Source organism: Bacteroides sp. An19, from assembly GCF_002160215.1.
In the GTDB taxonomy this organism is placed as follows: Bacteria; Bacteroidota; Bacteroidia; order Bacteroidales; family Bacteroidaceae; genus Phocaeicola; species Phocaeicola intestinalis.
In genome coordinates this window covers 1-53249 of sequence record NZ_NFKD01000027.1, presented here as the reverse complement: position 1 = coordinate 53249, position 53249 = coordinate 1, and the positions used below count along the sequence as shown (strand labels likewise).

The window sequence follows — 53249 nt, the reverse complement described above, 5'->3', positions numbered from 1 at the left end:
AGCGGGCTATCTGACGAAGAACAGGAGCGGAAAGGACCAAAAAATCGCCCAAAGCACACACGAAAACGGATACATCAAGCCAAGAAAAACTTTTTGGAGAAATTCAAAACAGCTTCTAACTCCCTCTATACTTTAAACGGTATTAAAAATGTGCATTTTCTGCCTCTGTGATTTGAAAATTTCACACGCATAAGTCCATCCGTTGTAAGATTATTAATCTTCAGGCTGCAAGATTATTAATCTTACAAGCGGAAGATTATTAATCTTACACCAGACTATCTGTAAAATAAAAAAGAATCATAAGGGTAGTATGGTTCTTTAATAAAAGGAGCTATAACCAGTAACGACCTTCACCGGCGTCTCCGGAAAAACTCCTTCATCAAACCGGCGCACTCGTCTTTCAAGATACCCTGAACCACCTCGGTCTTCGGATGTAATGCCGCAGGTGCGTAACGCATATACCCGCGCTTCTCGTCTTCGGTGCCGAACACCAGCTTGCCCAATTGTGCCCACGCTATGGCTCCGGCACACATCACACACGGTTCTACCGTTACATAAAGCGCACAATCATTCAGGTACTTGGCTCCCAATGCATTTGCCGCAGCCGTAATGGCCTGCATCTCGGCATGTGCCGTCACATCGTTCAAGGTTTCGGTCAAGTTATGTGCACGGGCAATGATACGGCCTTGGCATACTACCACCGCACCTACAGGCACTTCTCCCCTTGCCGATGCTTTCTCTGCCTCAGCCAACGCCTGTTTCATATAAAACGTATCATCTGCCATATCCCGTTACCTCCGCATATCGTGTTCTTTGAATAAAGTAGGGTAATCCTCTTCCATTTTCTGATGAATAAACGTCAAGACTGTTTCCCTGAACCACCGTGCCTTATTGGTTATCTGATAGTGTTTCAGGTAGCGCTCAATAATCTGTGCCTCCTCTTCGCTGAGCAGACACACCATCCGTTGCCTGCGCGGAGGAACCGACGCCGGCACTTTCTTCCGTTTTTTTCCATTGTTCATCATCTTGAGTGCAAAATTAGTTCACTTTTTTCTCTTCTGCAAAGCAGACCAAGATTAAAATTAGAAAAGCAAAGAAAATACAACAAGATTACGTAACTTTGCACACAAAAAACGTACAAATATGGCAGAACATAACGACCTGGGCAAGGAAGGGGAGGACGAAGCGGTGCGCCACCTGGCCGAAAAGGGATACTGCATCCTTCACCGCAACTGGCGACGGGGAAGAAACGAACTGGACATTATAGCGACAAAAGACGGACAGCTGGTCTTTGTGGAAGTAAAGACCCGAAGGAACGAGACCTACGGACACGCCGAAGATGCGGTAAACGACCGGAAAATACGCACGCTGGTCTCACTGGCAGACTCGTACATCAAGAAGTTCGAACTCGACCTCCCGGCACGTTTCGATGTAATAACGGTAATAGGCGAAAAGCCTCCCTTCCACATTGAGCATATCGAAAATGCATTCCTGCCGCCCATTTGGTAACACCTTATAATATATATAATAATGAGTAGATGTTCGTATTTAGTTTATTTGAATATCCGCAAAATGTCAATGGTATGAAAAGGAGTTAAAAGGAGTTATGCCCGCTTCGCTCACAGGAGTTAAAAGACAATAGTTCTGTTAGGATTTCCATTAGTAAATGTATTGGCTTCTAACTCCTTATTGGTGAAATGCGGACATTCATATAAGTAAATGAGCCGGCATGGAACTTCTTAGAAGCTGTTTTGAATTTATCGTACGATGATTGGGGATGAGTTTTTGTAGAGACGCAAAATCTTGCATCTTTACTATGGGAAGATAGCGGGCTATCTGACGAAGAACAGGAGCGGAAAGGACCAAAAAATTGTCCAAAGCACGCACGAAAACGGATACATCAGGCCAAGAAAAACTTTTTGGAGAAATTCAAAATAGCTTCTTAACTCCTCAAAAGATAATATCATTTAATTCTGATTACTTTATGAAATATCCTAAACCTATATATCTGCAAGAAACAACTTCGACCAACTCCTATCTTGCCGCCTTATGCGACCACGAGCCTCAAGCCAACCTGACCTGCGTGTACAGCGCATACCAGACAGCAGGACGCGGACAACGTGGCAATACATGGGAATCTGAACCGGGAGCCAATTTGCTATTCAGCTTCGTGGTATATCCCAGTTCTCTGAAAGCCGAACAGCAGTTTCTTCTCTCACAAGTCACGGCACTGGCACTTGCCGATGCACTTTCGGCACATACCGACAGTATCTCCATCAAATGGCCCAACGATATCTATTGGAGAGACCGGAAACTATGCGGTACCCTCATCGAGAACGACTGGGACGGTGCATACGTCAGCCGCTCCATATCAGGTACAGGCATCAACCTGAACCAAAAACGGTTTGTAAGCAATGCTCCCAACCCCGTTTCGCTTACGCAAATCACAGGTCTACTTTATAATCCGGCTACAATCCTGGAACAAGTAATGGAACGTACAAGCTGGTATTACGGTCTGCTGGAAGCGGGATGCACTGATGAAATTGCCCAACAATACAAACAGATGCTGTACCGCAAAACAGGTTTCCATCCTTACCGTGATGGTAAAGGTCGCTTCATTGCCCGCATACACGATATAGAACCTTCGGGAAGGCTGGTCTTGGAAGACGAAAAAGGCACCCTCCGGAAATACCTGTTCAAAGAAGTTTCATTCGAATTGTAAACCACCTTTATAAGATAACACATGTCACTCAATATATCATTCACAAGCCAACGCATACTGCATATTGCCCTTCCTTCCATTGTCTCGAACATCACCGTACCCCTGCTGGGACTGGTAGATGTCACCATTGTCGGCCATTTAGGCTCGGCCTCCTACATCGGTGCCATAGCCATAGGCGGCATGCTGTTTAATATGATTTACTGGATATTCGGTTTCCTGCGCATGGGAACAAGCGGACTCACGGCACAATCGTACGGTGCACACGATCTTCCTGAAGTGACCCGCATCCTGCTCCGCTCGTTAGGCATCAGCCTTTTATTGGCACTCGCCTTATTGGTATTGCAATATCCCATCCGCATCATCGCTTTCCACCTGATTGATGCCAGCCCGGAAGTTAGAGAACTCGCATCACTTTATTTTCATATCTGTATTTGGGGAGCACCAGCCACATTGGGACTGTATGGGTTCACCGGATGGTTTATCGGGATGCAGAACTCCCGCTTCCCGATGTTCATAGCCATCGCACAAAACGTGGTAAACATTGTCGCCAGCCTGTTTTTCGTGTTTGCCTGCGATATGAAAGTGGCAGGAGTAGCACTTGGAACCCTCATTGCCCAATACGCCGGACTCTTTATGGCATGCCTGCTGTGGTTTCGGTATTACCGTCCCCTGCGCAAATATGTCAGACAAGGAGCCGTTTTCACCCGTAAAGCAATGTCACGATTCTTCCAGGTGAACCGTGACATCTTCCTGCGCACACTTTGCCTGGTAGCAGTCACCGTATTCTTCACCTCTACAGGAGCTGCGTATGGCGATGTTACATTGGCAGTCAATACCCTGCTGATGCAGCTTTTCACCCTGTTCTCATACATTATGGATGGATTTGCATACGCTGGCGAAGCTTTGACCGGAAAATACATCGGTGCACGAAACCGTACAGAACTTCTCCGCACCGTCCGCCACCTCTTCGGCTGGGGTATTATGCTCTCGCTGGCTTTCACCCTCCTGTATGGCATCGGAGGAAAAGGATTCCTCGGCCTGCTCACCAACGAACAGACAGTAATTGATGCTTCAGGCACTTATTTCTATTGGGTGCTTGCCATCCCACTTGCCGGTTTCTCTGCCTTCCTACTCGACGGTATCTGCATCGGAGCCACCGCTACATCCATCATGCTGAAAGGAATGTTTGCCGCATCAGCAAGCTTCTTCCTTATTTATTATACCCTGCATGACTCGCTCCAGAATCATGCCTTATGGATGGGCTTTATCGTCTACCTGGCTTTGCGAGGCATCGTACAGGCACTATTGATAGCACGAAAAGGCATCGGTTAAAACCTGTTGGAGCTCTAAGAAACTGTACGTTTCTTGCAATTATTTCATAGATTTTACCTAATTTTGTCCAGGTAAACTTACGAAATCATTAGCATGTCTGAAACCAACTACATATCCATCAAAGGCGCCAGGGTGAATAACCTGAAAAACATCGACGTTAACATCCCACGCAACAAGCTGGTAGTCATTACCGGTTTGTCGGGGTCGGGCAAGTCCTCACTTGCCTTCTACACGTTATATGCCGAAGGACAACGCCGTTACGTGGAAAGCCTTTCTGCATACGCCCGCCAATTCTTAGGGCGGATGAGCAAACCGGAATGTGATTTTATCAAAGGTATTCCTCCCGCCATTGCCATCGAACAGAAAGTCATCAGCCGCAACCCGCGCTCTACAGTAGGGACCTCTACTGAGATTTATGAATATTTACGCCTGCTTTTTGCCCGCATCGGAAAAACCTATTCGCCCATAAGCGGACAACTGGTGAAAAAGGATAGTCCAGAAGATATCGTGAACTGTATGCTCTCGTATCCTCAGGGTACACGCTATACAGTACTTACCCCCATTCTTCCCCGAGAAGGGCGCAATATGGCAGAGCAAATAGAGACGGATATGAAAGAAGGATTCACCCGTCTGGAAGTGAACGGAAAGACCATACGTATCGAAGAATACCAGTATAATCCCAAAGATACGGTTTACCTGCTGGTAGACCGTATGAGCTGTGATAACAGCAAAGATGCCATCAGCCGCCTGACCGACTCTGCCGAAACGGCTATGTACGAAGGCGACGGTGCATGCTTGCTCCGTTTCTATCAACCCGACGGTTCGACCAGCCTGTACCGCTTCAGTACCAAATTCGAAGCAGACGGCATCAAGTTTGAGGAACCAAGTGACCAGATGTTTTCTTTCAACTCTCCACTAGGGGCCTGTCCGACATGCGAAGGGTTCGGTAAAATCATTGGAATTGATGAACGCCTGGTCATTCCCAACCGCTCATTGAGCGTATATGATGGAGCTGTGATGTGCTGGCGAGGGGAAAAAATGAGTGAATGGCTGCAAGCATTCTTACGGGAAGCTCCAGAACACGATTTTCCCATATTTACTCCCTACTATGAACTGACTCAAGCACAGAAAGACTATCTGTGGCATGGTCCGCGGGACAAAGTATGCATTGACTCTTTCTTCAGCATGCTGGAAGAGAATCAATACAAAATCCAATACCGCGTAATGCTTGCCCGCTATCGGGGAAAGACCACTTGCCCCGAATGCCACGGAAGCCGACTGAAGAAAGAAGCCCTTTACGTAAAGGTAGGGGGATATAACATTGCCGATTTAGTGGAAATGCCTGTCAGCAAGCTGAAAGAATTCTTCCGGAACCTGAAGCTAAACGACCACGATACACAGATAGCCAAAAGACTGTTGAGCGAAATCAACAGCCGCCTGACATTTCTGGAAGACGTAGGACTAGGCTATCTCACTTTAAACCGCCTAAGCAACTCGCTTTCGGGAGGAGAAAGCCAGCGTATCAACCTTGCCACTTCGCTAGGAAGCAGTCTGGTAGGCTCGCTCTATATCCTAGACGAACCAAGTATCGGACTACACAGCCGTGACACAGCAAAGCTAATTAAAGTGTTACGCCAACTCCAACAATTAGGCAACACCGTAGTGGTCGTAGAACATGATGAAGAAATCATCCGTGCAGCCGACTATATCATCGACATAGGTCCGAAAGCCGGACGGCTGGGAGGCGAAATCGTTTATTCAGGTGACCTGAAAGACCTGAAACGTGGAAGCAAAAGTTATACCGTAAGGTATCTGTTGGGTGAAGAAACCATCGAACGCCCCTTGCAACATCGTGCCTGGAACAATTACATCGAAATAAAAGGAGCACGTGAAAATAACCTGAAAGGGATTGATGTCCGTTTTCCGCTCAATGTCATGACGGTAGTAACAGGGGTCAGCGGTTCTGGTAAAAGTACGCTGGTGCGCGACATTTTCTATAAAGCCTTGAAACGGGAATACAGTGAAATAAGCGAACGCCCTGGCGAATTCGTATCATTGGGGGGTGACACATCAATGGTCAACGACATAGAATTTGTAGACCAGAACCCTATAGGCAAATCATCGCGCAGCAATCCTGTCACCTATGTGAAGGCATACGATGAAATACGAAAACTATTTGCCGACCAACCTCTTGCCAAGCAAATGGGATATACAGCCGGTTACTTCTCCTTCAATACCGACGGCGGACGCTGCGAGGAATGTAAAGGTGAAGGTACCGTCACCGTCGAAATGCAGTTTATGGCTGATTTGGTATTGGAATGTGAATCATGTCACGGAAAAAGATTCAAAAAAGAAATACTGGAAGTATATTATGAAGGAAAGAATATCTATGAGGTGCTGGAAATGACAGTCAACCAAGCCATTGAATTCTTTGATACACACGGACAAAAAAAGATTGTCAAGAAACTGCTTCCTCTTCAGGATGTAGGACTCGGATACATCAAATTGGGACAATCTTCCTCCACATTATCCGGAGGAGAGAACCAGCGTGTAAAACTTGCTTATTTCTTAAGCATAGAAAAATCGCAACCCACCATTTTCGTATTTGACGAGCCTACTACCGGACTGCATTTTCACGACATCAAGAAATTACTGGAAGCTTTTGACGCACTGATAGAACGAGGACACACCGTGGTTATCATCGAACACAACATGGATGTAATCAAATGTGCCGACTATATCATCGACCTGGGACCGGAAGGAGGAGAACAGGGAGGAAACATTGTAGTATGCGGTACACCAGAAGAAGTGGCGGCATGCGGGGCTTCATATACGGGACAATTCTTGAAAGAGAAACTACTCAATGAAAAATAAGAACCAAAGAATGAGGCTGTACGACACATTCCTTTATTCTTCATTTTTCATTAATAACAACAAAGGGTTAGTGTAATATTTAATGCTATTTGAAAACATGAAAAACAAAATGAAACAATGGGTGTGCATGGCAACATTTATCGCCGCACTTCCCATAATGGGACAAAAATATCCTTATCAGGACCAGACATTAACAGCCGAACAACGGGCAACCGATCTTGTCACCCGGCTGACACTGGAAGAGAAAGTCGCTTTGATGCAAAATGCCTCACCCGCCATTCCGCGCTTGGGCATTAAGGCTTATGACTGGTGGAATGAAGCTTTACATGGAGTGGGACGGGCAGGCACAGCCACCGTTTTTCCTCAAGCCATCGGCATGGCAGCTTCATTTGACGACAATCTGTTATACCAAGTCTTTACTGCCATATCGGATGAAGCGCGGGCCAAATATGTAAAAGCACGAGAACAGGGAGAGCTGAAACGTTACCAAGGATTGACTTTTTGGACTCCAAACGTCAACATATTCAGAGACCCACGCTGGGGACGCGGACAAGAAACTTATGGAGAAGATCCTTATCTTACTTCACAAATGGGAATGGCTGTAGTGAGAGGCTTACAGGGTCCTGAGAACGCAAAATATAACAAGCTGCACGCCTGTGCCAAACACTTTGCCGTACATTCCGGACCAGAATGGAACCGGCATGAATTCAATGCAGAAAACATATCCCCGCGCGACTTATGGGAAACCTATCTGCCCGCTTTCAAAGATTTGGTACAAAAAGCCCATGTCAAAGAGGTGATGTGTGCCTATAACCGGTTGGAAGGCGAACCCTGCTGCGGAAACAACCGTCTGCTAACCCAAATTCTACGGAATGAATGGGGATACCAGGGAATCATTGTATCCGACTGTGGAGCCATCAGCGACTTTTGGCGCAAAGGCGACCATGAAACACATCCCGATAAAGCACACGCCAGTGCTGGAGCTGTATTAAGTGGCACAGACCTGGAATGTGGGAACAATTATGCCTCTTTACCTGATGCCGTCCGTTCCGGACTCATCAGTGAAGAACAGATAAATACTTCTGTAAAACGCTTGCTGAAAGCCCGTTTCGAATTGGGAGAAATGGACCAGAATGTATGTTGGGACAGTATTCCTTATTCGGTTGTCGACAGTGAAAAGCACAAAGCATTGGCCTTACAAATGGCACGTGAAAGCCTTGTATTGCTCCAAAACCGGAATAATGTCTTACCTTTAAAAAAAGACTTGAAAATTGCCCTTATCGGTCCCAATGCAGCAGATTCAGTCATGCACTGGGGCAATTACAACGGTTACCCTTCCCATACAGAGACCTTATATGAAGCAATGAAGAAACGTCTTCCCGCTGAACAACTGATTTACGATGCCGGCTGCGACCGTACAACTTCTGTTACACTGGAAAGCGTATTCAGCCAATGCTCCCTACAAGGAAAACAAGGATTCAAATCTACTTATTGGAACAACATCCGACAGGAAGGAACTCCTGCGGCAATAGTACAAACCACTACTCCGTTCCATTTTACGACTTTAGGTGCAACTGTATTTGCACCGGGAGTAAACATTACCGATTTTTCGGCACGCTATGAATCCGTATTCACAGCAGACAAAACAGAAAATATAGGTTTTCATTTCCAGACACAAGGCATCATACGCTTGTCGGTCAACGGCAAAGAAGTAGCCTCAGGCAAATATCTTCAAAATAATGCCAATCTTTATACCCTAAAAGCTGAAGCAGGAAAATCATACGATATCCGAATTGATTTCATCTTCAACAGCAAAGACCGTGCGGCTCAGCTGGATTTCGATATGGGCCGAAATATCCCTGTAAACCTGCAGGCATCAGTAGAAAAAGTGAAAAATGCCGATGTAATTGTCTTTGCCGGTGGTATCTCTCCCACTTTGGAAGGAGAAGAAATGCCGGTCAATGTAGAAGGTTTCAAAGGTGGAGACCGTACCACCATCGAACTGCCTGCCATCCAAAGACAAATGATCCGAGAATTGAAAAAGCTTGGCAAACCTATTGTTTTCATCAATTTTTCAGGCTCTGCAATGGGGCTTGCTCCTGAAAGTGAAATCTGTGACGGTATCCTTCAGGCTTGGTATCCAGGACAAGCCGGAGGAACAGCCATTGCCGATGTCCTGCTAGGCGAATATAACCCTTCGGGCAAATTACCGATAACGTTCTATACCCGTACAGAGCAACTGCCCGACTTCGAAGATTATTCGATGAAAGGACGTACCTACCGTTATATGACCGAAGCTCCGTTGTTTTGTTTCGGACATGGACTTAGCTATACTCAGTTCGTTTATGGGAAAGCACGGATAAGCAGTCCGACATTCAGCAAAGGCAATACTTTGACACTGACTGTCCCTGTCACCAACAATGGGAATAAAGACGGAGAAGAAGTGGTACAAATATACCTGCGCCGTCCGGGAGACACCGATGCTCCTTCGCATACCCTACGCGCATTTCAACGTGTATATATTCCGAAAGGTGAAACCAAAGAAGTTGTCTTGACGCTTTCAGATGACAATTTCTTATGGTTCGATACTCAAACCAATGCGATGAATCTGGTAGAAGGAAATTACGAACTTCTATATGGAGGAACATCGGACATCGACTCTCTGCACAAGATTCAGGTTAAAGTTTTATAACAACTCAAATGAACAGATGACAGCCAGCGGAGGAAAGTAATTTCCAATGCACACAATCCACTGGCTATCATTCATTATGACTATCATTTATACTTATGCTAAAAAAGATTCTATATACCGGTTTGTTTTACTGTTTTGTTGTAGCGGAAGCTTTTGCGCAAATTTCCGTTCTCTATTCAACTGATAATCAAATATCGAGTAGCCTTATCAACGACATCTATCAAGACAGAAGCGGGTTTATTTGGATATCAACAGAATATGGACTCAACCGTTTTGACGGAAACAAATTCAACACCTACAGACATCAGGACAATGATACTACCTCGCTAAATAATGACTACGTGCATCTGACTTTCGAAGACAGCAAAGGAAATATCTGGGTAGGCACTATGGGAGGACTGGTAAAATACAACCGGAACACCGATTCTTTCACAAACATACCGCTATATAAAGAAGAACGACAGATTTATACAGATGTAACCCACATCATCGAAGACCGAGAAGGCACTTTATGGGCATCGACTTCAGGAGAAGGTTTATTCCGTATTCATCCCGAAAAAGAACAGGGAGAATGCATCATGGCCATCAACCAATTAGGATTCCGGCATCTGAGCACAATACTGGATGACGGGAAAGGCAACTTATGGATTGGCGCAGAAAATGATGGACTTATCTGTTACAATATAATCAAAGAAACCATAAAGACATTCAAGACTCCTCTTATCAGCGAAAATAATATATCCAGCCTGGCTAAAGACCCGTACGGAAATATTTATATCGGCACTCTGACCGGCGGACTGAATATTTATAACAACTCGACCCGGAAATTCAGACAAATTCCCTATCAAGACAGATACAACCTGCCCGTAAAAGCTCTGACTTATGCCAACGGACAACTTTATATCGGTACTGATGGAGAAGGACTGAAAGTATATACGACGGAAAAACATGAAATAACAGACAAAGAATTAGAGGATACACAGTTCAATCTGAAAAACAAAAAGATACATACCATCCTTTTTGACCGTAACAATGACCTATGGTTAGGATTATTCCAGCAGGGAGTAGCTTTCATCCCGATGAGACATAATCCATTCCAATACCATGGATTCAAATCCATGCACGGAAGTCCTTTCGGCAAACAATGCGTCATGTCGATATTCCAAGACAATAAAAAGAATTTGCTTGTCGGGACCGACAACGACGGACTATACATCCTGGACAACCATTTTCATACGCTCCAACACCTGACACCGGACAAAGGACCGCATAGCGTAGCAAATACCATACTGAGCATATTCCAAGACTCGGACAATACGATATGGTTAGGCTCCTATACAAAAGGCGTTGCCCAACTAAATCCAAGCATGAATTCATGCACTTTCATACCCGAACTATATAACGAGCGGGTATTTGCCATTACCGAAGACCACGACCGGCACCTGTACTTCAGTTCATACGGCAACGGACTGTTTGTCTATCATAAAGAAACAAAACAGTTCACACAGTACAAGTCAACAGAAAAGAGTACATCTGCACATAGTTATGACGAATTGCCAAACAATTGGATTAACAGCCTCTATTGCGACAGTGAAGGACTGGTTTGGATTGGACACTTCAAAGGAGTGACTTGTTTCAACCCTAAAACTAAAAGTTTCATAAACTTCACACAAAAGAACTATATCCTGCAAGGATGTATCGGATATACCCTTACAGAAGACCATATGGGAAACATTTGGGCAGGTACCTCAAAGGGACTGTACAAATTCGATAAAAAAAACAAAAAACTGAAACGTTATTCCCAACAAGAAGGACTCAGCAACAACATCATATGCGGCATTTGCGAAGATAAACTGGGAAATATATGGGTAAGTACATTCAACGGCATCAACCGGCTTGACCAAAAAACGCAAACTTTTACAGTCTATCACTCTGGAGACGGACTGCAAGGCAACGAATTTACACGAGGCTCTTATTTCCACTCATCCGATGGTACCATCCATTTTGGCGGTATCAACGGAATCACCAGTTTCGTACCTGAACAAATCATCAACGAGCGTACTGTTCCACCCGTAGTCATCACAGATTTCAAGGTGTCCGGACAGTCTGTCAACACCAACACCTTATCGGGAGGACACCCCATCATCAATACTGCTGTAACGGATGCCAACCGTTTCAAGTTGAACTATACCGACAATACTTTCAGCATTTCGTTCTCTACCTTACAATTTGCACAGGCGGGACAGGTTATTTACAAATACCGCATCCATGAGCTGGATAAAGAATGGCAAACGACTGCACCCGGAACCAACTTTGTCACCTACAACAACTTGGCTTCCGGGAAATATACCTTCGAAGTCTATGCCATCGACCATGGATACCATTCGAACATAAAGACAATAAGCATTCTCATCACACCTCCCTGGTTCCAGTCATGGTGGGCATACTTGTTATATAGTGCATTGATTGTACTTATTGTGCTTGCCTTTATCGGCTATGCCCGCACACAGCTCAAACAACGGAAAGAAATGGTAGAACGCAAACATACAGAAGAAATCAATGAAGCCAAACTACAGTTCTTTATCAATATCTCACACGAAATACGCACACCGCTTACACTCATCATCAATCCGATGGAAAAGTTAATAGCCAACTGTGACAATCCGGAGTTAAATAAAACCTATTTAATGATCTATCGTAACTCGATACGCATCTTGCGGCTGATAAACCAACTGATGGACATACGCAAAATAGATAAAGGACAAATGAGTCTGAAATTCCGCGAAACAGACCTCGTCGGCTTCATCAATGATGTCGTCAACACATTCGGCTATCTGGCACAAAACAAACACATCACATTTACCTTTCATCATAACGATGAACGGCTTAAAGCATGGATAGATCTGAACAACTTCGACAAAGTACTGATGAATCTACTTTCAAATGCCTTCAAATATACTCCCGAAGGAGGAAGTGTAGACATTACCCTCACCGTAGGAGAAGATGCAGCTGCTCCTGCTCCTCTAAAAAAATACATTGAGATAACAGTTTCTGATACAGGCATAGGATTGGATGATGCACAAATAAAACGTATCTTCGAACGGTTCTATCAGATAAACAATGACATTACCCGCAATCAGGCAGGTACTGGCGTAGGACTTCATCTGACCCGTTCGCTCGTAGAACTTCACCATGGAACTATCACTGCCTGCAATCGCACTGATTGCCAGGGCAGCAAGTTCATCGTACGCATTCCTCAAGGCAGTAATCATTTGAAGATGGAAGAACTGGATATCTCGCACAACAATCTTAATCTGAAAACCTTCAAACAGAACAAAGAAAAACAATACATCGGAAAGAATGACTCTGAAACATCTGAACCAGAAGCAGGAACAAAGAAAGCGAAAACGAAATACAATCTTCACGTTCTAATAGTTGATGATGAAAAAGAAATACGCGAATATCTATGCAACGAACTGTCTGACGAATACAAAGTAGATACGTGCAGCAACGGATCCGAAGCATACGATTTCTTGCTAAACCATCCGGTAGACCTGCTCATCAGCGATGTAATGATGCCCGAAATGGATGGTATCACATTGTGCAAAAAGGTACGGTCGAATACGAATATCAACCACATCCCTATCATTCTGCTTACAGCCAAAGGAAGGAATGAAGAACAAGCGGAAGGCATCGAAACCGGAGCTGACAGCTACATCGTCAAACCTTTCAGCATCGAAGTGTTGCGGAGCACCATTACCAATCTGATAGAAACACGACGTTTACTGAAAAATAAATTCAGCGGAGCTCAAGAACAAAATGACAAGATGCAGGAAGTAAAAGTTCCATCATCCGATGAAATGCTGATGAGCCGCATTATGAAAATCATTAACGACAACTTAGCAGAGCCATCACTCAGCGTAGAAATGCTTGCCAACAGCATCGGTTTAAGCCGTGTCCATCTGTATCGGAAACTGAAAGAACTTACCAATCTTTCTACACGCGATTTCATTCGCAACATCCGTATGCAGCAGGCAGCCAAATTGCTGAAAGAGAAGAAACTGTCTATCTCGGATGTTGCCTATGCTGTAGGTTATAGCAACTTGTCTTATTTCTCGAATACTTTTAAAGATTTGTTTGGACAAACACCTAAAGAGTACATGCAGGCATTCCGTGATTTACCAGCAGAAGAGGAAGGAGAAAATGTAGACAACGAACTTTCAGAACCAGACGAAACTCAATCCGAACAGCCACAAAATGAACCGGATGAAAATGAAAATGATAAAAATAATGAAACATCATCTCAAAGCCAGACAGCCACACCAGAAGAAAGTGCATGACGCGATAACTAAGTCGGATACTCCATGAAAAGAATTGATACTGTTTTTTCATAGTTTCCATGCAAGCAAAGCAAAATTTGTGTTATCTTTGTCCACATAGAAAAAAGTTAATCGTATGACGAAGAAAATATTGTTGCTGGGTTCCGGCGAATTAGGAAAAGAGTTTGTGATTGCTGCCCAACGTTTGGGACAGTACATCATTGCGTGTGATTCGTATGCAGGAGCTCCTGCCATGCAGGTGGCAGATGCTTGTGAAGTATTCAATATGCTGGATGGCGATGCGCTCGACCGTGTAGTTGAAAAATATCATCCGGACATTATTGTGCCTGAGATTGAAGCCATCCGTACCGAACGGTTGTACCATTTGGAGAAAGAAGGCATTCAGGTGGTGCCCAGTGCGCGTGCCGTAAACTTTACGATGAACCGCAAGGCGATACGCGACCTTGCCGCAAAAGAATTAGGATTAAAGACCGCGAAATATTTCTATGCCAAATCATTCGACGAATTGAAGGAAGCGGCAGAAAAAATCGGTTTCCCCTGTGTCATCAAACCCTTGATGTCCTCATCGGGCAAAGGCCAGTCGGTAGCGAAAGGTCCGGAAGACCTGGAACACGCATGGCATTACGGTTGCGAAGGAAGCCGGGGCGATATCAAGGAACTGATAATCGAAGAGTTCATCCAGTTTGACAGTGAAATCACCTTGCTTACGGTGACGCAGAAGAACGGCCCTACCCTGTTCTGCCCGCCTATCGGACATGTACAGAAAGGCGGGGACTACCGCGAGAGCTTCCAGCCTGCACACATCGCTCCCGAACATCTTGCCGAAGCGCAACGCATGGCAGCAAAAGTAACCGAAGCATTGACCGGCTATGGCATTTGGGGCGTAGAGTTCTTCTTGAGCCACGAAAACGGCGTGTACTTCTCCGAACTTTCTCCACGTCCGCACGATACGGGAATGGTAACTTTGGCAAATACCCAGAACCTGAACGAATTTGAATTGCATTTATACGCTGTGCTGGGATTGCCTATCCCAGGCATTACACAAGAGCATATCGGTGCCAGTGCCGTGATTCTTTCGCCCATAGCCAGCAAGGAAGCTCCGCGTTATCGGGGTGAAGAACTGGTCTGCTCACAACCCGATACGTACTTACGCATCTTCGGCAAACCGTTTACGAAGCTGAACCGCCGGATGGGCGTAGTGGTTTGCTACGACAAACCGGACGGCGACCTCGATGCCTTGCGCGACAAGTGCAAGTCGCTGGCTGCCAAGGTGGAAGTATATTGATATTGAATCCCCATCATACAAGACAATCTTTTATAGCAACAGAGGCCGGTGCTCACGCATCAGCCTCTGTTTTCATTCTCAACAGAATGACAAGTAAAAACAAATGATGCTTTCTTTTTAAGCATAGCTATGTATGCCGCCTAAGATGAAATTGACGCCAAAATAAGTAATCAGTACGCTCAAAAACGCGATAACGGCAAACCAGTGAAAGAACATAGGCCGACGGAATGCGGGGAGCGACGAAGCATGCAAGGCTGCCGCATATATAAATAAGGTGATAAGCGCCCAAGTCTCTTTCGGGTCCCATCCCCAATAACGCCCCCATGAAACATTCGCCCACACGGCACCGATGAAAATGCCGAGCGCCAGGCAGAACACCGCCGGATAAAGAATAAGCCGGCTCATGACTTGCAGCCGGACAACGGCATCCTGATAATCCTTATGAATATAGCGCAACACAATTGCCATAATGCCGTTCAGCATGATAAATGCGGTAAGCGAATAGGCAATCATAATGGTCACCACATGAAGGCTAAGCAAGGGCGATGCCAATACCGGCATCAGTTGGGTAATAGGCGGATTTGCCTCGCCCAGCATCGCCACCAGCAATGCCAGCCCGCACAGCATATAGCCGAAAGCAATGACGGCTTCGGACTTGCGGTAGAAAATAAAAGTAAGCAAGGTGGCGCACAATGCCAGAAACTGCATCGTCTCGTAGCCGTTCGACAGTGGAAGGTGTCCGCTGACGAATCCCCTCAGGCCGATAAGCGACAAGAGATAAACCGCAATGATACCCAATGCGGCAAGCAAAAAGACATTCACACGGGTCTTGCCGCATACCGGACGGTTCATCCGCCGGCAATAGAAAATAAAGGAAAGAATGCCGACGGTAAGGCAAGCCATCGCCAAAGGCCGGGTATAGTCCAAACAGTTGTATAGCTTTTCCGCCCGGAAACAGGCATCGGAAGGAAGCACTTCACCCGCAGTCTTTTGTTGGTATTTCCGTATCTTCCCCGTAAGTTCGAGTATGGCAGCATCGTTTTTCTTCATCACCTGCTCGCTCAGCAATCCCAGACTCTTGCGGACGAACAGCCATTGCTCGTCGGGCAAGTCTTGAGGCAAGTCGTCTACGGGAGCGAACCAACCTGTCCGGTTATGCTCCGTCCGGCACGGATAGATTTTCAGGATGCTGCCCGTAGCGGTCATGCTAATCAAGTTGAACTTCTCGTTCGCCTCGTTCCATTCACGTTTGTATTGGGAACTGCCCGTTCCATTCTCTTTCAGCTTATACCCTTCCGTTCCGAAAAAATCGTTCAGGCAAGCATAATCCCCTCCGATACCCAGCCGGCGTTGCACTTCCTTGCTTTTAATGCGGATGACAGGCTCGGCTTTCCAGTCATCGTAATAAAAGAACCAGCCCGTAAACACCTGTTCGGCAGTCAGTCCTTTGTAGGTCGTTTTGCCGTAAAGTTTTACGGTAAAGTCTTTCGCCAAGGTCTGCAAGGGACAGATGCGGTCGTGGTAATAGATGTAGAGATTGCCTACCGCGGATGCCGCCTCACGGGATAAGTGCTTGGGTTGTCCCGAAGCCATGCCAGCGACGGATGAAAACAGCGCGATACCTAACAAAACGGTTTTATTACGCAACGCGGGATGACGAAGAAGCCGGCGGAACATGCTGTCTTTCTGAAAAAAGAAGCCCAAGACAGAGAGCAGCAATAAAGCATATCCGGTATAGGTAATGCCGATGCCCCACGGGTCGTAAGACACCGCAAGGGTAGTTCCTTGCCCGTCCTTGTCGTATGCCGACTGGTAGAAACGGTAATGGCGATAGGTGAATATCCGGTTCATCGACACTTCTCCCTCTGCCTGCATTCCGTTATCCTCAATTCGGATGCGGCTGGTAAAGTCCATGGGCGCAAAGCTTCCTTTGTAATAGTCGATGCGGAAATCGTGCAGCCGCACATCGAAAGGAAGCGGCTCTTCCTCCGTTCCCGAAGTGACGAAAGCCGAAACAGGCGTATCGTTCATCCGCAAATGGATGCTTCCTTGCTTTCCGCAAAGGCGCGTAGTGAGCGCTCCTGCCAGGATAATCAGAAACGCTATGTGCAGCAGGAACGTAAAAAAATCCCGTTGCAGTTTCCGGCTTATCAGGTAAACCAAAGCGCATACCGCCATGATTCCCCACAGTATGGTAAAGAACGGAGAGCCATAGATAGCCGTCCAAGCCGTACCGGTTCCTTGCAGTTTTTCTACAACGGTGGCGGCCATCATCAGCAAGACGAGCAGTCCTGCACTTCCGAAAGCAATGCGTTTTATCAGTTTCATTTGTTTTTTATTAGGTGACTAGTTGACTAGGTACTAGTTGACTAGGTACCATGTTTTAAAAAGTCTTTAAAACGAGGTGTTTAATACCTAGTCACCTAGTCCCTAGTACCTAGTCTACTGATTTAAATAGAATCGATGAATTTCACGATGGCGTCACGGTCTTCTTTCGAGAGCTGGCGGAACTGTTCCACAGTCTCGTAAGCGTCGCTCTCGGTGCTGGTGCCGTGCCACATGATGGCTTCCAGCGTGGTGCGTGCGCGGCAATCGTGCAAGCGGTCGGCATATTCGGCTCCGGTGCAACGCTGGTGCAGGCCGCGTCCCCAAAGCGGAGTGGTGCGGCACCAGCCCGTGCGGATATCGTTCTGCATGTGCAGCTTGTGCTGTACCATATCCGTATAAGGCCATATCTTCTGGTTCGGATAGCGGGGCAACTGGTCTGCCTTGTCTCCTACGAAGAAGCGTGCCGGGTCGCGTATCTCGTCATCGCCCGTAGTCCAGCTGGGCTTATGGCAATACGTACACCCGATTTGTTCGAAGAGTTCCTTTCCTTTCAATACCTCTTCATCGTCTACGTTGCGTGCGGCGGGCACGGCAAGTCCGCGGTGCCATACCATGAGGTCGATGTAGTCTTGGTCAGACACTTCCACGTCCAGTTCTTTCGAAGTCAGGTAGTTGTAGATGTTCTGTTGCTCGTCATACGTACCGTCTTCGTTTTGGATATGCCAGTCGGGATGGTTCTTTTCCGGGTCGGCTTGCTCGATGTAGTCACGGAATCCGGCTTGCACATCGGGGTCTTCCGAAGAATACTGGGCATACGTACCTGCCGCATCCAGGTAATGGAAGCGGCGGTCGCTACGTGTAGCGTTGGTGATGTTCCAGAAAGCGTTGGCTCCGGCTGCATCCTGCAACGGACCACGGCTCAGAGCATACGTATAACGGAAAGGATATTTCGTCCCGTCACCTCCCTGTGCCGTGTTGGCATATTGCCCCGTCCAGTCTCCGTTGGCAAAGATGTTGGGGTTCAGCCCGTTCTTCAGATAACCGTCTTTTTCTTCCTGCACGTATTGCGCTTTCAGGTCTTCATCCGAAATGGCATCCAGCAAGCCCGTACCGTAAATGCCGATGGTGGATTCGAGGCGGACTTCGTATGTACCTACATCATACCCCTTGTTGGCTACATAAATGGCACTCTTGGGAATCGTTATTTCCGGATAGCGCAACGAATAGGTCTCACCGTCGGGGAACTTGTTCCCATTCTGGTCGGTATATTCATGCCAGGTCAGCATAATCTGGCTTTCGTCCAGCGGAGCCTTGAAAGGGGCTACGGCATGGGTCTGCGGCATACCTGCAAGCCAAGAAACGTAGGCATTGGTTGCAGGGTTGTATACAACTAATAAGTAACCGTTGCCTATTGTGTTTGTATTAAAAGAACCGGCAGGTTGGCTTTGTCCGTGTCCGTATCCCGGATGGCAATGCTGGCAGGAAGTCCGGATATAGACAGGACCGAGGCCGTGACGCATACCGGAGAAGTTGGAAGTATAAGGTTTTTCGAAGAATTGCTCCCCTCTGTTGAAGGAGGCGGTCATATCGGCATCACCGTCCACTACGGGAGTCGGGTCTTCGAAGGCGGTAGAAGACGAGTTGAATGTCGTACCCAATTCTCCACCTGTATAATACCAGTCAGGGAGTTCTGACGGTTCCGGATTGGGAGTGGGATTATCTGTTTTTACTTCATCGTCGCTACAAGCCGTTAGCATGCCTATTGTCAGAAATGCGACTAAATAATACTGTTTCTTCATAATCAAAAGTAATATAAAGTTAGTGTGGTTACGGTATGTTTAAAGGACATAGACATTCTTCCGAAGAGGAATGCCTATGCCTTTGTGTTAGCACAAAGTGGATTAATGGTTTGCTTGTAGCAAAGCTTTCACTTCGTCGAAGATGTCATTCATTACGTTGCAGGCATCGATTGCGTCTTGGTTAACGGTATCATACTCAGATGCTCCGCACGTATATGCAAACGGTTCACCCATCAACGAAATTTTATCGTATGCATCTTGGATGGCTGCTTTCACACGGTTGTCCAGGTCGGGATCAAGCGTAGCAATGTAAGCACTAAGCGTATTCGTAGCTACTTGAATAGTTCCGTCTACAGAAGGAGAACCTTGATAAGCATTGCGGATACTAATGATATTACCCAAGAAGTCGCGGATAGAATTTAAACTATAAGGTGATTCGATATAGTTCGGATCGTATTCCATACCTCCTGAAGGAAGACCCTTACCTGTCGGGTTACCGATTTTAATGTTGCCTACCTCGTTTGCTATGTTTTGGATGCCTGCGGTTATAATGTCGTACATTACATCGAGATAGTTTACGTATTCACTACCTGCGTTACCCGCATTTTTAATACGTTCACCAAAGTTTATGCCTTTATCCAGTTCGGTATCAGTCAAAATCTGTTGTTTCTCTGATGTTACATTTTCTGTACCAGCCCAACATGCTTCCAATAAAATACACTGATTACGCAAGTCAGCGGCTAAACCAACCAAATAATTTAATTCCTCGGTGGTATAATTCAGATTATGAGCTACACTTTCAGAATTAGCAGTAGCATTGCCGTTAGCGTTTGTATTTGTCAGTTCAAATAAAAGATATTCGATGGCATGGAATCCTTGTAATGCATATCCTAAATAGTTACCGACATATACACCTTCATCATCCATTTGTGCCATTTGTGCAGGATTGCTCAACAGGGCATCCATTCCTGTTTTATCAAGCGGCCACGAATCAATGTGTGGGTCTATATAATAGTCTCCGGCAGGACCAAACAACCAAGCTTCACTTTTTTCCCAATAATCACGTGCGGTTTTCCAAGCTTCACCGGCAGCTTCCACATCGGCGGTAGATAACGTTCCATCTGATTTTTTGGTACGAATATCAATACATAGGCTATGCAGTTCCATAGCGGCATCTGCCATTCCTTTGTAAGTAGGTATCACAGTTTGGTCTGTATAATCAGTTATTACATCTTTCAGAGCCTGTTCCTGTGCAGAGAGAGTTCCAGATTCTTCCTGATTAACAGGGTCGTCATCACTACAAGCCGTAACATTCATGCCTACCATGGCAGACAATGCCACGTAAATCGGAAATTTCAAATACTTTTTCATTGTCTTATTTTTAAATTAGTGTTTTGTTTGTATCTTGTTTTTGATTTTACAAATTGAAGAAACCGGAATATGCTACTCCCAATGAGACGGCAGGTTCATTATTAAATTTGCTTTTAAGGATACCCAATGAATATTCCCCCTTCAGTACAATGTCTTTCATCGGATAGTAGTTGACACCGAAAGCGATGCGTTGCCGTCCATATTCTTCATAATCAGTCACTGCATCTTCCGTTTTATACATTGAATCATAATATTCATAACGACCGAAAAGATAGAATTTGCGTCCTTTTTCTTGCTGTTTTTTGCCAAGCCAGCCAAATAAGTCGTAGCCCACTTCTACCCCTGTAGAAATTGCTGATGTAGCTACGGGTCTCTTTTTCGCAGGCGAGTCATTGGAGAAACTTTGGTTATAACGGGTTATCAAAGCAGCATCCGACAAGTGTCCATAATCAAAATTTCCACGTGCCACCCAGTTATGGTCGTTGTAATGAAAATCAAATGAACCGATTAATACAGTCCCCTTTACATTGTCGTATATGGCATTGGTCGCTTTCTTCAGTGTATTGCTGAATGTGTTTCCGGCATATCCGCTGACAGAAAGTCGAAGGCCTTTTACCGAATAATTATCTACACGGACAGCACCAGCCATAGCGTTGGCTATCTTGAATTCGTAAGGGCTTCCAGCACCGCCTTTTATCCATTCCTTATCATTAAAACGGTCAGAGTCAAGTCCAGGAAGCAACATAGCTTCATACCGCCAATCTCCTGCACGTCCCCAAATGCTTAATCCAGTTTCATGCCACGTACAAGGCATAATGGTATTTTCACCTTCCGGACGATATACACCAAAGAATTCGGTAGGAAGGTGATGGGCATTCGTAGCACCTACCGGGATGACCATGTGCCCTAATTTAATGTTGAACTCCGGACAGAAAGATTTCTGGATCCAGAATTGTTCGAGAGCAACTTCACCTCCACGTTCCACTTCGGTTTCGTATTCACCTCCTTCATGTTCTTCTATCTCAACGGCACTTTCTGTACCTCCGTGTTCAAATTCGATTTCCATCCCCATTGACCAGCCTTTGCCAAAATCATATCCTAACATCAGGACAACATGTGGCAGGTCAAAACGTCCGTGTTTATCGTCTTTATAATCCTGCGGACTGTCATAGCGCAAATAATTGTCGCTATAAAAGTTCCGGCTATACACCGCCTCACCATAACCGCCGATGGTAAAGCGTGATTTCTTCTTTTCCGTCTTAACCGTTTCCGATGCGCTCTCTGCGGTTATGTCCGCATTGCTTTTACTTGCCTGCTCTGCTATAGCGAAAGCGTGCGGGGCAAGCATCGCTAAACAGAGTGAGAATAGGAGTCTCGTTGTTTTCATTTCTCTTTATCTTTTGTTGATTTTTAACTACCGCAAAGGTATGGAGCTTGCTTTATAGCGGCAATACCTACTTTTAGGTAAAAAAAGATGTTAAATACCTACTTATGGGGATAGCAATGCGTATTTTTGCAGGAAATATGACAACAAAGCAAAAGATATGGAAGAATACAGACTCGAAGGCTTGACCATCAAAGAGCATCTGCTCCGGTTGGCAGAGCAAGGGAACAAAAAGTTTACCGAAAGCCTGAATCCGGGCGTGGAACATGTGTTGGGTATCCGTGTGCCCCACTTGCGCCAGCTGGCGGCACGCATCGCCAAAGCCGATTGGGAAGCTTACCTCGATACCGCCGACACCTATTATATGGAAGAGCGGATGTTGCATGGAATGGTATTGGGCTGCATCCGTCCCGATGCCGACATCGAGGTGTACCTGCACCGAGTGACCCGTTTTGTATGGAACATCAACAGCTGGTCGGTATGCGACACGTTCAAGTTCGGAGGAGGAAAGCGGTTCGTCGAAACGAACAAAGAACGGCTGTGGGAGTACCTGAAGACTTGGATGCAAGCCGAGGGCGAGTATGAAATCCGTTTCGGAGTGGTGATGGCGATGCAGCTCTTCATCGACGAGGAGCACATCGGCGAACTTCTCTCCTTATATAATGCTATCCGTCACGAAGGCTATTACGTACGGATGGGAGTGGCATGGGCACTCTCTGTCTGCTTCGTGAAATTTCCCCAACAGACGATGGCATACCTGCAACAAAATTCGTTGGACAACTTCACTTACAACAAGGCATTACAGAAAATCGTAGAGTCGTACCGGGTAGATGCCGCCACAAAAGACGTGATACGGGGAATGAAGAGGTAATTCGGATACAGTAGGCTGCGTTGCCGGATGCGGCAAACTGCATAATTAAAGCCATTGGATTGCGTAAAAAGTCCTGTGCAGTCAGGATTGCTGTCCCGATTGGTCAGGACTCCAGTCCTAGTAAGCTTAGGACTGCAGTCCTAGCAATATGGGATTGAGGGAGGACTGGGATGTCCCGGACTGGGCAGCCGTTTGACTTTGTAAAAACAGTAATATGTGTCCATCTATTCGTGGTGGTACGGACTGTTGTTCAGGATGCTCATCGCACGATATAATTGCTCGACAAAGATGAGACGTATCATCTGGTGCGAAAAAGTCATTTTCGAAAGTGAAAGTTTTTCTTGCGCCGCCTGATAAACGGCAGGCGAGAACCCGTACGGGCCTCCGATAATGAACACCAACCGCTTGACGGAATGCATCTTGCGTTCTATCCAAGTGGCAAATTCTGTCGAGCGGAACTCCTTGCCGTGTTCATCAAGCAAGACTGGCACGTCTCCAGGCTGGAGTGCTTTCAGTATCAGTTCGCCCTCCTTTTCTTTTTGCTGGTCGGTACTAAGGCTCTTGGTATTCTTCAGTTCCGGAATCACTTCAATGTCGAACGGAATATAATGCTTTATCCGCTGCACATAATCACCTATGGCGGAAATGTAATGTTTCTCTACTGTCTTTCCTACAACCAATAGTACAAATTTCATAATCTTTAATCGGGTTTTAAACATTTTCTTTTTGCAAAGGTATGAATAAATCCGTACCTTTGCCCCGATTTGATAGTACAATTAAAAAACAGAACGAATATGGACGAGAAAATTGTAAAAGACTTGATTGACCGGCTTATCGACTTGTCGTTTGCCGAAGATATAGGTGATGGCGACCACACTACATTATCGTGCATTCCAGCCGATGCTATGGGAAAATCGAAGCTGCTGATAAAAGAAGAAGGCATACTGGCAGGCATTGAAGTGGCAAAGGAAGTATTCCGCCGTTTCGACCCGACATTGAAAGTGGAAGTGTTCATTCTGGACGGCACTCCTGTGAAACCGGGAGATGTACCCATGATAGTATCGGGAAAAGTGCAGTCGCTTCTGCAAACCGAACGTCTGATGCTGAATATCATGCAACGCATGAGCGGCATCGCTACAATGACCCATAAATACGTAGAGCGTCTGGAAGGCACAAAAACCCGCGTACTGGATACGCGTAAAACTACTCCGGGCATGCGCATTCTGGAAAAGATGGCAGTAAAAATCGGTGGCGGAGTGAATCACCGCATCGGTCTCTTCGATATGATTCTGCTGAAAGACAACCATGTAGATTTCGCCGGAGGAATCGACAAGGCCATTTTGCGTGCAAAAGAATATTGCAAGGAGAAAGGAAAGGATTTGAAGATAGAAATCGAGGTACGGAACTTCGACGAACTGCAACAAGTGCTCGACTTGGGTGGTGTAGACCGCATTATGCTGGATAACTTTACGCCTGCCGACACACGCAAAGCTGTAGAAATGGTAGGAGGACGCTACGAAATCGAATCATCAGGAGGCATCACCTTTGATACTCTTCGTGATTATGCCGAATGTGGTGTCGACTTCATTTCGGTAGGTGCGTTGACCCATTCGGTAAAAGGATTGGATATGAGCTTCAAAGCTTGTTGATTTTCCTTTTCATCACAGAGTCACAGAGTCGTTTTGCTGTACACTGTGACTTCTGCCATACTAGAATAATGAAAGGATGAACAAAATGAAAAAGAACAATTTCATAAAAGGAATGTTGGTGTTTGCCTTATGCTTTGTATTTTGCAGCACAGCCAAGGCACAAGACTGGAAATCGATTCTTTCCGGAGTAGCCAATGCGATAACGGAAGGAAAAGGAAGCGACCTTGCTTCGTGGTCGATAGAAGGCACGTGGAATTATACGGGACCCGATTGCAAGTTTACCAGTGACAATCTGTTGGCAAAAGCGGGAGGCGAAGTAGCGTCAAAGAAAGTAGAAGAGAAGATGACTGGCATTCTGGAAAAGCTGGGCTTTACAGAAGGATGTTCATACACCTTCAATTCCGATGGAACCTACACCTCGACAGTAAAAGGGCGTACCACATCTGGAACCTATACGTATGACAGTGAAACGAAAGAATTGCAGCTGAAGACAAAACTGGGATTGAAATTCAACGCCATCGTTTCGCAGAATGTACTGGCTCCCAAGAAGATGAGCCTGCTTTTTAAGGCAGACAAAGTCATGTCGCTGATGCAGACAATAGGCAGTGCCTTAAGCAGCAATTCCTCCAATTCGGTGGTAAGCACCGCCAATTCCTTGCTGGACGAATACGACGGCCTGCAGCTAGGCTTCGCACTGGAAAAACAATGACAAGACAGACTTGCAAACCAATGCAGAAGCCGATTGGATACATACAAACAGCGTAAATTCCGCGACACATACAGTGTCGATGAAATCAGCAAAAAAAGGTCGTATCATTACTCAAAGCAGTGATTGATATGACCTTTTTAAGTATTAAGTAACTGCTTACACGTTCCAATAACATTATCAACGGAATCTTTCATGCCGGAAAGAATTATCTGATATCGAAAAGACAGAATACTTTAAACTAATATACTAAAACCAAACACAGAAGAATATGAAGAAAAACATCGCAACCAAAATACTCCTGGGACTGTCTGTACTAGCATGCAGCACCAGCACCTATGCACAAACCGTCGAACGCGAACGTCCTGCCGAATGGCAACAACTGGTTCCCGGAGCCCGGTTTATGGACCGCTTCCTTGCCATGCCTGAAGGAACCCAAGGAAAACAGACATGGGGAACAGACAGCGTGCAGAACCGATATACAGACAACGGCATCGAACTGCCAGACATCTCTTTTTGGGGAGGCAATATCCTCCAGACTCCCGACAAACGGTATCATCTATATGTATGCGGATGGCCGGAAAACTCACCCAAAGGACACATGTTCTGGTCTAATTCGACCGTCTTTCACGCCACCTCCGATAAACTGACCGGTCCCTATCACATCCAGAACTCCATCGGGAAAGGGCATAACCCTGAAGCCTTCCGACTGGACGACGGACGTATCGTAGTCTATGTTATCGACGGATACTACATCGCAACAAATGAAGATAGCCCGATATGGTATTACCAGAAATTTGATTTCGACCCACGCGACCGACCAATCATCGAAGGATTGTCCAACCTCACCTTTGCCCGCCGGCAAGACGGCTCACGCCTGATGGTATGCCGTGGTGGAGGTGTATGGATTAGCCGCGACGGCATCTCCCCTTACCGGCAACTGACAGGCAAACGGGTCTATCCTGCTGTAGAAGGCAAATTCGAAGACCCAGTGGTATGGAAAGACAGCCTACAGTATCACCTGATTGTCAACGATTGGCTAGGACGCATAGCCTATTACCAACGTTCGAAAGACGGCATACACTGGGTAACGGAACAAGGCGAAGCCTACATGCCCGGCGTATCTTTCCATCGCGATGGAGAAATAGAGCATTGGTTCAAATACGAACGACCGAAAGTTTTCCAAGACCACAACGGACGAGCCATACAAATGAATTTTGCAGTCATCGATACCATTAAATGGAATGATCTTCCAGGTGACCGGCATTCATCGAAAAACATCTGTATCCCACTCAACAAAGGAATACTGCTTTCGGTACTCAACACCCGACCCATTGATGACTCTACCCGACGTATTGAAGTACGGATACAGGCCGAACCGGGATTCAATCCTCAAACAGACATAGACATTCAGTCCCTCCGCTTCGGTGCATACACAGAAGTCAATTACGGACGAGGCTGCCTGCCAGTAAAGACACGCAAAGACGGAAAAGACCTGATAGTGACCTTTGACGGAAAAGGAAGCGGTATCACTCCCGACGAATTTGCGCCCAAACTTATTGGACACACAACAAAAGGTGAGTTACTGTTCGGCTATGCCTACCTGCCCTATGTCAACTATACTCCTGCCCTTCTCTCGGCACGCCGCCCACAATACGACTCCTCGCAAGGAACCCTGAAAGTAAAAGTGGAAAACTTCGGACTTTCTACCTCACAACCAGCTGAAGTTGAAGTGCGCCTGAACGATAAAACCATAGCACAAGGTACTGTAGAAAGCCTGGAACCTTACGGAGTATCCGAACTTATACTGCCTCTCTCATTCCACCCGGACGGTGACAACCTGCCATACGAAGTAATCATCCGTTCGGGTGGAGTAGAAATGGAGCGTCATACTTTTCTACAATAGGAAACTGTATACAGACTGGCACAAAGTTCAAACCCAGTCGGTGACACTATGGATAACAAAGGGAAGCTGGAACACAAAGAATGAACCTACTGCTACCGCTATAATCCATAACAATATCAGAGTCACCTTGACTCCCGTAGCCATCGGACGCCAGACCTTGAAACTCTGCAAGATAACCTGCAACAAACCGACTACGGGAATGCCTATTACCAACAGTGCACAGACTGCGAGCCCGATAACAGGAGCAGGGCTCGTAGTCAGCATGCTCCAATCCACTTCTGGCAATGCATAATAAAGCAGGGCAGGCGTACTTGCCAATACTCCCGTGGCAGCCATCAACAATGCAAAGGCTACAGCTAGCCCGACAAGCAATGCCGGCACACAACAAATGGCAACCAATACCAGCACTACCTTGATGAGGAAACCTGCCACTTGTATCACAGCATCGCAAAAACGTGCCAGCAACGAACGAGACCCGGCAGAACGTATCTTATCGCCTTCCCGTTCGAACCCGTCGGTCACTGTCCGCCCTATATTCTCCATATTGATGGGTTCACCTCGCATCTGAAGTTTCTCGGTGGCGGTGCGTGCCTGGGGAATAATAATCCACATGATAATATATGCCAACATCAACGGGAAAAATCCTCCCACACTGAGCAGGATAAAGCCTAATATCAGCAACAAAATACGTAAAGGAGTAGAATCGATGCCGAAATAAGCAGCCAATCCCGAAAGTACACCGCCCAGAATACGGTCGTCCGGATTACGGAACAAGCGCCGTTGCACTCCTTGCAACGATTCATCGGTCTTTCTCTCGGCCGTTTCTTCCTCATCCGGACTCAGGTCTTCAGGTTTTCCCATACGGGCGATAACCTCTTCCACTTGCACGACGGTAATGACTTGAATGCCTCCGGCAAGGTATTCATTAAACAACTCCGAAATGCGGATTTCCATATCACGTACAATCTCGTCGGCACTTTCTTCTTTCCGGAAATGATAGCGAAGATTATTCAAGTAATTGTCAAGCAAAATATAGGCGTCCTCGTCTATATGATAAACGGTTCCACCCAAATTAACAGTCAGTGTCTTTTTCATTGTCTTTACAGGTTATTAGTTTCGTTCTTAAATGATTTACCGTAGCCGCCAGTTCGTCCCATGCCGTTTCCAGCCCTTTCAAGAACTCTTCCCCTTCGGAAGTGAGGCGATAATATTTCCGTGGAGGTCCTTGCGTGGATTCCACCCATTCATACGACAACAAATTATCATTTTTCAGGCGTGTAAGCAACGGATACAAAGTACCCTCCACCACAATCAGTTTTGCTTCTTTCAGGTTCTGGATGATATCCGATGCATACAGAGGCTCCCGATGAAGCAGCAATAAGATGCAATACTCAAGCATCCCTTTGCGCATTTGAGATTTCACATTATCAACATTCATCTGTCATTCCTCCTTATTTCTTTGTATGGCACAAATATATGTATTATATAAATACCTTGTATTGCATAGTACTTTTATTTTATCTCTTTTAACAAAACAAAGTATGCAATCATACTTTTTGAAACAGAATTTATCCTGTCTTTATTCTTCTTTTTCAAGCAAAAACAATAACTTTGTAAGAAAAATCAAGAACAATGTTTACAATCAGAAAAGCTACACTCGAAGACATTCACTTAATCAACCAATTGGCAAAAGAGGTCTTCCCCGCCACTTACAAAGATATCCTGACTCCGGAACAAATCGACTATATGATGGACTGGATGTATTCGCCCGAAAATCTGAAAAAACAAATGACAGAAGAAGGGCACATCTACTATATTGCCTACGAAGAATGCGAGCCTGCAGGTTACGTATCCATCCAACCCGAAGGGGAAGACCTGTATCACTTACAGAAAATCTATGTGATTCCCTATTACCAAAAAAGTCATCTAGGCAAACTCCTGTTCCAACAGGCCATCAAGGGTATCAAGGAACTGCATCCGGCTCCCTGCCGAATGGAATTGAACGTAAACCGGGAAAATCCGGCTCTTGGATTTTACCAACACATGGGAATGGAAAAAGTACGTGAAGAAGACACGCACATCGGCAACGGCTTTTATATGAACGACTATATTATGGGAATCAGTATCTGATTCGGATATCCAGACATACGGGCAGATGATCGCTGTATCCGCCTTGATACCTCATCCCCTTGTAAGTGCGAAAAGGAGTAATACCTCCATATCGTTCGTCTTCTTCAAGCAAAAAAGGAAAGTCAAGCACATGGGCTTCCGCAGTACCGGTATGAAGTGAGGCTGAAGGAAGAAGCATACTGCCATTAACGATGAACTGGTCGAGTACTCCCCATTCTCCACGGTAACGATAAGTTCCGGGTTCTTTTCCCGCCATTAAATTATAAAGAAGAAAAGATGAGACATCATTCTCCTCTTCTGGCGTTTGTGCCCCCAGCACTTGGGATATTGAACGGCTGGACGGTTCATCATTGAAATCGCCCATTATAATAAGGTAAGGGGATTGACGTACGGAGAGCAACGAATCGACCGTATGACGCAATACATCCGCAACAAACAAACGGTATGGTTCGCTTTGCCTTGTTCCGCCAGAACGGGAAGGAAAATGACAAACAAATACATCAAGGGTATCGCCTGAAATGACACGCCCGCTTACATGCAACAAGTCACGGGTAGGCTTTCGCCCGATACGGAAAGAAGGAATACGGATGCACTGCATACCAAGCAACCGGAACGTAGCAGGCTGATAAAGCAAAACTACATCAATGCCACGTTCATCAGGCGAATCAGTCATCACATACCGATAAGCGGCATCACGCAAAGGCGAATACCTGGTCAGTCCATCCAGGCAATAGGCATTTTCCACCTCACACAGTCCTACCAAATCAGGAACCTGATTACTCGAAGCAGCCAACACCACCTTGGCTATCTTATTCATCTTTGCATGATAACGGTTCCAGTTCCATCCACGGACGGCATGTGGTAAGAATTCTTCGTCTTGTTTCAAGGAATCATCACGGCAATCGAAGAAATTCTCTACATTATAGTGCATCACCCGAAAAGATTCCTGTGCACTGACCCGCAAACAGAAAAAGCACACACCTAACACAGACAAACATAAAAAGCCACTGATTCTACTTACTTTCCTGCCGATACGGCATCCGGTAAACCTATATGAACTTACGTGTGCCTGTGCCATGGGTGTGCAATCATTTTTTATCAAGATTTCGCAGGAATATGTGCCAAAACATCCAACAGATGACGCCAGAACTTATCTACTGTAGGAATCAGCATGCGCTCATCGGGCGAATGCACGCCACGCAAAGTAGGTCCGAACGATACCATATCCAACGAAGGATACTTCTCCAAAAACAATCCGCACTCTAATCCGGCATGAATGGCTTTTACTTTCGGTTCTGTTCCAAACAAGCGCTTGTAACTCTCTACGGCAATGTGCAATATTTCTGAAGAAGGATTGGGTTTCCAACCCGGATATCCGTCACCTGTTGAAACAGAAGCACCACCCAGCAAAAATGCTGCACTTACCATCATCGACATATCCTCACGCGAAGAAAGGATGGAACTGCGCTGACTGGTCACCACTGTCAGTTCCCCTTTTCCTTGTTTCACCGAAGCCAGGTTAGACGAAGTCTCTACCAATCCTGCAATGTCCTGGCTCATGGCATACACTCCATTATGCACAGCATAAATAGAAAGCAAGAAACGCTTCATGTCAGCAACTTCCATCACTTCCGCACGAGGTGCTTCCGATTCCAGGTCCATCTGCAAATTAGGTTCAGTTACAGCATATTCGTTTTCCACTTCCGACAAATACACGTTCAGGTCCACACGCACCGACTCCTTGTTTTCCATCGGGACTGCACATACAGCATAAGCCTCGCGCGGAATGGCATTATGCAGATTCCCTCCGTCTATCTCGCACAGACGCAGGTCGTATTTCCGCATCAGTTGCACCAAGTAACGGTTCAACAGTTTGTTAGCATTCGCACGGTTCTTATTTATATCATCCCCCGAATGGCCTCCAGTAAGTCCTTTTACAACTACACGGAAAAAGAAATATCCTTCGGGTGCATGCGTCATCGGGCAAGGAAATACCGCTGTTGTACCCGCCCCTCCGGCACAACCGATAAATAACTCCCCTTCATCCTCCGAGTCCAGGTTTATCAGGATATCCCCTTTCATAAAACCTTCTTTCAAAGCGAAAGCACCGGTCAGTCCTGTTTCTTCGTCCACCGTAAACAAGCATTGTACAGGTCCGTGTTCCACATCATCCGAAGCCAGCAAGGCAAGTTCGGCTGCCATTCCGATTCCATTATCGGCTCCCAACGTGGTTCCTCTGGCTCTCAACCATTCCCCGTCAATATATGTTTCTATCGGGTCGGTTTCGAAGTTATGCTGTGTATCCTTGTTTTTCTCACACACCATATCCATGTGCGACTGGAGAATTACCGTTTTCAAATTCTCCTTGCCCTGCGAAGCCGGCTTCTCTATCAATACATTTCCAGCATCATCGGTCCGGGCATGCAACCCGTGCTTCTGGGCAAAATCCAACAGATAAGCTCTTATTTTTTCTTCCTTCTTGGAAGGACGAGGCACCTGGCACACTTCTTCAAAATATTGGAAGACAATAACAGGTTTCAAATCTTTTTTCTCCATAAATCAAGTGTTTATTTTTCTACTTCCGTAAAAATAAGTTAAAAATACGAATTAATGAGGATACTCCCCGCTTTTTTCAAGGACAAACATCCAATTTCGATAACAAAAAGTATATCTTTGCAGCACAAAATTAATAGAAATGCTTAAGACTATCCTCTTTACTGTGTTAATAGTTGCTATCAGCATAGCACTATTCTCTGTAAAGATACTCTTTACAAAAAACGGAAAATTCCCTAATACCCACGTCAGCGGCAACAAGGCGTTGCGTAGGAAGGGTATCGGGTGCGTACAATCGCAAGATCGCGAGGCAAGGCAAACGAATCCGCATGCCATTGTCGAACGTATGCCTAACGGAAAAGAACAGGAAAACAATTAATAACTAAGATACTGAAAAAAACATGATGAAAAAAATGAAGTATGTCCTGAATGGATTTTTGGCATTGGCTCTTGCGCTGATGTTCACACAATGCACTGACAAGAAAGCAGAGAATGGAAACTCGACGGAAATTACAGCTACCGTACCGGGAAGTATGAAAATAGCATACGTCGAAATAGACTCATTGCTGACTAAATACAAGTTCTGGAACGACCTGAACGAACAGATGATTCAGAAGGAGGAAAATATCCGTACTACCTTGAACGAAAAAGCCAAAGATTTGGACAACGATATGCGCGAATTCCAACGCAAATTGGAAAACAATGGTTTTGTAAGTCAAGAGCGTGCCGAACAAGAAAGAGTACGTATTGTCCAAAAACAGCAGAAATTGCAAGAACTGCAAGAAAAATTAACCAACGAACTACAGACAGAAAACCAAAAGAACAGCTTGCAATTGCGCGACTCCATCAATTCATTCCTGAAAATCTATAACAAAGACAAAGGATATAGCCTGATTATCAGCAATACCGGATTCGACAATCTGCTGTATGCAGACGACGCATTCAACATCACCGATGAAATTGTTGAAGGACTGAACGCCCGTTACAATCCGAGCAAGAAATAAACCTTTTTATATACAAAGACGAGGCACGACTTGGAAAGAAGAACATTCTCTTTCCGGGCCGTGCCTCATCTTTATCAAAAAATCCCCGGTTCCTACCGAACAAAACAAGAACCGGAAATGTTATAATAACAGATACATTCGCCCAATCAGACTATGACCCACTAAAAGCATTACGATTATGGAAACGTTTGCAGATTTAGTTACATCATCCACTCCTGTACTGGTAGACATCTACGCAGAATGGTGTACACCTTGCAAGGCTATGACACCTATCTTGAAACAACTGAAAGCAATGCAAGGAGATGCCATCCGGATTATCCAAATAAACATCGACAAGAATCCTCAAATAGCCCAGCATTATGCAGTACACTCTGTGCCTACACTTATGATATTCAAAAACGGCAAACAGCTATGGAGACAAAGCGGATTTGTGAACATCCATGAACTAAACCAAATCATCGAACAATTCAAATGATGTTTACCTTTTGATTTTCTTTTTGTAAAGGTCGGCACGCCCCATTACATCACGCACAAAATTATAAGTTTCCGTACCACGGAAATAACCGTTTTTACAAACCGGATCCTGATAATATTCCTCATTGCTCTTCAGCAAGATATAATGGTCTACATGGTGCTCCCACCGATAAGGGTCTTTTCCATATTTCTTCGCCAAAGCCATGGCATCGGTTATGTGTCCTGCTCCTGCATTGTAAGCCGCCAATACGAACTTCACCTGCTCATCCTTGTCATCCACCTTCCGGAAAATATTCTGCAACTGGGCTATATACTTTACCCCTCCTTTGATACTCTCTTCCGGGTCTTGCTCCTTGCCCCTTGGAATCCCCATAGCATGAGCCGTAACAGGCATCAGCTGCATCAGTCCTTTAGCACCGGCCCACGACACTACATCCGGATTGAAATTCGATTCCGTATAAACCAATGCTGCAAGCAACCGCCAATCCCATCCGATTTCTTTAGCATACTTACGGAACAAATCATCGTAATGCGATATCTTTCCATCCTTCACCGAGAGAATAGAACCATGCACCGGCTGCTTGTTAAGTTCAAAATAACGGCGTGCACTTGCCTTGAATTCCGGTGAATTGATATTTTCCTTGTGCCATTTATCTGCTGCCTGGGCAAGCAAAGGCGATGTTTTACGTACTGCCCACGAAGCACGCTGGTCGAAACTGACCACCAGCCTGATATCCAAGTCAGAATAATATGTACGGTTTATCTTTGCCACTTCATTGGTAGCTACGGTATAATCTATCTTACCTTCAGCCACCTGCGTAATCAAATCCTCGGTCGACAAGCTGTCCGCATCTACCAAATGAATACGTATGCCTCCTCCCAGCTCTTCATTCAAATGAACCAGACGTTCATAGTACTTTCCGGGACTTACATACACATCTTTGTCAATTAACTGGGTCACATCTTTCACTGCATCTCTACCTCTGCGTTGTACTACGACCTGATGCGTAATATTCTCCTCACCACAATAAATCAGACTGTCTTTCCACGCCTGTGTAATATCCAGATTATAAGCTATGAGGTCGCCTTTACCTTCCAGCAGGCATCGCACCATTTCCGAAGGATTGTTCACCACCTTCAGCTTCATTTTCAATCCCAGCGAGTGCACGAACTGCTGTGCCAACTCATATTGAAATCCCATCGGTTCGCCCCGATAATTGAAATAGGAAGTAGAACTGTTGGCAGTAAGCACCACCAGTTCTCCACGTTCTTTAATGACAGGCAAATCAACATTCGCCTCACCTCCTGCCGACTGCCTGCCACTACAAGCTACCGACAGCCAACATATCAGTCCTATCCAACTCCAGAAAACAACTGTTTTCATCGGCCAATGATTTTTTCTATATATAGCTTCAGTATCTCGATAGCCTTCCAGTTGTGTCCACCTTGTGGAACAATCAAGTCTGCATATTGCTTGGCTGGTTCAATAAACTCCTGATGCATCGGTTTCAGCACCTTTACATACCGGTCCATCACGGCTTCGGCTGTACGTCCGCGCTCAATCACGTCCCGCTGGATAACCCGAATCAACCGTTCATCCGAATCTGCATCCACAAACACCCGCAAATCCATCAAATCCCGCAAGCGCTTATCACTTAATGCCAGAATACCTTCGATTATCACCACTTTACGCGGTTCTATATGAATGGTTTCAGGTTGTCGTGTACAAGTCAGATAAGAATAAACCGGCTGTTCTATCGCTTTTCCCTGCCGGAGCATCTCCACCTGTTTCGACAAAAGTTCCCAATCGAATGCATCAGGATGGTCGAAATTTATGTTCTGGCGTTCCTCTACAGGTATATGGCTACTGTCCTTATAATACGAGTCCAAAGGCAATAATGCCACTTCGTTGGCAGGCAAACTATCGACTATACTTTTTACGACTGTTGTTTTTCCGGAGCCTGTTCCTCCGGCAATACCGATGATAATCATGCTTTACTGGTTTTTAGATGTGGATAATTTGCACAAATATACACATTTTTCTCCTGCCCGCATCAAAAAAACGTTTTTTCAGCATATTTTATACCTTGAATTTACAAGAATGAGACATTGGCTGAATGAGGACATCCATGAAAAATAAAATCCATAAATCCGAAATGAAAAAAGCCCCTTGAAACAATCGCCGTAATCCGGAAAATACTTACATTTGTAGCAATAGACACAAGCATAAATTTTAAAACTTTTACATCATGGTAAAACATATTGTATTATTCAAGCTGAAAGAGACACTGACACAAACCGAAAAACAAGACGTTATGCACCGCTTCAAGGAAGCCATCGAAGCCTTACCGGCCCGCATACCGACTATCCGGCACATCTTTGTAGGACTGAACATCAATCCGGATGAAAAATGGGACATCTGCCTGGAAAGTGAATTTGACACACTGGAAGATATGAAAGCCTATTCAATTCACCCCGACCACCTGGCTGCTGCCGGAATCCTGAATGGATACAGACAAGACCGCGCCTGCACAGATTATATCATCAATTGACAAAGTTATGAAAAAAATTATCAACCCATGGGAAGGCATGAAGGGATATAACTGTTTCGGATGTGCTCCGCAAAATCCTTCAGGACTGAAAATGGAATTTTATGAAGATGGAGACAGTATCGTCAGTTACTGGAAACCTGATGAAAAATACCAGGGATGGCTGGACACACTGCATGGAGGCATCCAGGCTTTATTGCTCGACGAAACATGCGGATGGGTCGTCATGCGTAAACTACAAACCGCAGGCGTCACTTCAAAAATGGAAACCCGTTACCTGAAACCAGTACATACCACTGACAAGCTGCTTACCATCCGCGCTTCCATCCGTGAGCAACGAAGAAACATTATCACCATCGAAGCAACCCTCACCAATGAAGCAGGCGAAGTATGCACACAAGCCGTCTGTACCTACTTTGCCTTTCCACGTGAAAAAGCCGAACACGAAATGCATTTTCATGAATGTAAAGTAGAAGGAGAATAAAAAGAACTATTCGAAAAACATAAAAATAGCAAAAAGCATAAACTTGCACAACCAAAATCGAGGTTCTTTTGTTAACTTTACATAGAAGTTTAATTGATATACAAAGTAAATATGGCAAAAACAGCATTTCAAGGAAACCCTGTCACCCTGGCAGGTGAATTTGTAAAAACAGGAACGCAAGCTCCTGATTTTTCACTGGTAAAAGGGGATTTAAGTAGTTTCACCCTGGCAGACACCAAAGGGAAATATGCCCTGCTGAACATCTTCCCCAGCATGGACACAGGAGTATGCGCAGCATCGGTACGTAAATTCAACCAACTGGCAGCCCAAATGAGTGATACCATTGTATTGGCAATCTCGAAAGACCTGCCTTTTGCCCAAGGACGGTTCTGCACGACAGAAGGCATTGAGAACGTCATTCCACTATCAGACTATCGCTATACGTCCGATTTCGGAGAAAAATATGGCGTACTGATGACTGACGGTGTATTGTGCGGACTACTGGCACGGGCGGTGGTTATCATCAATCCGGAAGGCAAAGTAGTTTATACCGAACTGGTACCTGAAATCACCCAAGAGCCTGATTACGAGGCAGCCCTTGCCGCCCTGAAAGGCTAAATCCATCACTGCGGATTACACGGATAAAATCTCATAAGCAGATTTTTTATCTGTGTAATCCGTCGTGTTTTTTTATTCTGCAGCAAATTCCTTGATGCGCTGTTCTTCACTCAAGCGGCAAATCAGCAGACGGTCATTTTTTTCAGCAACGATGTAACCGTCAAGTCCTTGTACCACCACTTTCTTTTCTTCGGTAGTATGTACAATGCAATTACGGCTTTCGTGCAAATGAATGTTTTCTCCGATGCATACATTATTATGAGCGTCTTTATGCAAGTTATCGTGCAACGATCCCCATGTACCCAAGTCACTCCAACCGAATGAAGCCGGGAACACATAAATTTCTTCTGCTTTTTCCATGATGGCATAGTCGATAGAAATGTTTTCGCACGTAGGGAAAAGCTTGTCTATTTTCTCCTGTTCCACCTCTGTATAATAATAAGGCAGCAATCCTTCGAAAATGTTCGACATAGTAGGCTGGTACACCCGAAAAGCATTGACGATGGTGCTGACATTCCAAATGAATATACCGGCATTCCAGAAATAATTTTTCCGCTGTAAGTATCGTTTGGCCGTTTCCAAATCCGGTTTTTCCTTGAATGCATCTACCCGGTAGATTTCTTTATTGGAAGGACATGCCATAGAAAGATCACCTTCAATATATCCATATCCTGTTTCAGGACGCGTAGCCTGCATACCCAGAGTGACAATGGCATCAGAGTCGGCCGTAAACTTCAAAGCAGAATTGACTACCCTTACAAACTCACGCAAATCCATCACTATGTGATCACTCGGAGTAACCACTATATTTGCCTTGGGATTCTTCGCTTTGATTTTCCAACTCACATACGCTATACATGGAGCCGTATTTCTACGGCAAGGTTCTAATAAAATATGCTCGGGATTAATATCTGGAAGCTGTCCTTTCACCAGCTCTGCATAAGCCGCCGATGTGACAATCCACATATTTTCCACTCCGCACACATCACGAAAACGTTCAACCGTAAGCTGAAGCAACGTCTTTCCACATCCTAAAACATCAATGAACTGCTTGGGGAAATCAGTAGTACTCATCGGCCAGAACCGACTTCCCACTCCTCCTGCCATAATGACGACATGATTGTTATTCGAATTCATACTGAATTTATTATTTTAAATCTCAGTTGCAAATATATGTATTTTAATTTCATTAAGGCCATATTCAACAATTTTTTATCTCTTTTTCCAACGCAAAGTGTTATCAAACATAAGAACCTGACTGCTCCTTCTTTATCATAACAGAAACGATGCCATAAAAGCATTTCACCTGAAAAAAAACAAAAGGAGTTAGAAGTAAAATGTAAAGACTTCTAACTCCTTGAGATTATTTCCTGTCCGGAAAAGCCGAAATCAGCGTTTCCGTTTCCAAAGATTACTCATATCTTCCAGTGTCTTTCCCTTGGTCTCCGGAACCAGCCTCCATACAAACAGCGCAGCTATAATACAGATAGCCCCATAAAGACCATAAGTAAACCAATGTCCGAAATCAGGGTCATTGCTTGTCTGCATATTGAACATGGGGACAAACGAAGCACTCACAATCCAATTGAATATCCATTGGAAAGCCACGGCAATGGCTACAGCAGCTCCCCGAATCGTATTAGGAAATATTTCTGAAATGAGCACCCAGCAAATAGGTCCCCATGACATCATGAATGAAGCGCTATAAACCATGATGCTCAACATCGTCACCAGCTCCACACCGGCATGTCCGAAAGTAAACGCTACCCCCAAGGCACCGATAGCCATCCCGATAGAACCTGTGATAAGCAAGGGTTTACGTCCCCATTTTTCAACCGTAAAGATAGCAATAAGCGTAAACAGAATATTGACAATACCCATGATAATGGTTTGCATCATAGGATTCGCCATACCCATGTCATCAAAAATTCGCGGAGCATAATAAAGCACAGCATTGATACCTACAGCCTGCTGGAACACACTCAACATAATACCGACGAAAATAACAAGTACACCGTAAGTAAATACTTTCTCGGTTTTTTCCGTAATGGTATTTCTTATCTCGTTCAGAATGTTATTCCCTTCCGTCTTTCCATTGATTTTACAAAGCACGGAAAGTGCTTTGTCATCTTCTCCAGCCATGACGAGGTAACGCGGAGTCTCGGGCACAAAACAAATCAGTAAGGCAAATAACCCTGCCGGTACAGCTTCACTACCAAACATATAACGCCATCCGGTAGATATGGTCCACGGATCACTTCCTGGAGCCACAGCATTGATGCCCTGACCGATAGATTCTATAACAGGATTGGTATGATCGCCCAGAATAAAGAAATTCACCATATATACGACCAGCTGACCAAAAATAATGGCAAACTGATTCCACGATACCAATGTACCTCGGATATTAGACGGAGCCACTTCAGCGATGTACATCGGACAAATTGCAGAAGCAAGCCCTACCCCTACTCCTCCTATGACACGATAAATATTAAAAGCGATAAGCAACGGATAAGTCGGCACCCCATGCTCGAAAAACAAGAATTCAGGTACCATCGAGCCCAATGCAGAAATAAAAAACATGATACCGGCAAATATCAACGATTTTTTCCGGCCCCAATTCGAAGCCATATAACCAGAAACAGCACTGCCGATAATGCAGCCAATGAGCGCGCTGGCACATGTAAAGCCGTGCCATCCATCCGTATATACAAAATCTTCCGCTCCCAAGAAGAATGCCTGCAATCCTTTTTCCGCACCCGAAATGACTGCTGTATCATATCCGAACAGCAACCCTCCCAACACGGCTACAAGCACAATCGTAAAAAGATAAGTTTTACTTCCTTTTTCGGCGTAATCCATGATATAAAAACAAATAAGGTAAAGAATGAAGAACAAAAAAAATGAAGAACGAAGAACGAAGAATGAAGAACCGGGGTTACATCCGCCTATTCTTCACTCTTCATTCTTAATTCTTCATTCAACTATCAGCAATACATATTCACAATAGCTTCATACAATTCTTGCTTGCCGCTAGTCTGTTTCGGTTCGCCTACGGTCTTGGCGTATGCCACAACATCTTCCAGCGTCAGCTTGCCTTCTTCAAATTCTTTGCCCTTACCAGCATCGAACGAAGCGTAACGGTCTGCCAGCATCTTCTTGTATGGAGATTCTTCCAGCAATTTGGCTGCACTCAGCAGAGCACGTGCCATTACATCCATACCTGCGATGTGTGCAATGAAGATATCTTCCAAGTCGGTAGAGTTACGACGGGTCTTGGCGTCGAAGTTCGTACCGCCGTTGCCCAGACCGCCGTTTCGGATAATCTGCATCATGGCCTGGGTCAGTTCGTAGTTGTCAATCGGGAACTGGTCGGTATCCCATCCGTTCTGGTAATCACCGCGGTTAGCATCGATAGAACCCAGCATGCCGTTGTCTACAGCTACGCACAATTCATGTTCGAAGGTATGGCCGGCCAAGGTAGCGTGGTTTACTTCGATATTTACCTTGAAGTCCTTGTCCAGATTGTGGGCCTTCAAGAAACCTACTACGGTTTCAGTATCCACGTCATACTGGTGCTTGGTCGGTTCCATCGGTTTCGGCTCAATCAGGAATGTACCGGTAAAACCTTTAGCACGTGCATAGTCGCGGGCGATGGTCAACATCTGCGCCAAGTGTTCTTTTTCACGTTTCTGGTCGGTGTTCAGCAATGACATATAGCCTTCACGTCCGCCCCAGAATACATAGTTACTACCGCCGAGTTCGATTGTTGCATCAATGGCATTCTTGATTTGAACACCAGCACGTGCTACAACATCAAAATCCGGATTGGTAGCAGCACCGTTCATATAACGTGCATGACCGAATACATTAGCCGTACCCCACAACAGTTTGATGCCAGTTTCAGCTTGTTTCTGCTTCAGATAAGCCACCACTTCTTTCAGGTTAGCTTCATATTCTTCAATTGTATCGGCTTCATCGCAAAGGTCTACATCGTGGAAGCAATAATACTCGATGCCCATTTTCTGCATGAATTCGAAACCGGCATCCACCTTGTCTTTGGCAGCTTGTACCTTATCAGGATTTCCTTTCCAAGGGAATTTCTTTGTTCCACCACCGAACTGGTCGCCACCTTCTGCACAAAGAGTGTGCCACCATGCCATAGAAAACTTCAACCAGTCTTTCATCTTCTTACCCATTACGACTTTTTCAGGATCATAATAACGGAAAGCCATCGGGTTCTTGCTTTCTACACCTTCGAATTTGATTTTACCAATACCAGGAAAATACTCTTTTGTTGCCATAATTTTATTTGTTTAAAAGTTAATGTATTGATTTTGTGAGTTTTTAAGTTTTTAAGTTTTTAAGTTTGTGAGTTTTTAAGTTTGTGAGTTTTTAAGTTTGTGAGTTTTTAAGTTTGTGAGTTTTTAAGTTTGTGAGTTTTTAGCCTCCTTGCGTTTTCGCACCTTCTGTAGAGACGATGTGCACATCGTCTCTACGATGATGATACCAACGAATGCACACATAATGCCCAAAGAAGCATTAAACTAAGAAACTAAAAAACTAAAGAACTAAAAAACTCAAAAACCTACCTTATGCATGCATTCCAGCCAACGTTGGTAGGCATCTTCGTATGCCGATTTATTAGCCGCATCCGGTTCGATGACAGCCAGCTTATCCAAGGTAGCAAACGCCTCATCATTATTCTTATAAATGCCTGCGCCCATACCTGCACCTTTTGCTGCACCTACCGAACCATCGGTATCATAAAGTTCAATAGTCGCACCGGTCACTCCAGCCAGCGTATTGCGGAATATCGGGCTAAGGAACATATTGGCATGCCCGGCATGGATTTTTTGTACATCCATTCCCATATTCCTCATGATGTCGATGCCATACTTAAACGAGAAGACAATACCTTCCTGTGCCGCACGGATGATATGGTTGCGCGTATGCAGATTAAAGTTAATGCCATGGATAGAGCATCCTGTTTCCCGATTCTGAAGCATACGTTCCGCTCCGTTACCGAAAGGAAGGATACTGATACCACCTGCCCCAATCGGTGCCTGAGCAGCAAGGTCGTTCATTTCAGCATACGAAACACCTGCGGGTACTACCGTACGCTTCACCCATGAATTCAGTATACCCGTACCGTTAATGCAAAGCAATACACCCAAACGAGTCTGGTCTGCCGTATGATTTACATGAGCAAACGTGTTCACACGTGATTGAGGATCGTAATTAACCGAACCGTTTACACCATAAACGACTCCCGATGTACCTGCGGTAGAGGCAATCTCACCCGGATTGAAAACATTCAGAGAAAGTGCGTTATTCGGCTGGTCGCCCGCACGGTAGGTCACCGGAGTTCCTTCTTTCAATCCTAATTCGGCGGCGGCAACGGCGGTCACTCTTCCTTGTTCGGAAAAAGTAGGACGGATATCAGCTATCAACGAACGGTCGAAACCATAATAATCAAGCAGGAACTGAGCGACATCGTTTGCCTGGAAATCCCAGAACATACCTTCCGACAAACCAGAAACGGTAGTACAGATTTCACCAGTCAGACGCATGGCAATGTAATCGCCCGGCAGCATGATTTTATAAATCTGCGAGAAGACATCCGGTTCATTCTCCTTAATCCACGCCAATTTCGAAGCGGTAAAGTTACCCGGAGAGTTCAGCAAATGCGAAAGACACTTCTCTTCGCCCAATGTCTGAAAAGCTTTCTCCCCATAAGGAACAGCACGCGAATCGCACCAAATGATAGCCGGACGAAGCACTTGCTGCTGTTTGTCTACACAAACCAAGCCATGCATCTGATAAGAAATGCCGATAGCGGCAATTTCTTCTTTCTTTGCCCCGCTTTCATTCATAATAGCTTCTGTAGCCAACTTCAAGTTAGCCCACCACATTTCCGGCTTCTGCTCAGCCCATCCCGGATGAACGGCGATAATTTCCGCTTCCGTTTTCGGATAGAAAGCCGAAGCCACACATTTACCTGTCCCGGCGTTTACCAAACTGGCTTTCACCGAAGAACTACCAATATCATACCCTAACAAATACATAGTACAGTACGTTTATTTATGTTTATTATATATCTTCCTGTCAAAACGATAATACCGTGCGGCACGATGCGCAACTCCCTTTTCCTTTTCCTCCAATGGAACCACGTACGGCAACAAAGCGATTTTCTTATGGAAATTACGCACATCAAACTCTTTATCATACACCAGCTGATAAAGCACGCGCAACTGGGCTGCCGTAAATTTACGGGGAAGCAAGTCAAACATCACCGAAGGCGAACTTTCCACATAATGGCGGAGAACCACCAGCGCATCTTTGAGGACACGCAAATGATCAAAAGCCAAACCCTTCACCTCCGATACCGGCATCCAGCAAGCATCATAAGTAGCCGAAAGATTCGTGCTACGGCGGTCTATCTTCAACAACGACAAATAGGCAACGGTTACAATCCGTCCCACCTTATTTTTCGTTATCCGGTGAAAATGTTCCAGCCACAACACATCCCGTGGATCCGACGTACGGTCTTTCGAACCGTAAGCCTTGAATTGATTCATCCGGATATTCTTCAAACCCGTCAATTCCGTAAGCACCCGTTTGGCTGCATCGTCCAAATCCTCATCAGCATAAATCAGACTCCCCGGAAGCTTCATGTCGTTATATCCACTCCCTGCACCCTTGCCGATCTGCCGGACTAAAAGCACACGGAACTGCTCACCATCAAAACCTATCACCACGCAGTCGACCGACACGTGAACGTCTATTATCTGGTTATTTCCGGTTTGCTTTTCCATGAGTATTTTTCTTTGAACACTGCAAATATAAACACTTTTTGCATACGTTGTACACAAATACATAAATTATTTATCATGTTATTAAACATTATTCTTCAAACAAATAGTTTTCGTACATCATACAACAACCATGCATTGCTTTATCGTATCAGATACAAAAAGGGTAAAAGACCGCTTCCGGCTCCTTGCATTCTGCTTTTCAGCCGGCTCTGTTTATCCCCCAACAGGCTATATTTCCCGGCAAAGCCGTCTTGTTTTTATATTCCATGGGCTGGAACGTACATTCCAGCCCATGGAACATACGTTCCAGCCCGTGGAATGTACGTTCCGGCTGGCGGAATATAAAACATACCTAACCGCATAAGACATATCACACACCCAGACAGACGTTTTAAAGCAGGTCCGAACAAGATAACGGGAAATTTCCTACCTTTGCAACCTGAATCATCCAGACACCAAAGACATGAAACACTACCCATGCATATTGACCATCGCCGGTTCCGATTGCAGCGGAGGAGCCGGCATACAGGCAGACATCAAGACCATTTCTGCCTTGGGAGCCTATGCGGCAAGCGCCATCACCGCCATCACCGTACAGAACACCTGCGGAGTAACAGGCATCCACGCCGTGCCTCCCACCTATATCCAAGGGCAAATCCAAGCGGTTATGACGGATATCCCACCTATATCCGTAAAGATAGGCATGCTGAATGACGCCGGAACCATCCGTGCCATAGCCGAATCCCTGCACAGGTTTACACCTTATTATAAATACATCGTGCTCGACCCCGTCATGGTCTCAACCAGCGGGTGCAAGCTCATAGAAGACGATGCCATCGAGGCACTGACCTCCTTGCTGATGCCCCTCGCCACCCTTATCACGCCCAATCTGAGCGAAGCGGAAGTGCTGACGGGAAAACGCATCGCCACGATACCCGACATGGAAAAAGCCGCAAAAGAATTGCTCGCCTTCGGAAGCCAGGCGGTCCTGGTCAAAGGCGGACACCTGAACGAGGCGGAGATGTGCGACGTGCTATATATAAAAGGAGAAGACCGGCCTCACCTGTTTTCTTCACCCAAAATCGAAAGCCGCAACACGCACGGCACCGGATGCACCCTTTCCTCTGCCATTGCCACGTATCTTGCCTTGGGAAAACCCTTGGAAGAAGCGGTCCGGAAAGCCAAGGCATACGTCTATCAAGGTATCTTGTCGGGAAAAGACGTGCATATCGGAGAAGGGCACGGACCGCTGAACCATTTCTTTGCACCGGTTCCCCTAAGGGTAAATGAAGAATTGAGAATGAAGAATTGAGAATGAAGAATTGAGAATGAAGAATTGGCTTATGTATTCCCTCTCCGCACGGAATTGGCTAACGCCGAACATTGTTTCTTCATTCTTCCTTCTTCATTCTTCATTAAAATCACTATCTTTGTCCCAAACATTAACTTAAAAAACAATCGATATGAAAGCATTTGTATTCCCCGGCCAGGGAGCACAATTCGTAGGTATGGGAAAAGACCTTTACGAGACCTCTCCACTGGCGAAAGAATTATTCGAGAAAGCGAATGAAATCTTAGGATACCGCATTACGGATATCATGTTCAACGGCACTGACGAAGATTTGCGCCAGACCAAGGTGACCCAGCCTGCCGTATTCCTGCACTCGGTTATCTCGGCATTGTGTTTAGGCGATGAGTTCAAGCCCGAAATGACCGCCGGACACTCATTAGGCGAATTCTCGGCACTGGTAGCTGCCGGAGCCTTGTCGTTCGAAGACGGATTGAAACTGGTTTACGCCCGTGCCATGGCGATGCAGAAGGCTTGCGAAATGCAACCCTCTACCATGGCGGCTATCATCGCTTTGCCCGACGAGAAAGTGGAAGAAATCTGCGCACAGGTAAGCCAGGAAGGCGAAGTATGTGTAGCCGCTAACTTCAATTGCCCGGGACAAATCGTCATCTCAGGTTCTATCGAAGGCATCAACAAGGCTTGCGAACTGATGAAAGCAGCCGGAGCAAAACGTGCCCTTCCGCTGAAGGTAGGCGGTGCTTTCCATTCTCCGTTGATGAACCCGGCTAAAGTAGAACTGGAGGCGGCTATCAACGCCACGGAATTCCATGCACCGAAATGCCCCATCTACCAGAATGTAGATGCCAGACCGCATACAGACCCGGCTGAAATCAAAGCTAACTTAGTAGCCCAATTGACCGCATCGGTACGCTGGACACAGACTGTACAAAACATGATTGCCGACGGAGCCACTGAATTCGTAGAATGCGGACCGGGTGCCGTATTGCAGGGATTGATTAAGAAAATCAACAAAGAAGCGAACGCACACGGGATCTGAGAAAAATAAGGAAGAATCTTGCATACATCACAAAACCCGTATGCAAGATTCTTCCATTTTATGATTACATCTAACAATCTTCTTATTTTATGAAGAAAATCTCTCATCCCACCATTACTTTCTTCGCAATAACCACTCTTGCTTTAACCATCACCGGATGGTGCTGGAATCAGTTATCCCCTTTCTTAAGCGGCATTTTTGTATTTGACATCAAAGAATATTTCAAGACATCATTCTATGGAATCATTTTATGCACCATTTGGTTATATACTACACGAAAAAGACATAGAAGCTGTTTTGAATTTCTCCAAAATGTTTTTCTTGGCTTGATGTATCCTTTTTCGTGTGTGCTTTGGGCGATTTTTTGGTTCTTTTCGCTCCTGTTCTTCGTCAGATAGCCCGCTATCTTCCTCATCACAGAAGCGAAAATGCCTCAAAAACTCATCCCAAATCATCGCACGATAAATTCAAAACAGCTTCTACATTTGCCGCATAAATTCAAAAAGAAAGCTTCAGCATCTTCCCGCCCAGTGCCGGCACATCTATCGTGACCGCCTTATCAGGCATCCACGAGATGATTTCTTCCTTTCCGGTCAGCAGGTCAGTGACATTGCACCGTGCAAACGAAGGCAGATGAAGAAAATCGAATGCATGTTGCGGAATAGTCACACCGATATGCACGGGGATAGCCTCAAAGTTTGCCACAACCAGAATCACTTCCTTGCCATACTTGCGCAAGAATGCATACTGGCGGTGCTCGTTCATCAGCCAGCCGCCCTGATTGACATACATCAGGTCGAAGAAACTCCCCTTGGAAAGTGCAGCTTCTGTTTGACACAGGTTGAGCACATGTTGGTAATAGCGACGGATTTCCTTTTCTTTAGCGTTCAGCAAATGCAGGTTGTAACGCCCGTGATTGCTCCAACGGCGGATGCTGGGGATGCTCCAATAGTCGAATATCGTGGTGCGCCCGTCACGTCCGCTAAAGCCTTCCGAATCCATTCCTTCCTCACCCAATTCCTGCCCGAAATAAATCATCATCGGATTGGTGTTCATGCAAGCCGAAACCAGCAATGCCGGAAGCCCCTTGCGTGCATCGCCCGCAAAGAAATCGGAAGCGATACGCTGTTCGTCATGATTCTCCAGGAAGTTCAGCATGTGCGGCTGGATGTCATTCACACGCTGCCAACACCCGGTAATGGCGGTTGCCGATGTATATCCGCACACCAATGCACGCAAGGTATCATACAGCCCCACCTTATCATACAGATAATCGAAATGCCCTTTATAGATGTAATTACGGTATTCATCCGGATTGTATACCTCGGCAATAAAGACCAATGCCGGATAATGCGCCTTCACTTTCGGGATAACCCAGCCCCAAAACTCGCAAGGCACCATCTCTGCCATGTCGCACCGGAAACCGTCGATGCCTTTCGAAGCCCAAAACAACAGGATATCTAACATCTTGTGCCACGTGTCCGGCTCGGGATCGAAATGATTGCCCGTATTGCCTATGTAGTCTACACCATAGTTCAGTTTTACCGTTTCATACCAATCGGTCTTGTTGGGGTAAGCATCAAAACGGTTGTTGCCAGTAGCCTTGGCAGGCATCTCATCATACAATCCCTGCTCTTCATCATAGAAATCTATCTCACCGCCAAGATGGGCACCGGGAATATAATAAAAATTATTATCCGGAGCAAATGCCTTCGACGGGTCATCATCCTCACCAAGATCTTTCACACCTTCGGGCTTAGCTATCGAATGGTACTGACGCGCCACATGATTGGGGACAAAATCGATAATCACCTTCAACCCGTTTGTGTGCGAGCGTTGCACCAAAGCCTCAAACTCTTCCATGCGGCGGTCTACATGAACAGCCAAGTCCGGGTCTACATCGTAATAATCACGGATAGCATATGGCGAGCCCGCTTTTCCCTTCACTACTGCCGGATGGTTGCGCGGAATGCCGTAAGCCGAATAATCGGTCTGCGAAGCATGGGCGAGGATACCCGTGTACCAGATATGAGTAGCGCCCAGCTTCTTGATCTCGTGCAAGGCCTTGTTGGTAAAATCATCCATTTTTCCACACCCGTTTTCACTTAAGGTTCCATTTATCTTATTGCGGAGCCCTCTGTTTCCGAACAAACGGGTGAACACCTGATAAATAATCATTTTCCCTTCTTGTTCCATAGTCGTATTTTTTATTTACTAATGTACTACACTTGTGTGTTGTCTGTATTCAAAGATAAAATCCGTATAACCTGTAGCGGAAAGATTTCATCACCGTTTCGTCAGTCCTACTTTCAGATTCAGCTTAAAATAATACACACCGTTCTCACGCTCCAGATAGCCATACTTGTCTTTAGAGGTAGAACCTTTTTCCAGACGCGTATTGTAGAAAAGGAAGTCGGCAAATACCTGGCGGAAAGCCCGCTGGTAACAAAGCACATCTCCATTTCCCGTCACCAACAAGCATCCGTCGATAGCCGAATCGATGCCGTTGTATATCTTTGCCGGACGCATACCGGTAGCAACAGCAAGCAGGAATTCTTTTATCTTATAATCGTAGAAACCGTGCTTGACAATCAATTCATCCTTAATCTTCAGTGGGTTAAGCTGCCTGATGGCTTCTGTCAGATCGGATACCTTAGTCTTGCCCTCCAGCCACATCAGCCGGGTCATTTCACCCAACAAGCGTCCCATGTGCAGGTCTATCATCGAGAGGTTGCTGCGGAAAATCTTGTCAGCCACATCATTATACTTCAAGTTTCCTCCCATACGTTCTATCATCAGCATACGCCCCAATACATCTTCTTCCTCACCAAAGGCATTGATTTTTGCCACAGCAGGTACCGGAAACTTGATACCAGTCTGCTCGAACTTGAAGTTTGCGGCCCTCCCACCGTCCAGCAAGGGATATAATGCTCCCAGCCTCGAACGCACACAGAAGCCCGTCAAGGGCGCGTCTTCACGATAGAACGCTACCTTAAAATCGGTACGGTCATCGGTTTTGGCTTCCAGATTGTATATCGCCACTTCGTCCAAGAAGCCTTCCACTCCTTCGGGCGAGGCAACATCATCGGTTTCCGATTCACGCAAAGCCTGTAATACCAGTTCCGATACCGTAGCAAAATCTTCCCTCGGAACGCGCTTATCCATTTGTTCTCCACATATCCTCACTTCATTCTTCCCGATTACGTACCGGCGTGTCCCATCGTGTTCTTCACGTTGCACCATAGCCACCGGCAGGCACACAGCTTCATTCTGTTTCACATCCGGCGTACCGGCATACACCTGTCCGTCTGCCAGCAAACGGAAAAACGCATAGAGTTCACTCCATTCTTTCTTTGTCGCGTTAAATGCCATAGTCTTGTTATCTTCTTTTTATACTTTTACATCGGCAAAGATAACTAAAAAGCCTTTCAATATCCCTAATATCCGGCGCCGATATCTTAAACAATGTTATAAAACAGATATTTTCCTCTGGATTATTTGCAGATTCAATAAAAGTCCGTACATTTGCAATGTGTTTTTCATAGTATTAGATTTAAGGTTAACAAAAGGTTGGAGTACAGCGGTACTCCTTTTTTTATGCCCTTATGTTCCAAGACGAATCCGGAGCGGAATTTTTCACACAATATAATTCAAAAATAAGTATAAAAACAACATCGGAGATAAAGCTTTGTAACCAGCCTTATCTCCGATATTTGTTCTTTTATCATGCAATGCAGTGAGGTTATACCGCGGATTATTCATCAACGGATACCTGATTTTCCGTTGCCAGAGAAATTGCTTTCCGGCTCCGGTCGTCCGGACCTTTAGGATGAATCACTTCCTCCAGACGAAGGTCGAATATCAATGTGGAATACCCACGAATAGTACCATTTCCCGATGTTCCATATCCCATCTGATACGGGATATAAACCTCCCAATGCTCGCCTTCCTGCATATGAAGCAAGGCAGTAGTCCAACCGGTTATCACCTCGCTTGCCGCAAACGAAACCGGCACATGTACCTCCGCATTCCAATCTCCGGAATAACTTTGGTCGAACACTTCTCCGTTTATCAACCATCCGCGATAATGTACCGCTACCGTATCGGTTGCAAACGGTGTTTCACCTAATTCAGCATCCGCTTCCGTCAAATCCTTTACGTACACATAATCTGAGTTGGTCAGGGTTAAATCTGTTCCCATTCCATCGTTCTGGATTTTATAGTTCGCATAACGGTACCATATTTCTCCAGCAGGCGGATTGGCTACAACATCAGCAATGGAGTCTATATAAGCTACGTTGCGCGCTTCCCAATCGGCGTATGGGTCGGCGGTAGGTGTATCGTCGCTACACGAAGCAAAGACACACATTACCATACCGAGTATCCATAGCCTGACACAATATGTCTTCATCGACCTTTTCATTATTGCAAGGTTTTCAGCAGACTGGTGATGCTCACCTTGTCGGCGATAATATTGTTCAGGTCGGCAATAGCCACACGCTCCTGCTCCATCGTATCGCGGTTACGCAACGTCACGCAGTTGTCTTCCAGCGTCTGATGGTCTACCGTTACGCAATACGGCGTACCGATGGCATCCTGACGGCGGTAACGCTTGCCGATAGAGTCCTTCTCGTCGTACTGGCAATGGAAATGGAACTTCAGGTCGTCCATAATCTCGCGCGCCTTTTCGGGCAGCCCGTCTTTCTTCACCAACGGCATCACGGCAAGCTTCACCGGAGCCAGGGCGGCAGGGAGCTTCAACACCACGCGTGTCTCGCCGTTTTCCAGCTTCTCTTCCGTGTACGAAGCACTCATCACGCTCAGGAACATACGGTCTACGCCGATAGAAGTCTCGATGACATACGGAGTATAAGATTCGTTGATTTCGGGGTCGAAATACTTGATGCTCTTGCCCGAGAACTTCTCGTGCTGGCTCAGGTCGAAGTTGGTGCGCGAGTGGATGCCTTCCACTTCCTTGAACCCGAACGGCATCAGGAACTCGATGTCGGTAGCTGCATTGGCGTAATGCGCCAGCTTCTCGTGGTCGTGATAACGGTAATGGTCATCACCGAAGCCCAGCGCCTTGTGCCATTTCAGGCGGGTTTCCTTCCACTTCTTGAACCATTCCAGCTCGGTGCCCGGCTTAACGAAGAACTGCATTTCCATCTGTTCGAACTCGCGCATGCGGAAGATGAACTGGCGTGCCACGATTTCATTGCGGAACGCCTTGCCTATCTGGGCGATGCCGAAGGGGATTTTCATGCGCCCCGTCTTCTGCACGTTCAGATAGTTCACGAAAATACCTTGTGCGGTTTCCGGACGAAGGTAGACTTTCATCGAACCGTCGGCGGTAGAGCCCATTTCGGTAGAGAACATCAGGTTGAACTGGCGCACCTCGGTCCAGTTCTTCGTGCCCGAGATGGGGCACACGATTTCTTCGTCCAGGATAATCTGGCGCAGCTCGTTCAGGTCCGGTCCGGCATTCATCGCCTGTGTATAGCGTTCGTGCAGGGCGTCACGCTTCGCCTGATGCTCCAGCACGCGTGCATTGGTCGAACGGAATTCCTGCTCGTCGAAAGCATCGCCGTATTTCTTGGCGGCCTTTGCCACCTCCTTGTTTATCTTTTCGTCGTATTTCGCAATCTGGTCTTCAATCAGCACATCGGCACGATAACGCTTTTTCGAGTCGCGGTTGTCGATAAGCGGGTCGTTAAATGCGTCTACGTGCCCCGAAGCCTTCCAGATAGTGGGGTGCATGAAGATTGCCGAATCGATTCCCACGATATTTTCGTGCAAGAGCACCATGCTCTGCCACCAGTATTGCTTGATGTTGTTTTTCAGTTCCACACCGTTCTGTCCATAGTCGTAAACGGCTCCCAGTCCGTCGTAAATTTCACTCGACGGAAACACAAAGCCATATTCCTTACAATGCGAAACCAATTTCTTGAAAACGTCTTCTTGTGCCATTTTTCTTTATCTTTAAATTATTAATTCCGAAACTCATAAATGCGCACAAAGATACGGATTTATCCATAAAAAAGAAGCACAAGTTTATTAATTTATGCGAATCAGGAACAAATCGCCCCGTTTTCATTCGGGCTTCTCGTGAAAGAGCTGCACCGCACGTGCAAACTCCCCACTGATTTGCACCGCCCGCGGATGGTCGATGCGGAACAAGAGGGCAACAATGTTCTCCACGCCTTCATCGTCCGTTATCGTCGAGCTTAAATAATTAAATGAGTATTTGCGGTCGTGTGTCACGCCGGATTTGTAATCCGGAACCATTAGTTGATGATGCGGATTGCAATTGGCTTCGCCGACCTACGGTTTCGCACGCAGAATTACGCTGGATTACAAATCCAGCGTGACAAAAAATCCAATGTCATCATATCACCACACATTAAAAGATGTCACATCCTCTCCCGTACGTTTCTTAATACGGTCGTGCATTTCTTTCTGTATGGTTTCAATAAGTACTTTTTTCTTCCTCCGGTGTTCCTCCAGCCTGCGCATCAGTTCCTCGCGGGTAAAAGCAGCCTGTTCCATAATTTTATTCTTTTGGTTGAGGTCAAAGATAAGCAAAAGAATCCGTATAGCCCTCAAATCTTGCTTACTACACGCATTCATCCAATGCTTTTATGAGATTTTATGAGATTGCTGTTTCCGCAACTGATTCACTCCCCACATAATAATCCCTAAAGCTATCAATCCGAAAAAAGACAAAAACAAAATCAATTCCATAACTCATTTTTCTTTATTAGAATTTGCCAATAATATACATATAAGACCCGCAGCTACCGTCAATAAGACAACAACTGTTCCCAATCCGAACAACAAGGCACGATTTACGTCCAGTTTCATAATACCAGCCAAACCACGCCACCAAAAACTAACTTAGAAGCTGTTTTGAATTTCTCCAAAAAGTTTTTCTTGGCTTGATGTATCTGTTTTCGTGTGTGCTTTGGGCGATTTTTTGGTCCTTTTCGCTCCTGTTCTTCGTCAGATAGCCCGC

At 45.7% G+C, this 53249-nt stretch carries 45 protein-coding genes; 20 read left to right on the top strand and 25 right to left on the bottom strand.

Annotated features, from left to right (window positions below):
* Positions 1-350: 350 nt before the first annotated feature.
* On the bottom strand, positions 351-785 hold the full coding sequence (locus B5F25_RS11365) for a nucleoside deaminase (protein ID WP_022040679.1): 435 nt from the start codon (positions 783-785) through the stop codon (positions 351-353).
* A 6-nt stretch (positions 786-791) separates the two neighbouring features.
* Positions 792-1025: a hypothetical protein gene (locus B5F25_RS11360; RefSeq protein ID WP_022040680.1), complete on the bottom strand. Its 234-nt coding sequence runs from the start codon at positions 1023-1025 to the stop codon at positions 792-794.
* A 118-nt stretch (positions 1026-1143) separates the two neighbouring features.
* Between B5F25_RS11360 and B5F25_RS11355 the strand changes: the two genes are divergently transcribed.
* From B5F25_RS11355 to purT, 7 genes are all read left to right on the top strand, one after another.
* On the top strand, positions 1144-1509 hold the full coding sequence (locus B5F25_RS11355; RefSeq protein WP_087249651.1) for a YraN family protein: 366 nt from the start codon (positions 1144-1146) through the stop codon (positions 1507-1509).
* Between the two features lie 475 nt (positions 1510-1984).
* Positions 1985-2722, top strand: coding sequence for a biotin--[acetyl-CoA-carboxylase] ligase (locus tag B5F25_RS11350; RefSeq protein WP_087249649.1), 738 nt, complete (start codon positions 1985-1987; stop codon positions 2720-2722).
* 21 nt (positions 2723-2743) lie between these two features.
* A complete protein-coding gene (locus tag B5F25_RS11345; RefSeq protein WP_087249647.1) occupies positions 2744-4054 on the top strand; it encodes an MATE family efflux transporter in 1311 nt (436 codons plus the stop codon).
* A 93-nt stretch (positions 4055-4147) separates the two neighbouring features.
* Positions 4148-6928, top strand: a complete 2781-nt coding sequence (uvrA, locus tag B5F25_RS11340) for an excinuclease ABC subunit UvrA (protein WP_162614405.1) — start codon at positions 4148-4150, stop codon at positions 6926-6928.
* A 127-nt stretch (positions 6929-7055) separates the two neighbouring features.
* Positions 7056-9620, top strand: a complete 2565-nt coding sequence (xyl3A, locus tag B5F25_RS11335) for a xylan 1,4-beta-xylosidase (protein ID WP_241148400.1) — start codon at positions 7056-7058, stop codon at positions 9618-9620.
* Between the two features lie 95 nt (positions 9621-9715).
* The gene (locus B5F25_RS11330; protein WP_087249643.1) at positions 9716-13960 is read left to right on the top strand and encodes a hybrid sensor histidine kinase/response regulator transcription factor; all 4245 of its coding nucleotides are present in this window, start codon (positions 9716-9718) and stop codon (positions 13958-13960) included.
* 115 nt (positions 13961-14075) lie between these two features.
* Entirely contained in the window at positions 14076-15245 is a 1170-nt protein-coding gene (purT, locus tag B5F25_RS11325) for a formate-dependent phosphoribosylglycinamide formyltransferase (RefSeq protein ID WP_022039361.1), read from the top strand.
* Positions 15246-15362: 117 nt separating this feature from the next.
* Here the strand turns inward: purT and ccsA are convergent, their stop codons facing one another.
* The 4 genes from ccsA to B5F25_RS11305 all read right to left on the bottom strand — a co-directional run bounded on the left by ccsA (position 15363) and on the right by B5F25_RS11305 (position 22130).
* Entirely contained in the window at positions 15363-17573 is a 2211-nt protein-coding gene (gene ccsA, locus B5F25_RS22685; RefSeq protein WP_087249641.1) for a cytochrome c biogenesis protein CcsA, read from the bottom strand.
* 122 nt (positions 17574-17695) lie between these two features.
* Complete coding sequence (locus B5F25_RS11315) at positions 17696-19372, bottom strand: di-heme oxidoredictase family protein (protein ID WP_087249663.1); 1677 nt, start codon at positions 19370-19372, stop codon at positions 17696-17698.
* Positions 19373-19474: 102 nt separating this feature from the next.
* Positions 19475-20743: an imelysin family protein gene (locus B5F25_RS11310; RefSeq protein WP_241148399.1), complete on the bottom strand. Its 1269-nt coding sequence runs from the start codon at positions 20741-20743 to the stop codon at positions 19475-19477.
* A gap of 46 nt (positions 20744-20789) precedes the next feature.
* Complete coding sequence (locus B5F25_RS11305) at positions 20790-22130, bottom strand: hypothetical protein (RefSeq protein ID WP_087249639.1); 1341 nt, start codon at positions 22128-22130, stop codon at positions 20790-20792.
* Between the two features lie 157 nt (positions 22131-22287).
* Here B5F25_RS11305 and B5F25_RS11300 point away from each other — a divergent pair, with 157 nt between their 5' ends.
* On the top strand, positions 22288-22998 hold the full coding sequence (locus tag B5F25_RS11300; RefSeq protein ID WP_087249637.1) for a DNA alkylation repair protein: 711 nt from the start codon (positions 22288-22290) through the stop codon (positions 22996-22998).
* 224 nt (positions 22999-23222) lie between these two features.
* On the opposite strand, the gene rlmH is transcribed toward B5F25_RS11300, so the two are convergent.
* Positions 23223-23693 carry a 23S rRNA (pseudouridine(1915)-N(3))-methyltransferase RlmH gene (gene rlmH, locus B5F25_RS11295; protein ID WP_022039368.1) on the bottom strand — a complete coding sequence of 157 codons (471 nt, stop codon included), beginning with the start codon at positions 23691-23693 and terminating at the stop codon, positions 23223-23225.
* Positions 23694-23792: 99 nt separating this feature from the next.
* Between rlmH and nadC the strand changes: the two genes are divergently transcribed.
* From nadC to B5F25_RS11280, 3 genes are all read left to right on the top strand, one after another.
* Positions 23793-24647: a carboxylating nicotinate-nucleotide diphosphorylase gene (gene nadC / locus B5F25_RS11290; RefSeq protein ID WP_087249635.1), complete on the top strand. Its 855-nt coding sequence runs from the start codon at positions 23793-23795 to the stop codon at positions 24645-24647.
* Positions 24648-24732: 85 nt separating this feature from the next.
* Complete coding sequence (locus tag B5F25_RS11285; protein ID WP_087249659.1) at positions 24733-25356, top strand: DUF4923 family protein; 624 nt, start codon at positions 24733-24735, stop codon at positions 25354-25356.
* Positions 25357-25624: 268 nt separating this feature from the next.
* The gene (locus tag B5F25_RS11280) at positions 25625-27259 is read left to right on the top strand and encodes a glycoside hydrolase family protein (protein ID WP_206423545.1); all 1635 of its coding nucleotides are present in this window, start codon (positions 25625-25627) and stop codon (positions 27257-27259) included.
* A gap of 27 nt (positions 27260-27286) precedes the next feature.
* Here B5F25_RS11280 and B5F25_RS11275 read toward each other — a convergent pair whose 3' ends face one another.
* Together B5F25_RS11275 and B5F25_RS11270 are read right to left on the bottom strand one after the other, a co-directional pair.
* The gene (locus B5F25_RS11275) at positions 27287-28354 is read right to left on the bottom strand and encodes a PspC domain-containing protein (protein ID WP_022039373.1); all 1068 of its coding nucleotides are present in this window, start codon (positions 28352-28354) and stop codon (positions 27287-27289) included.
* Positions 28332-28697, bottom strand: coding sequence for a PadR family transcriptional regulator (locus B5F25_RS11270; protein WP_022039374.1), 366 nt, complete (start codon positions 28695-28697; stop codon positions 28332-28334). Before B5F25_RS11270 ends, B5F25_RS11275 begins: the two co-directional genes overlap by 23 nt.
* Positions 28698-28891: 194 nt before the next feature.
* Here B5F25_RS11270 and B5F25_RS11265 point away from each other — a divergent pair, with 194 nt between their 5' ends.
* The gene (locus B5F25_RS11265) at positions 28892-29389 is read left to right on the top strand and encodes a GNAT family N-acetyltransferase (protein ID WP_087249633.1); all 498 of its coding nucleotides are present in this window, start codon (positions 28892-28894) and stop codon (positions 29387-29389) included.
* Here B5F25_RS11265 and B5F25_RS11260 read toward each other — a convergent pair.
* Both B5F25_RS11260 and B5F25_RS11255 read right to left on the bottom strand, forming a co-directional pair.
* Positions 29379-30320, bottom strand: coding sequence for an endonuclease/exonuclease/phosphatase family protein (locus tag B5F25_RS11260; RefSeq protein ID WP_241148401.1), 942 nt, complete (start codon positions 30318-30320; stop codon positions 29379-29381). The two genes, B5F25_RS11265 and B5F25_RS11260, sit on opposite strands and share 11 nt — an antisense overlap.
* 167 nt (positions 30321-30487) lie before the next feature.
* Complete coding sequence (locus tag B5F25_RS11255; protein ID WP_087249631.1) at positions 30488-31945, bottom strand: aminoacyl-histidine dipeptidase; 1458 nt, start codon at positions 31943-31945, stop codon at positions 30488-30490.
* 139 nt (positions 31946-32084) lie between these two features.
* Between B5F25_RS11255 and B5F25_RS11250 the strand changes: the two genes are divergently transcribed.
* From B5F25_RS11250 to trxA, 3 genes are all read left to right on the top strand, one after another.
* The gene (locus tag B5F25_RS11250) at positions 32085-32321 is read left to right on the top strand and encodes a hypothetical protein (protein WP_087249629.1); all 237 of its coding nucleotides are present in this window, start codon (positions 32085-32087) and stop codon (positions 32319-32321) included.
* A 25-nt stretch (positions 32322-32346) separates the two neighbouring features.
* Positions 32347-32946, top strand: a complete 600-nt coding sequence (locus B5F25_RS11245) for an OmpH family outer membrane protein (protein ID WP_022039379.1) — start codon at positions 32347-32349, stop codon at positions 32944-32946.
* Between the two features lie 178 nt (positions 32947-33124).
* Complete coding sequence (trxA, locus tag B5F25_RS11240) at positions 33125-33421, top strand: thioredoxin (RefSeq protein WP_022039380.1); 297 nt, start codon at positions 33125-33127, stop codon at positions 33419-33421.
* A 3-nt stretch (positions 33422-33424) separates the two neighbouring features.
* Here trxA and B5F25_RS11235 read toward each other — a convergent pair whose 3' ends face one another.
* Both B5F25_RS11235 and udk read right to left on the bottom strand, forming a co-directional pair.
* Positions 33425-34804, bottom strand: coding sequence for a transglycosylase SLT domain-containing protein (locus tag B5F25_RS11235; protein ID WP_087249627.1), 1380 nt, complete (start codon positions 34802-34804; stop codon positions 33425-33427).
* Positions 34801-35412 carry a uridine kinase gene (gene udk, locus B5F25_RS11230; RefSeq protein WP_087249625.1) on the bottom strand — a complete coding sequence of 204 codons (612 nt, stop codon included), beginning with the start codon at positions 35410-35412 and terminating at the stop codon, positions 34801-34803. Before udk ends, B5F25_RS11235 begins: the two co-directional genes overlap by 4 nt.
* Before the next feature lie 257 nt (positions 35413-35669).
* Here udk and B5F25_RS11225 point away from each other — a divergent pair, with 257 nt between their 5' ends.
* From B5F25_RS11225 to tpx, 3 genes are all read left to right on the top strand, one after another.
* Complete coding sequence (locus tag B5F25_RS11225; protein ID WP_022039383.1) at positions 35670-35972, top strand: Dabb family protein; 303 nt, start codon at positions 35670-35672, stop codon at positions 35970-35972.
* A gap of 7 nt (positions 35973-35979) precedes the next feature.
* Entirely contained in the window at positions 35980-36453 is a 474-nt protein-coding gene (locus tag B5F25_RS11220) for a PaaI family thioesterase (RefSeq protein WP_022039384.1), read from the top strand.
* A gap of 111 nt (positions 36454-36564) precedes the next feature.
* Positions 36565-37071 (top strand): thiol peroxidase, encoded by a 507-nt coding sequence (gene tpx / locus B5F25_RS11215; RefSeq protein WP_022039385.1) that lies wholly within the window; start codon positions 36565-36567, stop codon positions 37069-37071.
* Between the two features lie 72 nt (positions 37072-37143).
* Here tpx and B5F25_RS11210 read toward each other — a convergent pair whose 3' ends face one another.
* The 5 genes from B5F25_RS11210 to B5F25_RS11190 all read right to left on the bottom strand — a co-directional run bounded on the left by B5F25_RS11210 (position 37144) and on the right by B5F25_RS11190 (position 43889).
* Positions 37144-38208: a mannose-1-phosphate guanylyltransferase gene (locus tag B5F25_RS11210; RefSeq protein WP_022039386.1), complete on the bottom strand. Its 1065-nt coding sequence runs from the start codon at positions 38206-38208 to the stop codon at positions 37144-37146.
* A 252-nt stretch (positions 38209-38460) separates the two neighbouring features.
* On the bottom strand, positions 38461-39933 hold the full coding sequence (gene xylE / locus B5F25_RS11205) for a D-xylose transporter XylE (RefSeq protein WP_022039387.1): 1473 nt from the start codon (positions 39931-39933) through the stop codon (positions 38461-38463).
* Positions 39934-40058: 125 nt separating this feature from the next.
* A complete protein-coding gene (xylA, locus tag B5F25_RS11200) occupies positions 40059-41375 on the bottom strand; it encodes a xylose isomerase (RefSeq protein WP_022039388.1) in 1317 nt (438 codons plus the stop codon).
* 276 nt (positions 41376-41651) lie between these two features.
* Positions 41652-43139, bottom strand: a complete 1488-nt coding sequence (locus tag B5F25_RS11195; RefSeq protein ID WP_022039389.1) for an FGGY-family carbohydrate kinase — start codon at positions 43137-43139, stop codon at positions 41652-41654.
* Positions 43140-43151: 12 nt separating this feature from the next.
* Positions 43152-43889, bottom strand: a complete 738-nt coding sequence (locus B5F25_RS11190; protein ID WP_087249623.1) for an NUDIX domain-containing protein — start codon at positions 43887-43889, stop codon at positions 43152-43154.
* 463 nt (positions 43890-44352) lie between these two features.
* Here B5F25_RS11190 and thiD point away from each other — a divergent pair, with 463 nt between their 5' ends.
* Together thiD and fabD are read left to right on the top strand one after the other, a co-directional pair.
* Positions 44353-45201, top strand: coding sequence for a bifunctional hydroxymethylpyrimidine kinase/phosphomethylpyrimidine kinase (gene thiD / locus B5F25_RS11180; RefSeq protein ID WP_022039392.1), 849 nt, complete (start codon positions 44353-44355; stop codon positions 45199-45201).
* A 151-nt stretch (positions 45202-45352) separates the two neighbouring features.
* Positions 45353-46237, top strand: a complete 885-nt coding sequence (gene fabD / locus B5F25_RS11175) for an ACP S-malonyltransferase (RefSeq protein ID WP_013618893.1) — start codon at positions 45353-45355, stop codon at positions 46235-46237.
* Between the two features lie 263 nt (positions 46238-46500).
* Here the strand turns inward: fabD and B5F25_RS11170 are convergent, their stop codons facing one another.
* The 7 genes from B5F25_RS11170 to B5F25_RS21770 form a co-directional block, all read right to left on the bottom strand.
* A complete protein-coding gene (locus tag B5F25_RS11170) occupies positions 46501-46692 on the bottom strand; it encodes a hypothetical protein (RefSeq protein ID WP_162614404.1) in 192 nt (63 codons plus the stop codon).
* 43 nt (positions 46693-46735) lie between these two features.
* Positions 46736-48433 carry an alpha-amylase family glycosyl hydrolase gene (locus B5F25_RS11165; protein WP_087249617.1) on the bottom strand — a complete coding sequence of 566 codons (1698 nt, stop codon included), beginning with the start codon at positions 48431-48433 and terminating at the stop codon, positions 46736-46738.
* Positions 48434-48523: 90 nt separating this feature from the next.
* Entirely contained in the window at positions 48524-49609 is a 1086-nt protein-coding gene (locus tag B5F25_RS11160) for an HpaII family restriction endonuclease (protein ID WP_087212401.1), read from the bottom strand.
* A gap of 382 nt (positions 49610-49991) precedes the next feature.
* Positions 49992-50648, bottom strand: coding sequence for an FKBP-type peptidyl-prolyl cis-trans isomerase (locus B5F25_RS11155; protein ID WP_087249653.1), 657 nt, complete (start codon positions 50646-50648; stop codon positions 49992-49994).
* A gap of 11 nt (positions 50649-50659) precedes the next feature.
* Positions 50660-52204, bottom strand: coding sequence for a glycine--tRNA ligase (locus tag B5F25_RS11150; RefSeq protein WP_013617809.1), 1545 nt, complete (start codon positions 52202-52204; stop codon positions 50660-50662).
* A 123-nt stretch (positions 52205-52327) separates the two neighbouring features.
* Positions 52328-52522, bottom strand: coding sequence for a hypothetical protein (locus tag B5F25_RS11145; RefSeq protein WP_087249615.1), 195 nt, complete (start codon positions 52520-52522; stop codon positions 52328-52330).
* Between the two features lie 105 nt (positions 52523-52627).
* Positions 52628-52864, bottom strand: a complete 237-nt coding sequence (locus B5F25_RS21770; protein WP_087249613.1) for a hypothetical protein — start codon at positions 52862-52864, stop codon at positions 52628-52630.
* Positions 52865-53249: the final 385 nt, after the last annotated feature.

Bases quoted from the DNA above. Each gene is read 5' to 3' on its own strand.
- fabD (WP_013618893.1), top strand. From the start codon at position 45,353: ATGAAAGCATTTGTATTCCCCGGCCAGGGAGCACAATTCGTAGGTATG.
- xylA (WP_022039388.1), bottom strand. From the start codon at position 41,375: ATGGCAACAAAAGAGTATTTTCCTGGTATTGGTAAAATCAAATTCGAA.
- B5F25_RS11330 (WP_087249643.1), top strand. From the start codon at position 9,716: ATGCTAAAAAAGATTCTATATACCGGTTTGTTTTACTGTTTTGTTGTA.
- B5F25_RS11310 (WP_241148399.1), bottom strand. From the start codon at position 20,743: ATGAAAAAGTATTTGAAATTTCCGATTTACGTGGCATTGTCTGCCATG.
- trxA (WP_022039380.1), top strand. From the start codon at position 33,125: ATGGAAACGTTTGCAGATTTAGTTACATCATCCACTCCTGTACTGGTA.
- uvrA (WP_162614405.1), top strand. From the start codon at position 4,148: ATGTCTGAAACCAACTACATATCCATCAAAGGCGCCAGGGTGAATAAC.
- B5F25_RS21770 (WP_087249613.1), bottom strand. From the start codon at position 52,864: ATGAATGCGTGTAGTAAGCAAGATTTGAGGGCTATACGGATTCTTTTG.
- B5F25_RS11155 (WP_087249653.1), bottom strand. From the start codon at position 50,648: ATGAAGACATATTGTGTCAGGCTATGGATACTCGGTATGGTAATGTGT.
- B5F25_RS11145 (WP_087249615.1), bottom strand. From the start codon at position 52,522: ATGGTTCCGGATTACAAATCCGGCGTGACACACGACCGCAAATACTCA.
- B5F25_RS11235 (WP_087249627.1), bottom strand. From the start codon at position 34,804: ATGAAAACAGTTGTTTTCTGGAGTTGGATAGGACTGATATGTTGGCTG.
- rlmH (WP_022039368.1), bottom strand. From the start codon at position 23,693: ATGAAATTTGTACTATTGGTTGTAGGAAAGACAGTAGAGAAACATTAC.
- xyl3A (WP_241148400.1), top strand. From the start codon at position 7,056: ATGGCAACATTTATCGCCGCACTTCCCATAATGGGACAAAAATATCCT.
- B5F25_RS11275 (WP_022039373.1), bottom strand. From the start codon at position 28,354: ATGAAAAAGACACTGACTGTTAATTTGGGTGGAACCGTTTATCATATA.
- B5F25_RS11195 (WP_022039389.1), bottom strand. From the start codon at position 43,139: ATGTATTTGTTAGGGTATGATATTGGTAGTTCTTCGGTGAAAGCCAGT.
- B5F25_RS11360 (WP_022040680.1), bottom strand. From the start codon at position 1,025: ATGATGAACAATGGAAAAAAACGGAAGAAAGTGCCGGCGTCGGTTCCT.
- B5F25_RS11355 (WP_087249651.1), top strand. From the start codon at position 1,144: ATGGCAGAACATAACGACCTGGGCAAGGAAGGGGAGGACGAAGCGGTG.
- B5F25_RS11190 (WP_087249623.1), bottom strand. From the start codon at position 43,889: ATGGAAAAGCAAACCGGAAATAACCAGATAATAGACGTTCACGTGTCG.
- B5F25_RS11260 (WP_241148401.1), bottom strand. From the start codon at position 30,320: ATGCACTATAATGTAGAGAATTTCTTCGATTGCCGTGATGATTCCTTG.
- B5F25_RS11220 (WP_022039384.1), top strand. From the start codon at position 35,980: ATGAAAAAAATTATCAACCCATGGGAAGGCATGAAGGGATATAACTGT.
- B5F25_RS11160 (WP_087212401.1), bottom strand. From the start codon at position 49,609: ATGGCATTTAACGCGACAAAGAAAGAATGGAGTGAACTCTATGCGTTT.
- B5F25_RS11225 (WP_022039383.1), top strand. From the start codon at position 35,670: ATGGTAAAACATATTGTATTATTCAAGCTGAAAGAGACACTGACACAA.
- ccsA (WP_087249641.1), bottom strand. From the start codon at position 17,573: ATGAAACTGATAAAACGCATTGCTTTCGGAAGTGCAGGACTGCTCGTC.
- B5F25_RS11350 (WP_087249649.1), top strand. From the start codon at position 1,985: ATGAAATATCCTAAACCTATATATCTGCAAGAAACAACTTCGACCAAC.
- B5F25_RS11170 (WP_162614404.1), bottom strand. From the start codon at position 46,692: ATGATTTGGGATGAGTTTTTGAGGCATTTTCGCTTCTGTGATGAGGAA.
- B5F25_RS11265 (WP_087249633.1), top strand. From the start codon at position 28,892: ATGTTTACAATCAGAAAAGCTACACTCGAAGACATTCACTTAATCAAC.
- nadC (WP_087249635.1), top strand. From the start codon at position 23,793: ATGGACGAGAAAATTGTAAAAGACTTGATTGACCGGCTTATCGACTTG.
- B5F25_RS11315 (WP_087249663.1), bottom strand. From the start codon at position 19,372: ATGAAGAAACAGTATTATTTAGTCGCATTTCTGACAATAGGCATGCTA.
- udk (WP_087249625.1), bottom strand. From the start codon at position 35,412: ATGATTATCATCGGTATTGCCGGAGGAACAGGCTCCGGAAAAACAACA.
- B5F25_RS11305 (WP_087249639.1), bottom strand. From the start codon at position 22,130: ATGAAAACAACGAGACTCCTATTCTCACTCTGTTTAGCGATGCTTGCC.
- B5F25_RS11245 (WP_022039379.1), top strand. From the start codon at position 32,347: ATGAAAAAAATGAAGTATGTCCTGAATGGATTTTTGGCATTGGCTCTT.
- B5F25_RS11165 (WP_087249617.1), bottom strand. From the start codon at position 48,433: ATGGAACAAGAAGGGAAAATGATTATTTATCAGGTGTTCACCCGTTTG.
- B5F25_RS11250 (WP_087249629.1), top strand. From the start codon at position 32,085: ATGCTTAAGACTATCCTCTTTACTGTGTTAATAGTTGCTATCAGCATA.
- purT (WP_022039361.1), top strand. From the start codon at position 14,076: ATGACGAAGAAAATATTGTTGCTGGGTTCCGGCGAATTAGGAAAAGAG.
- B5F25_RS11150 (WP_013617809.1), bottom strand. From the start codon at position 52,204: ATGGCACAAGAAGACGTTTTCAAGAAATTGGTTTCGCATTGTAAGGAA.
- B5F25_RS11270 (WP_022039374.1), bottom strand. From the start codon at position 28,697: ATGAATGTTGATAATGTGAAATCTCAAATGCGCAAAGGGATGCTTGAG.
- B5F25_RS11255 (WP_087249631.1), bottom strand. From the start codon at position 31,945: ATGGAGAAAAAAGATTTGAAACCTGTTATTGTCTTCCAATATTTTGAA.
- B5F25_RS11285 (WP_087249659.1), top strand. From the start codon at position 24,733: ATGAAAAAGAACAATTTCATAAAAGGAATGTTGGTGTTTGCCTTATGC.
- B5F25_RS11345 (WP_087249647.1), top strand. From the start codon at position 2,744: ATGTCACTCAATATATCATTCACAAGCCAACGCATACTGCATATTGCC.
- thiD (WP_022039392.1), top strand. From the start codon at position 44,353: ATGAAACACTACCCATGCATATTGACCATCGCCGGTTCCGATTGCAGC.
- B5F25_RS11280 (WP_206423545.1), top strand. From the start codon at position 25,625: ATGAAGAAAAACATCGCAACCAAAATACTCCTGGGACTGTCTGTACTA.
- B5F25_RS11365 (WP_022040679.1), bottom strand. From the start codon at position 785: ATGGCAGATGATACGTTTTATATGAAACAGGCGTTGGCTGAGGCAGAG.
- tpx (WP_022039385.1), top strand. From the start codon at position 36,565: ATGGCAAAAACAGCATTTCAAGGAAACCCTGTCACCCTGGCAGGTGAA.
- xylE (WP_022039387.1), bottom strand. From the start codon at position 39,933: ATGGATTACGCCGAAAAAGGAAGTAAAACTTATCTTTTTACGATTGTG.
- B5F25_RS11210 (WP_022039386.1), bottom strand. From the start codon at position 38,208: ATGAATTCGAATAACAATCATGTCGTCATTATGGCAGGAGGAGTGGGA.
- B5F25_RS11300 (WP_087249637.1), top strand. From the start codon at position 22,288: ATGGAAGAATACAGACTCGAAGGCTTGACCATCAAAGAGCATCTGCTC.